The sequence below is a fragment of the Micromonospora sp. NPDC003944 genome, from assembly GCF_053605225.1.
Genome location: NZ_JBSGIV010000017.1, coordinates 56,681 through 107,544, shown reverse-complemented (window position 1 = coordinate 107,544; position 50,864 = coordinate 56,681). Strand labels below are relative to the sequence as shown.

The following is a 50,864-nucleotide window of genomic DNA, read 5'->3' as shown; positions in this document are numbered from 1 at the left end:
TCTCTGCACGGGGGAGGCCGGACAAACCGGCCGAGAACGGGCGCCAGGCTCGTGGCGGAAACGCCGAGCGAGACTGAGGATCGGTCGGCGGCCGGTCGGCCTTCGGCGGCCGGTCGGCCTTCGGCGGCCGGTCGGCCTTCGGCGGCCGGTCTCGTCCCGGCGAGATCGACTCGTGTTTCTTGAAGGCGGGGTGTCCCAGCGCCGGGGACACCCCGCCTTCCGGAAAGCCGAGTCGATCTCGACGTTACGGGCGCGTCCCGCGCCGCCCGACACGGACGGGGAGCCGGGGTGGGTCTCGCCGTGACTAGCGCGCCCCGCCGCCCGGCACGGACGGGGAGCCGGGGTCGGTGTCGCCGCGGCGCGTGCCTCGCCGCCCGGCGCGGGTCGGTCGGGCCTGCCAGAATGTGCGGATGTCTCGCCCTGTCGACGCCCTGGACGCCACCTTTCCGATCGCCGCCTCCATCGCGCTGGACCTGATCCGGCGTCCGGAGGTGGCCGAGCAGTGGTCGAACCCGAGCGCGCTGCCGCACCTGTCAGTGGGTGGCCTGGCGTGCCACCTGGGCCGCCAGGCGGTACGCGCCGCCGAGCTGCTGCCGATGCCGACCGACCTGCCGGTGTTGGAGTCGGCCGACAGTCACTACGCGCGGGCCGCCTGGGTCAGCGAGGGCACCCCGGACGACAAGACGGTCGCCGAAGGCCCCGACGAGGCCGACGCCGTACGCGGGCCAGCCCACCTGACGGCCCGTTGCGCCCAGGCGCTGGACGAGGTGGTCGACCTGCTGTCGCGCGGGGTCGCACGTGAGGTCGTGCCGATCCCGTGGCAGGGCTGGGCCCTCGCGCGCAGCGAGTTCCTGCTGACCCGTCAGCTGGAGGTCGTGGTCCACTCCGACGACCTCGCGGTGAGCATCGGCGTACCCACTCCAGAGTTCCCGGCGAACGCCTTCGACCCCGTACGCGACCTGCTGGTCCGCTTGGCCGTGCGCCGCAACGGCCAGTCCGCGCTGATCAGCGCACTGAGCCGCAGCGAACGATCCCGGGACATCTCCGCCTTCTGACCGCCGTCGCCGTCCACCCCGCCGTCCCGGTCGGGGTGAGCGTGGCGATGAGCACCGCCGTACCGGGCGCGGGGCGGCGGGGCGGCGGGCCTGATCCACTCGCGTTCCTGGAAGACGCGGTGTCCGAGCACCGCCAACACCCCGACCTTCAGGATCCCGAGTCGATCATGGGAGCCGCCGGATCACCGGACCGGCCACACCACACAGCGGCTGGCCGCCGCCCCTGCGAGGGGTCGACGGCCAGCCGGTGGAGCGGGAAAGCGGAGGTCAGCGCTCGTTGAAGGGGACGTAGTCCCGCTCGGCGGCACCGACGTAGACCTGCCGCGGACGGCCGATCTTGGTCTCCGGGTCGTTGATCATCTCGCGCCACTGGGCGATCCAGCCGGGGAGCCGGCCGAGCGCGAAGAGCACGGTGAACATCTTGGTCGGGAAGCCCATGGCCTTGTAGATCAGGCCGGTGTAGAAGTCCACGTTCGGGTAGAGCCGACGGGAGACGAAGAAGTCGTCGGCGAGCGCGATCTCCTCCAGCTCCATGGCGATGTCCAGCAGCGGGTCGGGCTTGGCCATCCGGCCCAGCACGTCCTGCGCGGCCTTCTTGACGATCGCCGCCCGCGGGTCGTAGTTCTTGTAGACCCGGTGGCCGAAGCCCATCAGCTTGACGCCGTCCTGCTTGTCCTTGACCTTGCGGACGAAGGACCGGACGTCGTCGTCGCCGGCGTGGATCTGCTGGAGCATCTCCAGCACCGCCTGGTTCGCGCCACCGTGCAGCGGGCCGAACAGCGCGTTCACGCCGGCCGAGACCGAAGCGAACAGGTTGGCGTTGCTGGAGCCGACCAGGCGCACGGTCGACGTGGAGCAGTTCTGCTCGTGGTCGGCGTGCAGGACGAAGAGCATGTCCAGCACCTTCGACATCACCGGGTCGACCTCGTACGGCTCCGCCGGCACGCCGAACGTCATCCGCAGCAGGTTGTCCACGTACCCCAGGGAGTTGTCCGGGTACAGCAGCGGCTGACCGATGGACTTCTTGTAGGCGTACGAGGCGATGGTGGGGACCTTCGCCATCAGCCGGACCGTGGAGATCTCCACGTGCTCGGAGTCGAACGGGTCCAGGCTGTCCTGGTAGAAGGTGGACAGCGCGCTCACCGCGGACGAGAGGACCGCCATCGGGTGGGCGTCCCGGGGGAAGCCGTCGAAGAAGCGGCGCATCTCCTCGTGCAGCAGCGAGTGCCGCCGAATCCACTCGGTGAACTCGGTCAGCTGCTGCTCGGTCGGCAGCTCACCGTAGATGAGCAGGTAGGAGACCTCCAGGAAGGAGGACTTCTCGGCCAGCTGCTCGATCGGGTACCCCCGGTAACGCAGGATGCCCGCGTCGCCGTCGATGTAGGTGATCGCGGATGAGGCAGCGGCGGTGTTGACGAAACCGGGGTCGTACGTCGTCATCCCGGTTTCCTTCAGCAGCTTGCTCACCCCGATACCGGCGGGGCCCTCGACCGCAGGATGTACCGGCATCGACAGCTGCCCACCGGGGTGATCGAGCTTGACTTCCGTCATGTGGTTCCTCGCTTCGCCGGCAGATCTACGTTGAATTGCCTTCGCTTCTACCGTAATTGCGGCTCTAGGGACAACGCCCGCCGTGGTTCGGCGGTGAGGTATGCGTCACCCGATTCCCGACCGGGCGGACGGGAAACCCGCCGTCCCGCCAGCCGGGACCGGCCCGGACCACCCCGGGAACCAGGTCAGGGGCCGACGCCGGGAGCCGGACCGGACCGACCCTGGAAGCCAGGTCAGGACAGCGCGAGGCGTCGCAGCGTACCGTCCGTTTCGACCTGGAAGACGTCGAGCGTGTTGGTGCCGGCGTGGAACAGTTTGTCGTCGGCGAGCAGCGCGGCGAACCGGCGTCCGCCGGGGTCGGCCGGCACCACCGGGACGACGGCACCGACGCGGCCGTTGACGGCGACCGCGAGGAGCGTGCCGTCCGGGATCCGGTCCGGGACGTCTCCCCAGACGAGCGCCGGGAGGGTGCCGGTGTCCGGGTCGGTGGCGGTGAACGCGGCCAGGTCGGCGACCCGGGCGCTGCCGCCGGCCGGGCCGGCGCGCACCTCGGTGCCGACCAGGGGGTGCGGTGTCGGCAGGGGTGGCGGGGCGGGCACCCCACCGGGGAAGGTGACCGGTTCGCCGGGCCGGTCGTAGAAGTGCTTCGTGGCGTCGGTGCGGGGGGCCTGGCGGGCGGAGCGCCCGTCGACCCGCCAGGGCAGCCGGATGCCGGCCTCGTCGGCCACGGTCGGCAGCAGGTCGACGTGTTCCCAGTTGCGGTCGTCCACCCGGCCGGTCTGTTGCCGGGGTTCCTTGACGAACGTCGGCACCCAGGCGACCTCGCCGGCGGCGGCCTTGATGGCGTCCATGCCCCGGCCCTGGGCGCCGGGGCGGAAGCTGACCCCGTGGTCGGCGGTCACCACGACGAGGGCCTGGTCGTAGAGGCCGTTGGCGCGCAGCGTGCGCAACGTCTCGCCGATCAGCCGGTCGGTGTAGCCGAGCTGGGCGAGGTGCCGCTGTCGGGCCAGGTCGACCCAGCCGGCGCCGTCGTTGGGCAGGTCCTCGGGTGCGTCGTAGCGCGCCCCGGACGGCAGGTACGCCCACGGTGAGTGCGGCATCAGCAGGTGCAGGAAGTGCAGGGTGGGTCGGGACGTCGGCTTCAGCCCGGCCAGGAAGCTGGTGAACCGCGCCGGTTGGTTGTCGTCCAGGCTGTCCCAGCGGAACTTCGGGTCGGCCGGCACGGGTTCGGCGGCGTCCAGGCCGGCCTCGGCGCGGGTCTGCTCGCGGTAGGAGTCCTCCGGGTCGAGGGCGCTCTCGGTCGGGCCGGCGATCCGGCCGAGCAGCTTGCCGGTCTCCCGGACCAGCACGCCGAGCCCCTGCTCCGGGGTGACGGGTTGCTCGCAGCGGCTGGGTGGGCAGAGCCGGGTGATGCTCTCCTCGGCCTTGATGTCGTACAGGCCGCCGAAGGCGGTGAAGATGTTGTCCGGGTACTGCGAGTAGTGCGGGGCGACCGGCCGCGCCGGGTAGCGGCCGGTGAGCATCGCCGGCAACGCGTTGGGCGTCCACCCGCTGACCCCGGTGGAGTTGCGGTACCAGGTGGAGCCGCCGGCCAACTCGGCGAAGTGCGGGTACCGCCCCGCGTCGATCGTCCCGTCCGTGCCGAGCAGGCTGACCAACGGCAGCTCGTCGAGGATCAGCATGACCACCGGCGGGTGCACGGCCGCGCCCTGCGCGGTGCCGGCCGCGCCGCCGTCACTGCGCGGCAGGACCACCGCCGAGGTGGGTGAGACCAGCAGGAACAGCGCCACGAAGGCCACCGGGCCGGCGGCGGCCAGTCGCAACACCAGACGCGGCGCCCGCCACCGCCGGTGTGCGACCGCGCCCGCGGCCCCGGCCAGCAGGGCCACGAGCAGCAGGGGTACGCCTCGAAGCGGCGTCACGTGTCGGCCCACCTGCACGGCCAGGGCGGCGACCAGCAGCCCGACGAGTCCGGTGTGGGTGACGGCGCGGGTGGTCCGGCCGGCCAGTCGGCTGAGCGCGCCGAGCAGCGCCACCACGGCCGTGGGGAGCACCGTCACCAGGGCGACGAGCAGCAGGATCTGGGCCGGGTCGGCGCGGTGGAAGAGGAAGAAGTCGGGACTGCGGCCGAGCACGTCCAGCAGCGGTTGGGTGACCACGAGACCGACAAGCGCGACGATCTCCAACTGCCGACCCAGCTCCCCGCGCCAGCCCCGCTCCGCCCGCGGTTCAGCCACCGATCACCGTTCGGTAGAGCGTGCGGGTGCCCGAGGGCAGCTCCAGCCGGTCGGTGATCCGCCCCCGGGCGGCCAGCAGCGCCTCGAAGGTGTCGCGTCGGTAGTCCGGGAAGAGACCGGCGGGCTTGTTGGCCAGCAGTCGGGTCGCCATCGGGTCCTCCGGGTGGACGAACTCCACCACCACCGCGCCGCCCGGCGCGGTCAGCCCGGCCAGCCAGTCGACGACCTCGGGCAACGGCACGTTGCGCCCGATCGCCAGGTGGTGCACCACGGCGAGGGCGAGCACCACGTCGGCGGACGCCCGCTCGGCGAAGCCGGCCCGCTCGACGCCCCGCCAGCCGCCACCCGGCGAGGGGTCGGCCAGGTCCAGGACCAGCGGCAGGATGCGGCGCTGCCCCTCGGCGCGCAACTGTCGGTACAGCTCGTCGACGACCGTGGGGTCCTGTTCGACGGCGACCACGTAGTCGGCGTGCCCGGCCGCCAGCCGGGAGTACCGGCCGTCGTTGGCGCCGAGGTCGAGCACCAGGCGGGGGCGGGCGCCGGCGGCCACCGCGACGGCGACGAACTGCTCCTTGGCCACCCGGTCGCGGGCCGAGTAGCCGCAGGTGCGCTGGTAGTCCGACCAGTGGCTCTCGGGCGGGCGGCGGTCCAGCTTGCGGACCAGCTTCTCGATGCCGCGTACGGTGGCGAGCAGTAACTCCCGGGAGAAGCCGGCGGCCCGCAGTTGGTCGCGGACGTCGGTGGTGCTGGCGGCGGCGTTGCGCTGTTGCATGGCCCCGTGCAGGTGCAGGTGGGTCAGCACGCCGGGGCGTAGCCGGCGGGCCCCGGTGAACAGTGGCCGGAGTTCGTCGGCCTCGATGCCGTCGACCCGGGCGCGCAGCCACGGTTGGAAGTCCACGCCCAGGTGGGCGGTGAGCATCAGCGGGTAGAGCACGGTCTGGCAGAACTGCCGGTAGCCGGCCCACGGTTCGCCGTCGCGGACCGGCTCGAAGGAGCCGATGTCGATGAAGACCGGCTCGGCGCCGCGCCACTGGAGGTTGTACGCCGAGCCGTCCTTGGTGGTGAAGCCCTCGGTGAGCGCGGCGCGCAGGATCTCCAGGTGCAGCAGGGCGGCGTCGCGAAGCATGCCGAACGACCACTCGTACGGGTGGGAGACGAACGGGATGCGCTCGTGGCGCAGCACGGCGGCCCACGGCGTCCCGGTCGCGGCGGGCACCAGTGTCGGCGGGGCGTCCTCGGTGGCGCAGACCTTGCGCGCGGTCACGAGCGCCGGGAAGAACGTGCTGCCGGTCAGCGCCCGCCAGTGCGCGGCGGCCTGGGTGTCCAGCCCGCGCAGCACCTCGTCGCCGACGTGGAAGACCCGGTTGGCCGGGTCGCGGAAGGAGGCGGGCTCGGGCCGTACCTCGGTGGGTGAGATCGCCATCGTCGGTGCTGGCCTGCTCAGCGCTGGTCGGTGGGTTGCCGGCGGAACCTGTCGACGAGCCGTCGCCAGTAGAGCTTCGCGGCGACCGCGGCGCCAGCCACCCCGCCGACGACCGCCTGCACGATCAGGCTGCCGGATCCCGCGTCCAGGTAGGCCAGATGTTCCACCGATCGCTCCTTGCCCTCGCCGTCTCGACACCGGGTTCCAGGCGTACACCGATGAGGCTTTTGACCCAGAAAGCCGGACTTGTCCCTCACCGTACGCCGGTCCCTGTCACCGTCGCGGCCACATCGGCGTACTCCCAGCCTCGCCACAGAATGCGGCCGGGACGGCCGGCCGCGCCGGTACGCTGCGGACGTGCGCTGGATGATCGTGGACGCGCCGCTGGACTCCTCCGGAACCGGGCGCGGCGAGGAGCGGGCCCCGGTCGCGCTGCGGCGGGTCGGCCTACGCGAGGCCCTGGCCGCGGACGACGACGGGCAGATCGACGAGGCGCGGTTGCGCGACCCGAACCGTGACCCGGTGAGCGGGGTGATCGGCGCGGCCGGCCTGGTCCGGGCCGGCGGCGCCATCGCCGCCCGCATCGGCGCGCTCCTCGCGGACGGCCACCGGCCGCTGGTGCTCGGCGGGGACTGCGCGATCCTGCCCGGCATCTGCCGGGCCCTGCCCCCGGCCACCGACCTGTGGTTCGTCGACGCCCACCCGGACTTCCTCGACGGCACGACCTCGCCGACCGGGGAGGCCGCCGACATGGACCTCTCGGTGGTCACCGGGCACGGCCCCGCCGCCGCCGTCGGCACGGAGGGTGCGCTGATCGCGCCGAACCGCGTCCACCTGCTCGGGCACCGCCCGGCCACCGACGAGAGCAGCCGGGTCGAGGCGGCCCGGATCGACCCGGCGATCCACCAGGTCAATGCCGCCGAGCTGCGGCGACGGGGCGCGGCGACGGTCGGCGCGGGCCTGGCCGCCGACGGCGACGGGCCGGCCTGGCTGCACCTCGACCTGGACGTGGTGGACCCGCGCGACCTGCCCGCGGTCACCTACCCCGAGCCGGACGGGCCGCGCTGGGCGGACCTGATCGCGCTCGTCACGCCGCTGGCCCGCGCCGACCGGCTGCTCGGGATGAGCGTGACCGACCTGAACACCGACGAGGACCCCGACGGGCGGCACACCCGCCGCGTCGCCGAGGTGCTCACCGAGGTGCTCGTCGGTTGACCGTTCCCGGTCGCGCCGCGCGCTCCGCCCACGCGTGCAGGGCGTCGCGGTCACCGGCGCCGTCGAGGTTCAGGGCCGCCTCGATCAACGCGAGGTGGGTGAACGCCTGCGGGTAGTTGCCCAGCGCGGTGCCGTCGGCGTCGAGCTGTTCAGCGTACAGGCCGAGCGGCCCGGCGTACGCGCGGAGCTGGTCGAACACCTCGGCGGCCTCCTCTCGCCGCCCGGCCAGGACCAGGGCGGAGACCAGCTCGAAGGAGCACAGCAGGAACGCGCCCTCCTCGCCGGGCAACCCGTCGTCGGCCGCGTACCGCCGGATCAGCGCCGGGCCGACGGCGAGGTCCCGCCGGATGCGGTCGACGGTGGCGACCACGCGCGGGTCGTCACCGGGGAGGAAACCGACCAGGGGCATCCGCAACAGCGACGCGTCGAGGTCGGTCGAGTCGTACGCCAGCACGAAGCTGCCGACGCGGCTGTCGAAGCCACGCGCGACGACCTCGGCGTGGATGGCGTCGCGCTCCGCGCGCCACCGCCGCACCGGCGACTGCTCATCGTCGAGCAGGTCCGCGAGCCGGACGCCCCGGTCGAGGCAGACCCAGGCCATCATCTTCGAGTTGACGTAGTGCCGCAGCGGCCCCCGGATCTCCCAGATGCCGTGGTCCGGCTCCCGCCACCGGGCGGCCATCGTGTCGACGTGCCCGCGCAGCACCTCCCACTGCGCGCCGGTCAACTCGCCGGTCAGCTGCTGGTACGACAGCGCGGCGTCGAGCACGTGCCCGTACGTGTCGAACTGGATCTGCTGGGCTGCCTCGTTGCCGATGCGCACCGGTCGTGAGCCGGCGTACCCGTCGAGGTGCGGGAGGACCTTCTCCTCGCGGGTCACGCCGTGGATCCCGACGAGTGGGGTGAGGACGTCGCCCGCCCCGCACACGGTGAGCAGGAAGCGCAGGTAGCGGCGGCCCTCCTCGGCGTGGCCCAGCCGGAACAGGGCGAGCAGCAGCAGCGCGGCGTCGCGGTGCCAGGTGAAGCGGTAGTCCCAGTTGCGGACCCCGCCGATCTCCTCCGGCAGCGAGGCGGTGGGTGCGGCGAGCAACGCTCCGGTCTCGTCGAACGACAGGCCCCGCAGCACCGCGGCGCTGTGCCGCACCTCGTCGACGCCGTGACCGGTGTAGTCGGCGCGGTCGGACCACTCCCGCCAGGTCCGACAGGTCCGCTCCAGCAGGTCGGCCGGGTCGACGTCGGCGAAACGGTCCGGGCCGTAGCCGAGCAGCACGTCGACCGTCTGGCCCTCGTGCACCACCGCCTCGGCCCGCAGCGTCGCGCCGTCGACGTGCAACGGCAGCCCGGACCGGAGCCACAGCCCGGTCTCGGCCGCCACCCAGTCGTCGGCCTCCCGCAGCCAGGCGGTCGGGCGGGCGCCGTACCCGGGGCGGGGCGTCACCTCGGCACGCACCCGCACCGACCCCTGCCGCACGTGCAGGCGGCGCACCAGCAGCAGGTCCGCGCGGAACGGCTGGGCGGCGTCGCCGGCCCGGACGGCGAGGAAGTCCTGACCTGTCGCGCTGCCACCGGGGGAGCTGTGCACGCTCTCCAGCACCAGGGTGCCGGGCAGGTACCGGCGCACCGGCGCGGCGTCCGCCGCGACGGCGAGCGTGAACGCACCACCGACGCGACGGTCCAGCAGGCGCGCGAAGACCGCGTCGCCCTCGAAGTGCGGCACACAGAACCAGTCGACCGCGCCGTCCGCGCCGATCAGCGCCCCGGTGTGGGTGTCGGAGAGGAAGGCGTACGAGTCGATCGGGACGGGGAACTCGCCCGGGGCGGGAAAGCCGAGGACCGGCACGCGGCGCGTCTACCCGGCGGGTCACCCCGGAAACGCCCTGGCCAGCGACTACCGGCCGCCCCGGCGGGTAGTCCGCGCCATGCGGTTCGCCAACTGGTCCGGCAGCCTCTCGTTCACCCCGAGGGAGTTCGCCGAGCCGGCCGACGAGGACGCGGTACGGGACCTCGTCGTACGGGCCCGGGAGGCCGGCCGGACGATCCGCCCGGTCGGGTCCGGCCACTCGTCGAGCCCGTTGGCGCGCACCGACGACATCCTGCTCAGCGTGGACCGGCTCGCGGGCGTCGTCGCCGAGGACGCCGACCGGGCGCGGGTCTGGGCGGGCACCAAGCTCAAGACCCTCGGCGAGGGCCTCTACGACGCCGGTCTGGCCATGGACAACCTCGGTGACGTGGACTACCAGTCGATCGCCGGCGCGACCGCCACCGGCACGCACGGCACCGGCATCGGTTTCGGCAACCTGTGCACCCAGGTGGTCGGCGTCCGCCTGGTCACCGGCACCGGTGACGTGCTGGAGATCTCGGCCGACGAGAACGCGCACCTGCTGCCGGCGGCCCGGTTGTCGCTCGGTGCGCTCGGCGTCGTCACCCAGGTGACGCTCGACGTGCAACCCCGCTACGAGCTGCGCCGTCGGGCGTGGTGCGCACACCTCGAGTGGACCCTCGACCACCTGGCCGAGTTGCAGCACACCAACCGCAACATGGACTTCTACTGGTACCCGCGTAGCGACCAGACCCAGATCCGCACCATGAACCGCGCCGACCAGGCGTCCGGCGAGCGGGTGTGGGCCGCACCGCGGGTCCCGGACTCCGGACCGTGGGGGGCGCCCCACGAGATCCGGTCCGGCCCGGTGCACCGCACCATCCCGAAGGAACGGGACCTGCGGTTCGAGGAGATCGAGTACATGCTGCCGTCCGAGGCGTTCCCGGCCTGTTTCGCCGAGGTCCGACGGCGCATCACGCAGCGGCACCGCCGGGTCGCCGGCTGGCGGGTGCTGGTCCGCAGCATCGCCGCCGACGACATCTGGCTGAGCAACGCGTACGGCCGACCCACCACCACCATCGCCTGCCTCCAGAACACGTCCCTGCCGTACGAGGACTACTTCCGGGACATGGAGGCGGTGTTCCGCCAGTACGGGGGCCGCCCGCACTGGGGCAAGAAGCACTGGTTGACCGCCGCCGACCTGCGGCCCCTCTATCCGCGCTGGGACGACTTCCAGGACGCCCGCCGCCACCTCGACCCGGACGCGGTGTTCCTCAGCCCCGACCTCGCCCTGCTGCTGGAGGAGACCCGATGACCGAGATCGGCGCGCGTCTGTGGGTCGTGCCGGGCGGGCACATCCCGTTCCCCAGCAACGGCCCGGAACCGGCGTTCACCAGCTTCGACCAGCTCTGCGTCCTCAACGCCACCGACACCCACGCCGACCTCGAGCTGACCCTCTACTACGAGGACACCGAGCCCGTCGGCCCGTACGCCGTCACCGTCGAGGCCCGCCGGGTGCGACACGTCCGGCTCAACGACCTGATCGATCCGGAGGCGGTGCGGCTCGACCGCCCGTACGGCTGCCTGCTGCGCTCCCCCGTCCCGGTGGTGGTGCAGTTCCTGCGTCAGGACACCCGGCTGCCGGGGACGGTGGCGCTGGCCGCCACCATGGCGTATCCGGAGTGACCGCACACCCAGGTTCGGCCGAGCGCCACACCGGGTAACCGCGACCATGAGGACGACGGCCGGGGCGACCGGCGGACGGACCACGTCCGGCACCCTCGGGGCCCGGGTCGCCACGGCGGTCCGGGCCGCTCACGGGCGCCTGCGGACGTACCTCATCGTGGCGTTGCAGGCGGGCCTGGCCGCCGCCCTCGCCTGGGTGGTGGCCCACGAGGTCCTCGGCAACCCGGAGCCGACCTTCGCGCCCGCGGCGGCCGTCGCGGTGATCGCCGTGTCGCTGAGCAACCGCGCGCCCCGCGCGCTGGAGCTGGTCGCCGGGGTGGTGCTCGGCATCGGCGTGGGTGACCTGCTGATCGGCCTGTTCGGCACCGGCCCGTGGCAGACCGGCGTGATCGTCTTCCTGGCGATCACCGGGGCGGTCCTGGTACGCGGCACCGGCGCGTTGATGACCCAGGCCGGCGGTACGGCGGTGCTGATCGCCACGCTCACCCCGACCGCTCCCGACCTGGAGCTGCCCCGGACCATCAATGCGCTTGTCGGCGGGGTGGCGGGGCTGTTCGTGATGCTCGTGCTCCTCCCGATCAACCCGCTGCGGACGGTACGCCGTGCCGCCGAACCCGCCCTCGACCTGTTCGCCAGGGAGATGACCGCATCGGCGCAGGCCCTCGTCGAGGCCGACGGCGACCACGCCCAGGCGGTGTTGGATCGGATGCGCGCCGCCGACCCGAAACTCAAGCGGCTCACCGACGTGGCGAACGCCGCCGAGGAGGTGGTCCGGTTCTCCCCGGTGCGGTGGCGGCGACGTCGGGCGGTCGCCGCGTACCGGGGCGGGGTGACCCACATGGAACGGGCCTTCCGCACCAGCCGCGGCCTGGTCCGGCGGATCGTCACCACGCTGCGCGACGGGGAACCGGTGCCGCCCGGCCTGCCCGCGGCGGTCGAGCACCTGGGCGAGGCGGTTCGGCTGCTGCACCGGGAGTTCGTCGCCGCGCAGGAGCCGGTGCAGGCCCGCGAACGGGTCCTGCACGCCGTCCGGGAGGCGGGCGGGGCGTGCCGGCAGGGCCTCGGCTTCTCCGGAACGATCGTCGTGTCCCAACTGCGTACCGCCGCCAACGACCTGCTCCGGGCCACCGGCGTGCCCCGTGGCGAGGCCCGCCGCCTGGTGCGCGAGGCCGCCGCCGGTTAGGCGTCGGCGGTGGGGTTCGGCAGCCGGACGGTGAACGCGGTCCGGCCCGGGCGGCTCTCCACCCCGACCGTGCCGTGATGGGCCTCCACCACCGCCGCGACGATCGCGAGGCCGAGGCCGGTGCTGCCGTGCGCCCGGGAGCGGGAGCTGTCGCCGCGCGCGAACCGTTCGAACACCTCGGGTTGCAGCTGCGCCGGCACCCCCGGCCCGTCGTCGGCGACGGTGAGCACGGCAGTTGTGGCGTCCACCGCCAGCGCGGTGGTGACAGTGCTGCCGGGCGGGGTGTGCACCCGGGCGTTGGTGAGCAGGTTCGCCACCACCTGGTGCAGCCGGGCGGCGTCACCGGGCACCCGGATCGCCACGTCGGGCAGTTCGAGCTGCCAGCGGTGGTCGGGGCCGGCGACGTGCGCGTCACTGACCGCGTCCACGAGCAGGGCGGTCAGGTCGACCGGTTCGACCGCGAGCGGACGGCCGGTGTCGAGGCGGGCCAGCAGCAGCAGATCGTCGACGAGGCTCGTCATCCGGGTGCTCTCCGACTCCACCCGGCGCAGCGCGTGCGCCACGTCGGCGGGCACCTCGTCGCGGCCACGCCGGGCCACCTCGGCGTAGCCGCGGATCGCCGCGAGGGGCGTCCGCAGCTCGTGGCTGGCGTCGGCGACGAACTGGCGTACCCGGGTCTCGCTTGCCTGCCGGGCGGCGAGCGCGTCGGCGACGTGGCCGAGCATCCGGTTCAGCGCCGCGCCGACCCGACCGACCTCGGTACGCGGGTCGGTGTCGGCGGCCGGGACCCGGACGGCGAGCGCCACCTCCCCACGGTCCAGGGGCAGCTCGGTGACGCGGGTGGCGGTGGCGGCCACCCGGTTGAGCGGTCGCAGGGTCGCCCGCACTGTCAACGCGCCGGCCACACCCGCGAGCAGCAGCCCGACCGCGGCCACCCCGGCCTGCGCGGCGACAAGCGCCCAGATGGTCTCCTGCACGCCGGAGAGGGGGACCGCGACGGCGCGTACCCGCCCGTCCCAGTACTGGCGGGCCACGGCCCGGTAGTCGCCCCGGGCGCCGAGGTCGACGGTGCGCGGTGCGGCGTCGACCGGCAGGTCCCCCAGCACGGCGACCTCCCCCACCGGGACGGACCGTGGGTCCGGAAACGCGCTGGAGGCGCTGTTGGTCAGGGTCCGGGCGCTTGTCACCCGGCCGTCGCTGATGTCGGCGACCACCGTGCCGGCCGGCAACCCGGCGGGAATCGCCGGCCCGTTGCCCGGGAAGGCCGGCCGTCCCGGACGGTCACCCCGCATCGCCGTCGCGGGGGCGAGTTGGGCGTCGAGCCGGTCGATCAGGAAGTGCCGCAGGGCGACCGTGGTGAGCCCGCCGATCGCCACGCTGACCAGGGCGAGCAGCACGACCAGGGCAAACACCAGTCGGGTACGCAGGGAGCGCCCGGCCAGCCAACCGCGCGCGGCACGCAGCGGGTGGCGGCTACTCGGCGGGTTTGAGGACATAGCCCGCGCCACGCAAGGTGTGGATCATCGGTGCCCGGCCGGCGTCGATCTTCTTGCGCAGGTACGAGATGTACAGCTCCACCACGTTGGCCTGGCCACCGAAGTCGTAGTTCCACACCCGGTCGAGGATCTGCGCCTTGCTGAGCACCCGGCGCGGGTTGCGCATCAGGTACCGCAGCAACTCGAACTCGGTGGCGGTGAGGGTGACGAGCTGGCCGTCCCGGCGGACCTCGTGGCTGTCCTCGTCGAGGCTGAGGTCACCCACGGTCAGCACCGCCTCCGCCCGTGCGGCGACCGCGAGCCCGGAGCGGCGCAGCAGGGCGCGCAGCCGGGCGATCACCTCCTCCAGGCTGAAGGGTTTGGTGACGTAGTCGTCGCCGCCGACGGTCAACCCGGCGATGCGTTCCTCGACCGCGTCCCGGGCGGTCAGGAAGAGCACCGGCACGGTGGGGGTGTGCTCGCGCAGCCGGCGCAGCACCTGGAAACCGTCCAGGTCGGGCAGCATCACATCGAGCACCACGGCGTCCGGCTGGAACTGCCGGGCGGTGCTCAGCGCCGCCGCGCCGTTGCCGGCGGTACGGACCTGCCAGCCCTCGTAGCGCAGCGCCATCGACAGCAGGTCGGTGAGCGTCGGTTCGTCGTCGACCACCAGCACCCGGACGGGTTCGCCGTCGGGACGACGCAGCTCGATCCGGCTGGACGCCACCTGCCCGTTGATGACCATGGGCCCCATCGTGGCCGCGACACCTGTACCACGCCCCTGCGGGAGCTGTGGGCCAGCTGTGCGCTCGGCCCGACGGGAGGTGCCAGCCGCACGGTCGGGCCTTTGCGGGGCGCCAGCCGCACGGTCAGGCCTTTGCGGGGCGCCAGCCGCACGGTCAGGCCTTTGCGGGGCGCCAGCCGCACGGTCGGGCCGACGCGACGTCGGCGGCACCATCGGTCAGCCCCGCCCCGTGGTCACTCGGACACCCCGTACGCGTCGGTGCGCACGAACCGCATGCTCCAGCCGCCCGCCTCGTCGGGCCGGTCGCGCTCGTAGAGGTGGTCGGGGCCGGGCTGCACCGGGCCGGTGCCGTCCGGGTGCCGCATGATCCACCGCTGGGGTGGGGCGCCGTCCGACCCGGCCGGCAGCAGCCGGACCAGGCCGTCGGCAGGCCCGCCGACGAAGCGTACGGTGACCTCGCTCATCGCCGCGCCCCCTCGGTGACCATGCCGGCACAGTCGGTGACGCCGGCCCTGGCTCGCAAGCTACCGCACCCGACGCCGTGGCGCAGCGAGGTGCGCGGGCTCGGCACGCCCTCGCAGCAGCTGCGGTTTGCCCAGTTCGGAGGACGGGTACCGCGACCTGAGCACCCGGCCGTCGGCGGGGCGAGGACGAGGAGTGGTCGATGCGGACGCTGGACGGGCGGTACCGGCTCGAACAGCGCATCGGTGTGGGCGGGATGTCCGAGGTGTGGCGCGCGTACGACCAGGTGCTGGACCGGCCGGTCGCGGTCAAGCTCATCTCGCCCGGCCGCGACGACCGCGACGGCCCGGTGGACCGCATCCGCGCGGAGGCCCGGTCGGCGGCCCGACTGGAACACCCCAACGTGGCCAGCGTGCACGACTTCGGCACCTCCTCGACGTGGCCCGGGCGACCGGTGCCCTACATCGTCATGGAGCTGGCCGAGGGTGACACCCTCGCCGTGCACCTGCGCGCCGGGCCATTGGACTGGCAGATCGCCGTGCGGGTCTGCGCCGAGGTCGCCGCCGCGCTGGCCGCCGCGCACGCCGAGGGCATCGTGCACCGCGACGTCAAACCCGCGAACGTCATCCTCACCCCGGCCGGAGTGAAGGTGCTCGACTTCGGCATCGCCATCGCCGCCGGGGCGTCCGACCCGATGCCGACCGGGATGGTGCTCGGCACCCCGGCCTACCTCGCACCCGAACAGTTGGACGAGGCGCCGGCCACCCCCGCCGCCGACATGTACGCCCTCGGGGTGCTGCTCTACTACAGCCTCACCGCCCGCCTGCCCTACCGCGCGGCCACCGCTGCCGAGTTGCTCCACGTACGCCGCCACCAACCACCGGAACCGCTGCCCGACATCGCCGGGCTCCCGCCGGAAGTGGCCGAGCTGTGCCACTACTGCCTCGCCGACGATCCCGAGCAGCGTCCGACCAGCCTGGTCGCCGCACTGCTGCTGGCCGAGGCCGTCGACGCCCGGGTGTACGTGCCGATGACGATCCCGAGCACCCGACGGCCAGCCCCGACGTCACCATGGACCGAACGGGCAGCCGCCGAAGCCACCGAGGCAGTGGCACTGGTGAACGAACCGAACCTGTCCCCCGGGCGCTGACCGCCCCGCCACGCCGGCGGGCGTTCCGCGGTCCGGGCGGCGGTTCGGCGCGGCGGTTCGCGGGGCGGTTCGCCGGGCGGGGCGGCGTTTCGGAGGGCGGCGGAGGGGTAGCCGGCCTGGTGAGCGACGGGAGAAGCGCGATGCCGGATCAGAGTTCCTGGCTGCGTGAGGCCACAGCGACCGCCGAGGGTGGTCACGTACGCACCGACGATGGCGGGCTCTCCACCGCGCTGGCCTCACCGCTGGCGCCGCACTGCACCGGGCTGACCCCGGAACAGTTGCTGGCCGCGGCCTTCGCGTCCTGCCTGCACCACGCGGCGGTGGAGGTGGCCGGGGAGATCACCGACGAGGCGCACACCGTGCAGGTCCGGGCGGAGGCGAAGCTGGGCAGGGACAACGACGGCCGATACCGGGCCGACGTGCACGCGGAGATCTCCTCAGCCGGACTGAGCCGAGACCAACTGGCCGATCTGGTCGAGTACGCCGACCGGCTCTGGCCATTCTCGAGCAGTGACGCCAGCCGACACCGCCTGACCGTAACCCCAGCCGAAAACGGCCGCCACTAGACCCCAGACTGCCCGCCCCAAGCCGCGCCGCCCGCGATGACCGCGCCGATCTTGCACTTTCGGATGTCGAGATGGGGCGATACGCCCCGTAAGTCGAGACAGAAAGTGCAAGATCGCGGGACAGCGACGCCTGCACCCGTCGATCATGGAGTTGTGGTGCCTGTTTTGTTGCTTCAAGGGTGATTTGTCACCCACCAGAACTCCATGATCGACGAGGCAGTGCGTCATTCGGCGGACGGCCCGTTTTGTTTGACGGCGTTGGCTGCGGAGGCACCACTGGTCGGTGAGGCCCCGGGGGTCGAGCACGATCTTGAGGAAGCGCCTCGCGGGTCGGGCTAGGCACTTGAGGGCTGTTCGACGGATGGGCGCATCGGCTGAACGGTTGAGCGTTCGGGATGGCTTCGAGCGAGGCCGACGGGTTGTGGTGCGAGCGCATTCACCCGGCAAGTCGGGAATACCCGTCTGGAGTGGTCCGCGAGGTTGATGAGTTTCGCTCCTCTTTTGCCCTCTATAGTCGGCGCAATCGGGGCAGATTGTGGCGCATGCCACCGTACGAGCCGATGGCATCGGGCATTTGGCTCTTTAGCCTCGTCAGGTGCATCCCGACGACCCCTCCGCCCAGAAGCTGACCGACGCGCGCCCGAGCACCCTTTCGGACGACGCCGCATCAACCGAACGGACGATTGGCCGTCACCGCGCTCCCGAACCGTCCCGGCGGTCCCTGCTGGGCTCGACCCCGGTGCGGGTGGCGCTGGCCACCGGTGTCACCTGCTGCCTCAGCCTCGTGGCGATGGCCACCGCGCGGGGCAACGACGACACCCCCCGTACCGTCGAACCGCTCGCCGAGGCGGTGGCCGACCGCGCCGCCATCGCCGACGAGCGCGCCTCCCGATCGCTTGACCGCGACGTCGCCCCCGCGCGCATCCTGCCCAGCCCGACGGCGACGCCGACCCCGAGCCCCACCGTCACGCGCAAGGCGCCGAAGAAGCCGGTCAAGCCGCGCCGCCCCCGACCGGTCGCCGGCCTCGACCAGGCACAGATGGACAACGCGAAGATCATCGTGGACGTCGGCCTGGAGATGAAGATGCCGCGCCGCGCCCTGGTGGTGGCGCTGGCCACCGCCATGCAGGAGAGCAACCTCTACAACCTGGCCAGCGACGTGCTCCCGGAGTCGGCGGAGTACCCCAACCAGGGCAGCGGCTCCGACCACGACTCGGTCGGGCTGTTCCAGCAGCGGCCCAGCAGCGGCTGGGGCACCGTGGCGCAGCTGATGCGCCCGTCGTACGCCGCGCGAGCCTTCTACACGGCCCTCAACGAGGTGCCCGGCTGGCAGGACATGAGCATCACCTACGCCGCCCAGTCGGTGCAGATCTCCGCCTACCCGGACGCGTACGCCCAGCACGAGGACCGGGCGACCACCGTGGCGGCGGCGCTCACCGCCTGAGCCGGGCGGCCAGGCCGGTGCCCCGCGCGTCTCAGCGACGGCCGGGGGGCGGCTCCGCGCCCGCGTCCAGGCCGCCGACTCCGACCCGACTTTCCGGTACGCCGGCAGCAGCGGTGGGAGTGTCGGCGGGCACCTGGTCGACCGAGACCTGACCGAGGATCTCGTCCACCCGCGCCTCGCGCCGTCGACGGGCGTCCAGCGCCGCCTCACAGTCACGTCGGGCCTGCACGGCGTCCGCGTACGCCTGCTCCCGTACCCGCCGTGCCTCCTCGCGGGCCTCGTCGAGTTGGACGCGGGCCTGGGCCAGGAGATCGGCGGCCTCGTGCCGCGCCGGGTCGCCGGCGTGTGCGGTGGCGGCGTCGCCCAGGTCCAGACGTTGCAGCAACCCGCTGAGCCAGGTCGCCTCCTGGCGGATCTCGTCCCACTCCCGGCCCGCCCCGGCCGCACCCTCGGCCCGCGCGGCGAGCCGGGACAACCGGATGCCCAGCTCGTCCAGGCAGTAGTCCACCTGCCGCTGGTCGTAACCAATCTCAACGACGGAGAACCTCATCCTGTCGCCCCCCAGGCAGCTGCTGTTACGTCCCCACCTGGATCCTCGGCCGCGATCGTTCGCGCCGAGGGGGTTCGGGGAAAATACTCAGCAGACGCGCGGGGTCAGGTGCGCTTGGGCAGCACGACGACCCGCCCGAAGAACTCGTCGATGCGGCGGACCACGTCGTTGAAGTCGTCCAGGTCGATCGGCTTGGTGACGTACGCGTTGGCCTGCAACGTGTAGCTGCCGACGATGTCGGTGTCGGCGTTGGAGGTGGTCAGCACGACGATCGGGATGGTGCGCAGATCCTCGTCCTGCTTGACGGCCCCGAGCACCTGCCGACCGTCCATCCGGGGCATGTTCAGGTCCAGCAGGATCACGTCCGGGCGGCGGGCGTGCTCATGCCGGCCCTCGGCGCGGAGAAACTCCATCGCCTCCTCGCCGTCACTGACCACGTCGATGATCTTGTCGACGTCGGAGTCCGCCAGCGCCTCCTCGATCATCAGCACGTCACCGGGGTCGTCGTCGACCACCAGGATGCGTACCGGCTGCGGGCTGTCTGCGCCCATCACTACCTGCCTCAAGGTCGGCGGGGACGGGACCCTGACGGTCACCGCACTGGCGGGGAAATGCTGGCGGGAAAATCTAGCCCATCAGGGAGCGGCCGGGGTGGCGGGGTCGACCGACTCGGCGTCGTAGCGCAACACGTCGGCCAGGCCGGTCACCCGCAGCACCCGTTCGACCCTGCCGGTGGCGCCGGTGAGCCGGAGCCACCCCCCGTCGGCCGCCGTCCGGTTGTCGGCCCGGACGAACACGGCCATCCCGGTGGAGTCGCAGAACGTGAGGTCGGTGAGGTCGAGCAGCACCCGCGTCTCACCGGCTGCGGTGAGCCGGTCGATCGCGCTGCTCAGCTCGGGGGCGGTGCTCAGGTCCAGCTCGCCCGCGAGCCGCAGGCAGGCGCCACCACCACCGCCGCGCCCGACGTAGTCGACGCTGAACGTCACCGTTCTCCCCCTCGCTCCACCCGGGGGTGGGACGTTTGCAGTCCGGCAAGTATACGCAGAGCTGAGTCGTCCACCGCCGCGCGCGGTGATCGACCCGGCTGCCGCCCGGGGGTGAGTCAGCGGGCGGCCCCGGGTAGCGCGGCGCGCCCCAGCGCCAGCGCCCGCGCCGCCCGGGGGAAGTCCCGCAACACGGTGCCAAAGTGCTCCAGAGGCAGGGCGATCGCCCCGACGGGCACCCCACGGCTGCCCAGGATCCCCACCAGCCACTGCACGAACTCGGTGAACATCGAGGCGTCGTCGACGTAGACCGCCGCGGCCAGGAAGTCCACGATGTGGCCCAGGTCGCTCACGGTCGCGTCCAGTTGCGCGGCCGTGTACGCCCGTACGGCTGGTACCCGCTCCCGCAGCTGGGCCAGCGCGCCGTCGATCAGCTCGCCGCGGCGGCGCACCAGGCCGGCGTACTCGTCGTCGGCCAGGTGGGTCAACTGCCCCGGCGGCACCCTCCGCAACGCCCGCTCGTCGGCGATCAACTCGGCCGCCGAGGGCGCGTCCGGCGCCCAGGCCACCCCGAGTCGGCGTGCCCACCGGCCGTCCGCGCCGAACCCACGCCCACCGACCACCACCGGCACGTCCGAGCGCCGGCAGGCCTCGATCATCCGATGGGCGTACGGCAGGCGCATCGGCAACGCGCAGGCCAGCGCGACCGCGTGCGCGTCGTAGCGGTGCAGGTACGACACGAGGTGCGCCGCGGGCACGCTGGCGCCCAGGAAGGTCACCTGCCACCCGCGTAACCGCAGCACCTCGGCCACCAGCCGGGGCGGCATGGCGTGCCACTCCCCGTCCATGCAGGCGACCACGACCCGCCCGCCGGTCGGGCGGGGTCTGGCGTGCGCGGACACCGCCGCCACCACCTGCTCGCTGATGTGGGTGGCGGCGTGCTCCTGGGCCACGCTCCACTCGTTGCGCGCCCACCGCTCGCCCACCTCGGCCTGGGCCGGCGCGACCAGGTCGAGCAGCACCCGCTCCGCCGGGACGCCCGCGTCGAGCAGGCCGATCGCCAGGTCGGTGGCGGCGTACTCGTCGGCGTCGGCGAGGTGGTCCAGGTAGAGGGTGTACGCCTCGCCGAGGCCGGTGGCGGCCGTGGCGGCGGTCACGCGTCAGCTCCCGCTGTCGGGTCGAGGCCGGCGGGCACCGAGTGCAGGTGCCGCGTGCCGCGCCCGCCCAGACCGGCCGCCCGCACCGCAAGCACGGCGATGTCGTCGTGGTCGCCCTGTGCCAGCCAGTCGCAGGTGACCTGCTCGACCCGTTCGGCGAGGGCTGGCGCGGGCATCCGCTGGCAGCCGACCAACGCGCTGACCAGTCGCTCCGGGCCGAACTGCTCGTCGCCGCGCCGGCCACCTCGGGCCTCGGTCACCCCGTCGCTGTAGAGCAGGCAGGTCTCGCCCGGCGCCAGCCGCACGGTCACCTCCCCGACCCGGGGGTCGGGGACCACCCCGATCAGCATGCCGCGCAACGGCACCGCCTCCACCTCGCCGCTGGCGCGCAGCACCAGCGGTGGCAGGTGCCCACCGCCAGCCATGGTGAGGGTGAGGCCGCCGTCGCGTTCCGGGCGGGCCACGCCGAGCACGATCGTGGCGAAGCGGCCCTGGCCGTGCGCCTGGGTGGTCTCCAGCAGCGCGTCGTTGAGCAGCCGCAGCAACCGCGCGGGGTGCGACTCCAACCGGTGCAGCGCCTGGAGGCACTGGCGGAGCTGGCCGGTGAAGACGGCGGCTTCGACGCCCTTGCCCGACACGTCCCCGAGGAAGAACACCGAGCCACCGTCGGCGAGCCGGTGCGAGCCGTAGAAGTCACCGCCGATGCGCAGCCCCGCCTGCGCGGGCCGGTACGCGGTGCCCCACTGCACGCCGACGGCTTCGACCGGCTCGACCGGCAGCAGGCTGGCCTGGAGGGTGTCGGCCACCTCCGCCTGGTCGCGGTAGAGCAGCGCGGTGGTCAACGCCGCGCCACCGCGGGCCGCGAAGGCGCGGACCAACTCCACGTCGTCCTCGTCGTACCAGCGGGACGCGCGACGGGCCACCAGCAGCACACCCACCGGCGCATCCCGGCCGGGCAGCGGGACGACCCGGGCGGCGCTCTCGGTGCCGGCCAGCCCCGGCAGCCAACCGGCGTCGACCGCCTGCTCGACCAGCCAGTCCACCGCGTGCGGCTCGACCCCGGTCAGCCCGTCGGCGATCGCGGCCGGCAGCTCGCTGCCGGTCAGCACACCGCTGTCCACGGTCGCCGCCTCGTCGTCCGTCCGCGAAGCCCGCCACCAACGCGCCCGCCCACCACGCGGGGCCAGCACCAGCACCGCCACCTCGGCCAGGGTCGGCACGGCGAGTCGGACGACCGCGGCGGCGGCCCGGTCGGGGTGCAGAGGGTTGCCCAGCTTGTCGCCGACCACGGCCAGGAACGCCGAGCGCGCCCGCTCGGCGAGCAGCGCGTCGGCGCGGCTGACGCTGTCGGTGATGTCCTCGACGTACCAGCAGCAGCGGCCACCCGAGAGCGGCACCTGGCGCGCGGTGAGTCGTCGCCCGCGATGGGTGAAGCCGCCGGCGACGCCCTCGCTCAGACCGGGCACGCCGGCCACGCTGAGCAGCTCGCCGGGAGTCACCTCGGGCAGCAACCGCTCGGCCACCGGGCTGACGTGCCGCACGACGCCGTCGGCGTCGCAGACCACCAGGCCCTCACGGAAGTGCTCGACGACCTCGAACCAGTCGGGGGTGGTCTGACCAGTGTCGGGGGCCAGCGGCGGCAGAGCGGCGGAAGGGCGGCGAACGTCGGCGGACCACGCCGAGGGTCGTGTCGTGCTCGGCGTGGAGAGCCGTCCGTCGCCCGGGTCCCAGTCCCTGACGTCGGAAGCAGTCACCAGCTGAGCCTCACTCCTTCTCGTCCACCGAACCCGTGCCGGAACCGGCGTCCACGGTCACAACTCTCCAGACCACCCTACGCCCGAACCCGAATAGCGGCATCTCACGGCCGGCGGCGGGCAGCGCGAGGATGGGGGTGCCGGACGAGAGACAACGGGTGTACGCCCCCGCTCCCGCTTTGCGTTTTGTCGCTCGACAGGGAAAATGGTGGGATGTCCGACCAGCTGTTGACCATCGAGACAACCCGGCTCGCCGCCGGGCACGTCCGACTCCGGCTGACCGGCGAGCTCGACTACGACAGTGCCCCCGAGTTGGTCGCCGCGGCGGCCGAGCTGCGCGGCCACGACGAGACTCCGGTGCTTGTCGACCTGACCGGGGTGACCCTCTGCGACTCCTCCGGGCTGAGCGCGTTGCTGGTGGTGCACCGCGCCGCCGGGGCGATCCGACTGACCGGGGTCAGCCCACAGCTACAGCGGATGCTGGACCGCACCGGCCTGAGTGAGCTGCTTGCCGTCACGTACTCCGACGACGACGTGCGCGCCATCGGCTGATCCGCGGGCCACCCCACACGGGCCGACGGGGTGGCCCCCGACCCTGGGACCTGGGGTCGGGGGCCGGAGGAATGCCTAGGGTGCCGTCATCGGCTGGAGCCGAGGTCCGTCCGCACGCACCTCACCGACCGGGGTCGGGTCGACGTCCTCGGGTTCGCCCGAATCGGGCGTCCGGTATAGGTAGCGGACGAACTGCCCACCCGCCTCGTTGTCGTCCGCGCCGGGCCACTGACCGATGCAGTCCATCCCGATCACCTCGCGGCCAGTCCCGTCGGCCTCCTCCAACAACGCCCAGAGGCTCACCGGGTAACACCTGGTGACCTCCGGGGTGAGCTGCCACCGTGCGTACCACCCGGGTCGGGCGGGGACGATCTCGACAACTTCCTTCATGACGACCTTCCTTCCGCGTACCTCGGAAGAACTCCGGTCCTGACCCGATCGTGCGGGCCGTGCGGGTGAGCACCCCTCACCCCCGCCGGATGAAGCGTGGCGCGGGTCGGGAGGACCCGGCCGGCGGCCTCCGTTTCGTTCTCTCCGGCGGCGGGAAGGCGACTGGCGCAGCCACGATCCCCAGCGGAAGGGGTGCCACCATGCGTAAGCAGATGGAGGGCGACAACCAGCGGCGCCGGGCGTTGGCCCGGCAGGCCCGCGAACAGAGTCGCCAGCCCAGCGAGATCGGCGCCAGCCTGAGCGCGTCCAAGCAGCTCACAAGCCTCGACGCGGGTAAGCGTGCCGGCCCACCAGCGGCCGGATCGCACAAACCCGACACCACGCGCGGCGGGCCGGCACCGCCGCCGGTCGGCAGCGCCGACAATCCGCGGCCGCAGCCGTCCGCGACGAGCGGTGCGGCTGCCGGTGTGCGCAGCATGGGCTACCACGATCTGGTCGACGAGGTCCGGCGTCGCGCCGGGGTCGACTTCAAGACGGCCAAGGTGGGCACCGAGGCAACAGTGCTGGTCCTCGCGTTCGCTCTGGAGGCCGCCGAGCGGCAGCGGCTGCTCGCCGCGGTGCCGGCGTCGCTGCACGACGTGCTGCCCGTCGACGGCGTCGAGCGACACCAGGAACTGCCCGGCTTCCTGGCCGAGGTGGGCCGGATCAGCGGCAACACCCCGGAGCAGGCCCGCTACCAGGCGGAGGCGACGATCGCCGCGCTCGCCGCGCAGGACGGCGACCTGGTCGAGTCGTTGCACGTACCCGACGGGCTGCGTGACCTGTTGAACCCACCGGAGGCCGGTGGGGGCCTCGTGGGCGCCTCCACCACCACACCCACCCTGGACGCCGACGAGATCGACGCGGCGCTTGACGACCTGCCCTACTGGTCCGGTGACACCCAGGGCCTCTACCGGGTGGTCGCGCTGCCTCCCGACAACCTGGACCGGGTGCTCGCCCGGCTCGACCGGCTGCGCCAGGACAGCGGCCGCGGCCCGAGCATCGGACGTCCGGGCGACACCGCCGCCGTGTTGACCGTGCGCACCAACCAGGCCGACGGGGTGACCGCGCTCGACGTGGACCTCGCCCGCCAGATCGACGACGCGATCGACGAGGTGGGGGCCGGGATGGCTGGCGGCTGACCGGCCACCGCGACACCGGCGGGCCGGCGGACCGGGGACGACCCCGTTCCGCCGGCCCGTCCGCCGTGCCGGCCAGCGGCCGGGTGCCCTGCCAGGCTCGGCTACCGTGCCGGGTCTGAACCGCGCCGCCGACCGGCTGGAGCTGGTCGCCGACCCGGTCCGCCGGACCGGGCGGACACTGCTGTCCGCCGGGGTCGAGCAGTCGTACGTGGATGTCGAGGATCCGCGTCACCTGCACTTCGAGTACGTCCGGCGGATCGCCTCGGCGGTGGAGCTGGCGGCCCCGGCGGGCGCCCCGCTCAGCGTCCTGCACCTGGGTGGCGGCGCGTTGACACTGCCCCGCTGGCTGGCTGCCACCCGGCCCGGCTCCGCGCAACGGGTCGTCGAGCGGGACGCGGCGGTGGTCGAGCTGGTGGCCCGGGAGTTGCCGCCGCTGCCGCCGGAGGTGCGGGTCGAGGTCTCCGACGCCCGGGACGCCCTGACCGCCACCCCGGACGACAGGTACGACCTGATGATCGCCGACATCTACCGCGCGGCCCAGATGCCCCGGCACGTCCGCACCCTCGAGTTCGCCGCGGAGGTGGCCCGCGCCCTGCGCCCCGACGGGTTGTACCTCGTCAACGTCACCGACCTGCCGCCACTTGTCGCCACCCGGGTGCAGGTGGCCACCCTACGGGCGGTCTTCGCCGACGTGTGCGTGCTCGGCGACCGGAGGATGCTGCGCGGCCGCAGGTACGGCAACGTGGTGTTGGCGGCGACCTCCCGCCCCGGCGGGCTGCCGGTGGCCCGACTGGCGGTGGCCGCCCTGCGCGACCCGGTGCCCGGCGGGCTGCTGCACGCCGCCGCCCTGGACACGTTCGTCGCCGGCGCCGACCCCGTCACCGACGCCGACGAGCGCTGAACCCTTCCGGCCCTCGTCGCTGCTTCGCGTCACGGCGAACGTGTGTGCGAACCTCCACCGTTGTCCCCAATGCCGGGTTTCCGCCGACAAGTGCGGGGAAGTCGCGGCGAATGAGCAACGCCGACGACCGGGCGACCGCCCGCCGGACCCTGATCGTGATCGGTCTGGTGCTGGCGACCGTCCTCGCCCTGGGCTTCGTCTACGCGACCCGGCGGGTGCTCGTCTGGGCGGTGGTCGCCGCGTTCTTCGCCGTCGCCCTCAAACCCCTCGTCGACCGCCTGCAACGCCGCTTCGTCCGGCGACGGGCGCTGGCCACGCTGCTGGTCTTCCTCGCCGCGTTCGTGCTGCTGGCGATCCTGGCCGCGCTCATCCTGGTGCCGTTGGTCGGTGAGTTGGGCCGCTTCGCCGACCGGGCGCCCGAGCTGGTGCGGGAGGCCCGCGCGGGACAGGGCCCGGTGGGGCAGGCGCTGGAACGCACCGGGGCGCGACGCTACGTCAGCGAACACTCCGAGCAGCTACGCGACCTTGGCGGCCGGCTGCGCCAACCCGCGGTGGGCGTGCTGCGCGGTGTCGTCGAGTCGGTCGCCGGGCTGGTCACGGTCATCGTGCTCGCGTACCTCATGGTGTTGGAGGCGCCGCGGATCACCCGCGGCCTGCTCGCGGCGGCCGGGGACGGTCAGGGCGAGCGGCTGGGCCGGGTGGGCCGGGAGGTGTCGCGCACCGTCACCGGCTACCTCACCGGGAACCTGCTGATCAGCGTGATCTGCGGGGCGTTGACCTTCGTGGTGCTGACCCTCACCGGCGTGCCCTTCGCTGCCGTGATCGCCCTGCTGGTGGCGATCGCCGACCTGATACCGCTGGTCGGGGCAACCCTCGGCGCGGTGATCGCGGCCGGCGCGGGCTTTCTGCACTCCCCCACCGCCGGGGTGGTGGTCCTGGTGTTCTTCGTGGTCTACCAACAGGTGGAGAACCACCTGCTCCAGCCGGTCATCCTGGCCCGCGCGGTCCGGCTGAACCCGCTGACCGTGCTGGTCAGCGTGCTGCTCGCGGCGGAGCTGGCCGGCCTGCTCGGCGCGCTGCTGGCCATTCCCGCCGCCGGCATCATCCAGACCCTGCTGCGGGAGTACGGCCCGCGTCGAGTCCGGCCCGCGCCGCCGGCCGGTCCCACCGCCCGCTCAGCGGGATCTGGTCGCGACCTCGGGTGAGGTGCTCTCCAAGGGAACCGCGTTGGCCGGCACCAGCCCCAACTGGACCGCGGACCGGGTCAACGCGGCATCCAACGCCCAGTCGGCGGTGACCCGCGTGCGGTTCCCCGGCATCGCCATCAGGTGGTACGCCCGGGTGACCGCCTTGGCCGGCAACCCGCCCAGGTTGACCTGCAACGGGTTCGCCGCCGCGTCCTTGCCACCCAGGTCGACGACCCAGCCCAGGTCGTGGTGCTTGTACGGCTTCCGCCGGCCGAACCCGTAGGACGCGGCGATGTTGTGCGCCACCCGCTTGCCCTGCCGCTGCGCGTGCTGGGCCGTCATGCCGCACACCTTGCCCGGGTTGACCAGGTCGGGCACCGCTGCGGCGTCGCCGCACGCGTACACCTCCGGGTAGCCGGGAACGTTGAGGAACTCGTCGGTGACCAGTCGACCCCGGTCGGTCCGCAGGCCCAGTTCGTTGACGAACGGGTCGGGGCGCACCCCCACACACCACACCAGGGTGCAGGTCGGCACGTACTCACCGTCGGTGAGCTTCACCCCGTCGCAGGTCGCCTCGGCCACCGACGTCCCCATCCGCACGTCCACCCCACGCCGGTTGAGCACCTTGTGCGAGGTGTCCGACATCCGCTTGTCCAACTCCGGCAGCACACGGGGCGCCACGTCGAGCAGCATCCAGCGGGGGCGGACGGTGAGCCGGGGGCGCTGGGCGTGCAGCGCGTCGGTGAACAACTGCCCGTGCGCGGCGACCTCGGTGCCGGTGTAGCCCGCCCCGACCACCACGAACGTGGACCGGGCCTGCTGCTCGGCCGGGTCCTCGGCCTGCTCGGCCAGCTCGATCTGCCGGACGATGTGATCGTGCAGGTAGACCGCCTCGGGCAGGCCGCGGAAGCCGTGCGCGTACTCGGTCACCCCCGGAATGGGCAGCAGCTTGTTGACGCTTCCCACGGCGAGCACCAGCCGGTCGTACGCCAGCCGGTTCTTCTCCCCCTCCGCCTGGGTGAAGCCGACCCAGCGGTTCTGCAGGTCGACGTGGTCCGCCTCACCGATCACCACCCGTACGCCCTTGAGCGTCCCGGTCAGCGGCACCGCGATCCGTTTCGGCTCGACCACCCCGGCCGCCACCTCGGGCAGCAGCGGCAGGTACAGGAAGTAGTCGGTGGAGTTCAGCACCACGATCTCGGCCCGGTCCCGGGCGATCCGGCTCAACGTCTTCGCCGCGTGGTAACCGGCGAACCCGGCCCCCACGATCACCACACGAGGTTTCGTCATTGCGGGCCGTTTCCCGTCGAAGCCCCGGACAAACGTCCGACGCGCCAACCGCGCTCAGCTCGACGGGAGTGGGGGTCGACGCGGGCGTCCGACGAGGTCAGGCGGGGGTTGGCGCGGTGATCGCCCAACGCTCGTGGTCGCGCCACGCCCCGTCGATGAACAGGTAGTCCGGCGAGAAACCCTCCAACCGGAAACCGAGCTTGCGGGCCACCCGCCGCGACGGCTCGTTGCCCGGTTGGATGTTCGCCTCCAGCCGGTGCAACCCGGCCGAGGTGAACGCGTGGTCGATCACCAGGGCGACGCCCGCCGAGGCGTGCCCGGTCCCGCTGTAGGGCAGGAACGCCGCGTACCCGAGGAAACCACCCCGCAGCGCACCCTGCACGATTCCGCTGATGTTCACGTAGCCGGCGATCTCACCGCTGGCCCGGTCGCAGATCAGGTAACCGGCGCTGTCGCGGCGACGGATCCGACGCAGGTAGAGGTCGTACTCCTCCGGAGTGGCCGGCGCGGCCAGCCACGGGTGGTGCAGGTCCCGACTGCGCCGCGCGGCGGCGACGAACTCGTCGGAGTCGGTGGGACGGGGCCGCCGGATCGCGGCGGGACCGCCGGTACGCAGGTATCTCACGGCGAATCACTCTGAACGACCAGCACCGCCGGTGTCCAACCGGACGCTTTGATGCCGTGTACGGGTTGGCGGGTGGTCGATCGATGGCGTGGTCCCGACGTAGTGGATGCCCGTGGCCCGGATCCGACAGGCGTCGATGGCCGCCTGTTCGTCGGCTTCGCTGACCGGGTGCAGGTCGGGGAAGAAGTACGGTGCGTGGCTGAGCAGCCTGCTGTGGAAGCGGGCCTGGAGCGCCCGGCTGATCGCGTCGCCGCGGTGCAGGCCCTCCCGCCCGGCCCAGCCTTCCAGGTAGTCGTGCCAGGGCTGCCCGGAGGTGAGCCACTGCTCGTGGTGGCTGTGCAGCCAGCCGCGCTCGCCGTCGTCGGGCAGCCGGTCGAAGCTCCACCGTGCGGTCACCTCGTCGAACCTCTCGTAGGCCCACTCGACGACGATGAGGACGCCGCCCGGTGTGAGTGCCGCGGCGACCCGGTCCAGAACGTCGTCCAGGTCGGTGACGTGGTGCAGCGACGTGCAGGCGACGACCACGTCGACCGGCTCGCTCAGCTGGTGCTCTTCGAACTCGGTCCGGTGGTAGCCCGGTCCGGACGGGGCCGCCGGGTCCACGCCCTCGGCGTCGTAGCCGTGCTGCCGCATGGCCTGGACGAAGCCACCGGCCGGCCCGCACCCGATCTCCAGCACGCGGGCCGGTGCCGGTGGCAGGTGCGCGCGCACGAACGACCAGCGGGCATCGAGCCACCGCTGACCGGAGCTCGTCACCGAGCCCAGCCGTCCTCGGCGACGAGATCGCCCTGTTCCGCGGTGACATCGCGGGCGACGGCGAACGCGGCGGCGGCCTCCGGCAGGTGCGGCGCGCCGGCCAGGGCCGCGCTGAGGACTTCTGGTGAGTCCCACCGCCACATGTCCACCCAGGTCCGCTCGTCGACGCGGATCAGCCTGGTCTCGGTCGGGCCGCCGTACTGCGCCCTGATCGCCGCCAGGAGCTGCCCGCGCCGTTGCAGCACGAGGTCGGCATCTGTGGCGTCGGCGGTGAACCGGGTGGTCCGGATGAGAGACATTGCTGTGCTCCTTCACTAGAGTCGCGCTTTAGAGGTCGACTCTAGTGTTACAGTGCAGTCATGCCATTGGTCAAGAGCACCGGCAAGAAGGGCGAGAAGTCCCGGCAGACCCGACGGCGTGTCCTACAGGCCGCGTACGAGCTGTTCGTCGATCAGGGCTACGGGGCCACCACCCTGCAGGGCATCGCGGAGCGGGCCGGCGTCGCCGTGCAGACCATCTACTTCGCGTTCGGCAACAAGCCGTCACTGCTCAAGGAGCTGGTCGACGTCACCATCGCCGGTGACGACGAGCCGATTCCCACGATGCAGCGGGCCTGGTTCAAAGACGCACTGGCGGCCGACACCGCCGAGGCGCAGTTGCGGGCACACGTGCGCGGCACCTGCGACGTGCTTCAGCGGGTGGCGCCGATCATGGACGTGCTGCGCGCGGCCGGAGCACAGGACCCGAGCCTGGCCGAGATGTGGCAGCAGGACACCGACCCGCGCCTCGAAGTCCAAACCGCGGCCGCGCGCAGCTTCATCGCCAAGCCCGGCGCCAGGGCCGACCTGACCGTCGAACACGCCGCCGACCTGCTCTACGGCCTGCTGAGCCCGCAGCTCTACCTGCTGTTCATCCGCGACCGAGGCTGGCCCCTGGACCGCTGGGAGCAGTGGGTGTACGACACCCTGCACGCGCAGCTCTGCCGTTAACGCAAGCCCAATGGAGACCGCCGCCGCCGGAGCCGCCAGTCGGGTACGGGCCGCGCTAGCGGGGTGTGCGGAGGCTGAACTCCTGACCATCGGGGTCGGCGAGCACCAGCCGGCCCGTCTCGTCCTGGTCGGCGCCGATCCGCGTCGCCCCGAGCGAGAGCAGGCGGTCGACCTCGACCTGCACGTCGCCACCGGGCGCCGGGACGAGGTCGAAGCGCACCCGGTCCCTGCCGCCGTTCGGCATCAGCGGCGGGCCACCCCAGCTGATCTTCGTGCCGCCCAGCGGTGACTGGATCGCGGTCTCCTCGTCCTGGTCCCAGACCAGCGGCCACCCCAGCGCGGCGCTCCAGAAGTAGCCGACCGCCTGCGAACCGTCGCAGGCCAGCGCACCGACGAGGCCGCAGCCGGCGAGGAAGTTGTTGCCCGGCCCGATGACGTCGAACTCGTTGCCCTCGGGGTCGGCGAGCACCACGTGGTCGTCGTCCGGGTCCTGCCCGATGTCGATGTGCCGCGCGCCGAGCTCCAGCGCCCTGGCCACCTTCTGCTGCTGGTCCTCCAGGGAGTTGCTCGTCAGGTCGAAGTGCATCCGGTTCTGAACGACCTTCGGCGTGTCGAACGCCACGAAGCGCAACGGGATGTCGGGATCGGCCCCCGGCAGGACCAGGACGCCGTCGCGCGGGTCCTCCACCATGCTCCGACCAAGGAACTCGGACCAGAACCGTCCGAGGCGTACGGGCTCCGCCGCGTCGTAACTGATGGCGAACAGGTGAGACGTCATCGCGCTGGTCATCTCCGCTCCGACCGGATGCTGTGCGGTTCTCGAGGCGGAAGCCTAGGGATGAGCCAGGCCGTTAGCACCCGAGTATTCGACGGGCCACCGCCGGCACGCGCGGGCCTGTGATCCACTGGCCTGATGAACCGCACCCCCACGCCCCCTGCCGCCGCCGTCGAGGAGCGATTGTCCCGGGAACTGAACATCTGGCTCTGCACCCTGCGGCGCGACGGGTCCCCGCACCTCACACCGGTCTGGTTCGTCTACCTCTCCGCGACGTTCTGGGTCGGCTGTGGGAGCCGCAGCGTGAAGGCCCGCAACATCGCGAACGACCCCCGGGTGTCCCTGGCCCTCGAGGACGGCGACGCGCCAGTGGTGGCGGAGGGCGCCGCCCACCTGCGCCGGGGCGACTTTCCGGCGCCCGTCGTCGAGGCGTTCGTGCGCAAGTACGACGGCTGGGACGTCGGCCGGCAGGTCGGCCCGGACGGCGAGCGGACGCTGCTGGAGATCCCCGTGCGGCGGTGGCTGCTCGCGGGCACCGCCCAGTGAGCCGTCGATGCGAGAATCGGTCGGTGCCGCACGGTCCGATCACGCTGGGCACCAGCCTCGGCTGACGTCGACCAGGAGCACAAGGACCAGCCGACCGCCGTGGTCGAGGCGGTCCGCGCTGTCCTGGCCCAGGCCGGCTAGCCGGCCGGAACGGCAGTCACGCAGGATCGCGCTCCTTCGTACCGGAGTCGCCTTCCTGGCGCTCGGCGCGGTGCTCTCGGTGGCCTTCGGAACCGTGTGGGTGTGGGCTCTGCACCGATGACGTCGGTCCGCTGGAGCACAGTCAGAGCGGGCCGGGAAAGGTCTGCTCCATCGGCATCGGCACCTGCAGGTAGGTCGTGCCGCGCATGTCCAGCCAGGCCCGGTCCGGTCCACGGACCAGGCGCACCATCACCGCCTCGCACGACGGGCACCGCGCGACGAGCCCCGGGGCGTGCGAGTAGACGTGCAGGCTGGCCATCGAGCCGGTCATCCCGCAGTTCTCGCAGCGGCCCATCGCGCTGCTCAGATCGACGGTGAACAGCTCACGCATCGGGCCGTCGAGCATGTTGCCGTCCACGTACGACATCTCGGTCATCGAATCTCCTCGACACTGCGTGAGCGAGCGGGTGGTCAGCCGGTGGGGCCGAAGCGTTCGGTCTTGACCCGACGGGACGGGTGACCCAGCCCCACCAGCAGGTCGGCCACGGTCTCCACGAACGCGGTCGGGCCACAGACGTAGGTGAGCGGCTCCAGGTCCGGTGGCCACCCGTGCGAGTTGACGTCCGCCAGCCCGATGCGGTGCGGCTCACCGCGCCAGCCCTCGGGCGCCTCGCGGGTGTAGACGTACGCGACGTCCAACCCGAAGTCGTCGCGGACCCGGCGGCGTAGCTCGTCGGCGTAGATCACGTCACCGGGGGTGCGCACCGAGTAGATCAGCCGGAACGGCGCCTTGCTGCCCATCGCCCGTCGGGCGCGGATCATCGCCATCAACGGCACGACGCCGGAGCCACCGGCGACGAGCTGCACCGGAGCGGTCTCCTCGGGCCGCCAGATGAACCAGCCACCGAGCGGCCCGCGGACCTCGATCGGGTCGCCGGCCCCAAAGACATCGATGAGGTACGGGGACACCTCCCCGTCGTGCACCCGCTGCACGGTCACCTCGATGCGCGGGCCCTCCGGGCCGTCCACCGCCGGCCCGGCGAGGGAGTACGACCGGGCCGCCTGGTAGCCGTCCGACGCGGTGAGCCTCAGGTCCACGTGCTGCCCGGGCAGGTGGCCGGGCCAGTCCGGCACCTCCAACACCAGGGTCTGCGCGGTCGGTGTCTCCACCCGGCGCTCCACCAGCCGGGCAACCTGCCAACGGTTGGGCGTCCGGCGTGGGGTGCTGGTCGCCACGGCGCGCTCAGTCACCCTGGTACCGCTGTTCGCGCCAAGGGTCGCCGTAGTCGTGGTAACCGGCGGTCTCCCAGAACCCCGGCTCGTCCATCGTCTTGAGCCGGATGCCGCGCACCCACTTGGCGGACTTCCAGAAGTACAGGTGTGGCACCAGCAGCCGCGCCGGCCCACCGTGCTCGGCCGGCAGCGGGGCGCCGTCGAAGGTGTGCACCACCCAGGCCTGACCGCCGCGCAGGTCGTCGAGCGGCAGGTTGGTGGTGTACCCGCCGTAGGAGTGCGCGAGCGCGAAGTGCGCCCCCGTGTCGACGTCGGCGAGCAGCGTGTCGAGGGAGACGCCCTGCCAGGTGGTGCCGAACTTGGACCAGCGGGTGACGCAGTGGATGTCCACCGTCGGGGTCTCCTGCGGCAGGGCCATCAGCTCCTGCCACGACCAGCGGTGTTCGCTGCCGTTCTCGGCGGAGATGACGAACTCCCAGGTGTCCAGTGACACCCGGGGCGTCGGGCCGGCCGAGAGCACCGGAAAGTCCTCGGTCAGATACTGACCGGGCGGCAGGGCCGGCTCCTGCGTTCGGGGCCGACCCTGGAAGCCCGGTGACACGATTCCCATTGCACAGTCGTACCACCCGCGCCGGTGGGGGCGGGAGCTTTCCCGCGTACCCCGTCGTCAGCCGGCGCGGCGCGGTCAGTGCCGGTCGGCGACGACCTTGCGGTCCTCGGGCAGGTCACCGCCCCGGGTGGCGCGCAGGCTGGTCAGGGTGACCACCACCAGCACACCGATGATCACGCCGAGCGAGGCCAGGGTCGGGATCTGCGGCACGCTGTCCCAGATGCCGTGCGCCCAGTGCAGACCCAGCTTGAGGCCGATGAACGCCAGGATGATGGCCAGGCCGTAGCTGAGGTGCACCAGCCGGCTCAGCGCCGCGTGCAGGACGAAGTAGAGCGCCCGCAGGCCGAGCAGGGCGAACGCGTTGGTGGCGAACACGAGGTACGGGTCCTCGGTGATGCCGTAGACCGCCGGCACCGAGTCGACAGCGAAGACGACGTCGGTGGCCAGCACCGCGACCACCACCAGGGCGAACGGGGTGAGCGCCCGCTTCGCGCCCTGCCGGACGGTCATCTTGGTGCCGTGGTAGTCGTCGACCACCGGCATGACCTTGCGCAGCAGCTTCACCGACCGCATGTTGTTGATGTCGACTTCCTGCTGGTGCCCGGACATGGCGTCACGCAGCAGCTTCACCGCGGTGGCGATGAGGATGATCGCGAAGAGCAGGAAGGCGAAGTCGAGGGTCTGCAACGCCGCCGCGCCGAGCGCGATGAAGACGGCCCGCAGCACCAGCGCGCCGGCGATGCCGTAGAGCAGCACCCGCTGGGCGAGCACCGCCGGCACCGCGAACGCCGCCAACAGCAGCATGAAGACGAAGAGGTTGTCGACCGAGAGCGACTTCTCCACGAGGTAACCGGTCAGGTACTCCACGCCCTGCTGGGAGCCGAAGCGGGACCAGATCCAGGCACCGAACGCCAACGGCAGCGCGATGTAGAACGCCGACCAGCCGATCGCCTCCCGCATGGACACCTCGTGCGGGCGACGGGTGACCAGGAAGTCCAGCACCAACAGCAGGACGACGCCGATGATGGTGACCGCCCACAGCGTGGGCGTGCCCACCGACGACAGGTCACTCGCGGCGGACAGGTACGACACGTGGCTCATGTGGGGTCTCCTCGAACACCGTCATGTTCGAGGTCTCCTTCACCCACCACCTGGTGGGCAACCACCCGAGGCACGCCGGGCGCGCCGTACTGACCGGAATGGTTCGTGGGAAGTACTCCCCTCGCACGACAAGGTTAGGCCAGGCTGAATCGCCACGCCAAGCGGGACATCAATGGTTGCCCTGGTAAACCGCTGTGTGTGCCCACCACGAGCGCCGTCAACTACGGCGCAGCGTGGCGCCCGGGGCCATCGCCTGCTCGACCAGGCCCCGATAGTCACGCGGCAGTTGCGTCGCCACGTCGTCGAACTCCCCACCGGTGATCGCCTCGCGCAGCGTGGTGAAGACCGCCCGGATGGCGTCCCGGGCGGCGGGCTCCTGCACACCGGCGCGCAGCGCGACCCGGGCGACGAACTCGGCGGCCCCGAAACGGTCCGCCTGCTCGGTGCTCGGGCTCGGCTTCAGCACCAGTTGCAGCGGCTGGGGCAACTGGGCGGCCAGGTCCAACACCTCGCCGCCGGTCAACCGCTCGGCGAAGGTCTCCAGGACAGCCCTGGTCAGCTCCACCGCCCGCTCGGACGACGTGGCGGTGCGCTGGGACACCTGGTCGATGAAGGTGTCGTAGTTCATCGCGTACTCCCTTGCGATCGCGGCGGCGCCTGCGGGTACCCGCGGCGGCGGCGGGGAAACGACGCCGCCTTTCCTCTGCCGGGCGGGCGTGACCGGCCGGCGGACGGGTAACCGCCGCCGGTCGTCACCACACCCGATGCCCGAGGGAGCCCACGCCATGGCGAGCTACGCCGACGTCCTGCAGTACCTGTCGAGCCTGGACTACCCGGCCGAGAAGGACGACGTGGTCCGCGAGGCCGAACGGGAAGGCGCCCCGCCGGACGTGCTGAAGGCGCTGCGCGCCCTGCCGCCTGTCGACTACGCCAACGGGACCGAGGTGGCCCGGTCGGCGGGTATCGAGGCAGCCCCCGAGGTCGGCCCCGCCCAACGGGCCGAGCAGGCCCGGGACAAGAAGCACAACCGGGTCTCGCAGCACCTGCGCGGCATCTGACCCAGCGGTGACGCCCACAGCCCGGCGACGGGGTCGTCACCGATGACCTACACCGGTGGCCCGTCCCGGCCGGTGGAGGTGCGCTTCCCCGCCGCGCGGCAACTCGCCGTGGTGGCGGTCGTCGGCGTCGTCGTCGGCTGCGCATTCGCGCTCGTGCTACCGCTGCCGCTCGCCGCGCTCGCCGGCTGGGACGTGGGCGCTCTGAGCTGGCTCGTACTGGTCTGGCACAAACTCTGGCCGATGGACGCCGAGCGGACCGCCCAACTGGCCGTCCACGAGGACCCGAACCGGGCGATCCGGGACGCCCTGCTCCTCGTCGCCTGCCTGGCCAGCCTGCTGGCCGTGGGGTTGGTCGTGGCCAGCGCCCAGAGCGCGCCACCCGGGCTGACCCGCGAGCTGCACAGCGGCCTGGGCGTGCTCAGCGTGGTGCTCTCCTGGTTCGTGGTGCACACCGTGTTCGCCGCCCGGTACGCCCGGATCTACTACACCGGCCCGGACGGCGGGGTGAACTTCAACCAGCCCGAACCGCCCCGCTACTCCGACTTCGCGTACGTCGCGTTCACCATCGGGACGACGTTCCAGATCTCCGACACCAACCTGACCAGCAACGAGATGCGTCGTACGGTGCTGCGGCACTCGATGGTGTCGTACCTGTTCGGCGCGTTCATCATCGCGGTGACCGTGAACCTGCTGGCCGGTCTGGCCAAGTGACGTCTGGCGGGGCCGACCACGCTGGCCCCGGAGCGCGACACGGGGCGGGGTCGATCGAAGGGCCGGGACAGGCGGGCGCCCCTGGTCACGAACCGCGACCCAGGGCGCCACGCAAGCCTGCCCAGGCGGTGAACCGCATCCGAACCGGTCGCGGTCACCAGGCGGTGGAGGCCCGCCCGAACCGAGCGGCCAGCACTGCCGGGTACAACCATACGACAGAACATCCTCCGTTTGGTCAGAATTCGAGGAAGTGTGGGCCAGGGCACGTCACGACCGACCGGCCACCTCCGCGTACCGGTGCTCCAGGTCGACCCGGGCCAACGCCCCCACCAGCCAAGCCAGCTGCTCCGACTCGCCGGTCGCGAGGCCGGCCAGGTCCTCCGCCGACCTGCCCAGCCCGAGCCGACGTGCGGCAGCCAACGCCCGCCGGTCGGCGACCGGGGCCACCTCCCGCCACAACGCCTGCGCCTCGCGGAGGAACAGGTCGACGACCTGGTCGTCCACGCCCGGAAGCTCGGCGAGCAGCCGCCGCTCCCGAACCGGGTCGTGGTGCGCCACCGCCCGCAACCGGCGCAGGTCACCGCGGTACCGCTCGACCACCGTCCGGGCCAGGTCACCAAGCACATCAGCGAGCGCTGTCACGTCACCACGCTGGCCACTGGCGCGCAGCACCCGGACCCGGTCCTCATGCAGCGAACGAGCCAGCCGGGCCGCGCTGTCCCAGCCCTCGTCACGCAACGCCAGCCCCGCGTCCACCGCCCGCCGGAAGTCACCACGACGGGCGAGCAGCACCGAGAGACAGACCACCTGGAACAGGCTCGCCGGGTTGTTGGTGACCCGGAACCCGTACTGCTCGGCGAAGCCCCGCCCGCCCCCGGCGAGCCGACGCGCCAGACGTTTACGGTCCGCCATCGGAGTAATCAAACTGGTCGCCATCCCCACGACTACCCAAGCCCCAACCCCCCATGCCCCCGCCCCCGCCTGGCCCGGCCCCGGCCCGGCCCGGCCCGGCCCGGCCCGGCGATCTTGCAGTTTCTGTGGGGCAGAAGCCCGCAGGACGGACATTCCGGCAACCGAAACTGCAAGATCGACGAGGTGCGGGGCGCGTCAGCCGTGCAGGCCGCCGGTGCGGTCGCGGGCCTTGAGTCGGGTGGTGGGCAGGGCGGGTGCCGGCAGCGGCGGCGCCGAGTCGTCGGCGACCACACCGAAGCGTCCGTCGCCGTCCATCCAGTCCTCCCGGGCGGCGGCGATCTCCTCGTGCGAGCGGCCGACGAAGTTCCACCACATCACCAACGGCTCCTCGAACGGCGCACCGCCCAGCAGCAGCAACCGGGCCCCCGCCCCGCCACGCACGGTCAGTTCCCGGCGGCCCGAGCCCAGATACAGCAGCGCCCCCGGCTCGAACCCGACCCCGGCCGCCTCCGCGGACCCGGACATCGCCAGCACGGCGTACTCGAAGTCGGGCCGCAACGACATCGTCGCCGGCGTCGTGCCGCCCAACTCCATCTGCACGCCCACCAGCGGGGTGTGCACCACCGCCGGTGACCGCTCCCCGGTGAACTCGCCGACCAGCAGGGTGACGTCCACGTCGCTGTCGCGCCAGCGCGGCAGGTCGGCGTGGTGTGCGAAGTCGGCCGCTCCGGCCCGCGCCGGGTCCGGTAGCGCCACCCAGAGCTGCACGCCGTGCATCACTGGCGGATGGGTGGCCGGCGAACGCTCCGAGTGGGCGATGCCGTTCCCGGAGGTCATCACGTTCAGCTGACCGGGCACGATCGGCTGCACGTTGCCGAGGCTGTCGCGGTGCAGAATCTCACCGTCGAGCAGCCAGGTCACCGTCTGCAGACCGGTGTGCGGGTGCGGCGGCACCTCCATACCGGGGCGCTGCGCCACGTCGTCCGGGCCGAAATGGTCCACGAAACACCACGCGCCCACCATCCGTCGGGCCCGCTGCGGAAGCAGCCGCCGGACCGTGGTGTAGCGACCCAACGGCACGTCGTGGCCGGGCAACAACACACTGCCGGGATCGACGTCGGCCACGCCGGGCGGTCGGGTCTGCGCCAGCATCGATTCAGTACGCTCCACCGCCCGACTGTACGCGCACGCCCACCCTCGACCTCGGCGCTTCCATCCAGGACGGGCGGGGTTCACCAGCCCGTGGCCGTCGGGTGGCTGAGGCGGCCCGGCGCCGTTTCACCTGTTGCGGGAGGAGACCAGCACGCTGTTGGCGCCGGCGACCAGATCCAGGTACAGGCGCGCCGCGGATCGGTCCCAGCCCGGCGTACCCAGCACCGCGCCCGCGGCCACCCCATCCCAGCGGTCGTCGCGTACCACCACCGAGCCGGCGCCGACTCCCGCCCTGACCCGTACCGGAGTCTCCCCGGCGACCCGCACGTCGAGCTGGCTGGTCCCACCGGTCAGTCGTACGGTCAGGGTGCTGACGGGGCTGCCCGATCGCGGACCGGCGGGGCTGTCGGCGGCCTTGATCGGTGGCAGGAGAATCTCGGTGCGGCTGGAGCCGCCGGCGAGTTCCACGCCCCGCAGTCGCGCTCGGGTGAGGTCCAGCAGTTGACTGCTCACCCCGCCCACGAGGTGCAGACGCCAGTTGACCCGCTCGTTGAGCAACACCCGTACGGCGCGCGGCCCCCGCGTACCGGAGCCCACGAGGCCAAGTCGCACGGTCTCCCCCCGCACCGTCGGTCGGCCCGTCACCGCCGAGCCGGCCGGGGTGCTGATCCGGTACAGGTCATCGCCCAGACCGGCCACCCGCAGCTCGAACGAGGACAACCCGTCCGCGAGGACGAAGGTGCCCCGCTGCCGACCCGCCAGCGGCGCTGTCAGCACGTGCTCTGCGGCGGCACCGCGCCGACCCCCAGCCGCGCCTGGCCCGGCGGTACCCTCCGAACGGCCGCCGGGAGTGTCGTCGGGCCGCGCGTCTTCCGGGGGAGCCCCGTCGGAGCCGGTGCCGTCCGGGCCCGTGCCGTCGGGTTGGCTGGAGTAGGTCATGCCGAGGCGGTCGGGGTCGGCGACGATCACGGCCACCGCCGCCGCACCCAGGAGCAACACGACGGCAGCCGCAGCCGCCAACAGGCGGGCACCGGTGGACCACCGTCGTGGTGCGGCCTCACCCGAGGGCTCCGGCTCCGACCCCGGTTCCCGACCCACGCCGTACCCCACTGCGGCCATGTCTCTGTCCCTCCGCCGGTCCCCGCCGAGGGGTACGTCCCCGCCAGCCGATCGGATCACACGTCGCCCGCCCGACGGCAGCAGAAAGACCGCTGGCCGGCACCCCGGGTTGCGGGTGCCGGCCAGCGGTCGGTGCCGTGCTGTGGTCCTGCCGTGCTCTGGTGCGGATCGTGCTGTGCCGCGGGTCAGCTGTTCCAGTACTGGCCAACCAGGTCGGCGGCCTGCTGCTCCCACTGGGCGTAGGCGTCCGGGTAGGCCGAGACCTGCACGGTCTGCGCGGCGTCGGTCAGGGCCATGTCCTGCCACCCGTCGACCTGCTTGAGGCCCTTGAGGAACGCGGTCGTCGAGTACTCGGGGTCGGTGATCTGCTCCGGGGTGCCCCAACCCGAACTCGGGCGCTGCTGGAACAGGCCCAGCGAGTCGTGGTCGTTCATGTCACCCAGGTGACCCAGGTTCTCCAGCTTGGACTCCTGCAGGCTCGTCGCGATCGAGATGACCGCCGCCCGCTCCGGCAGGCCCGCCTTCTTCGTCGCGGCGATGATCGCCTTGACGTTCGCGGTCTGCTCGTCGTTGAGGGTGATGTGCGACTGCTCGCCCTGGGTACCGTGCGGGATCAGCTTGCTGGCGTCGGGCTTGTCGGCCTGTACCGCCATGGCGACGGGCTTGGTGTCGACCGGGTTGGCCACGTGCGCGATCGGACCGGCGAACACACCACCGGCGAACGCGAGACCAGCAACAGACAGCACGCTCTTACGCATGATCGTGTTCATGGGGGTAGCTCCTTCGGGGGTAAGGACACCCGCACACGTACGGGTGTGAGCACCTCGTCCGGCGCTGCACTTTCAAGGGGAAAGTCTGAGGGGGTGACGCCCGTCGGGCGTCGCGCCGGCGACCTCACGGGCGGGGGCTCGTGGCGCCGGGTCCATGTGTAACCACCGGCGGGCCGGGGTCATTCCGGGGTTTGGCCCATCCGTTCGGCACCCTCGTGGAGGCGGTGCCGGTCGTGGGGGTTGTAACGACCGCGGCGGGGCTGGCATTCCAACCTGCCGAACCCGACATCCCGTGCCGGACCCCGCGTCCGCAACCTCGCGTGGGCGAGCCGAGGGGATCGGGCTAGCGGGTCGTGGTGCTGCGATCGTCAGGGTGTGTAACGACCCCGGCCCGGCCAACATTCCGGCCCCCGGGTGCGCCCCGACACAACGCAGAATGCCACAAAGCCGACATAACGATCACGATCCGCGCCCGTAGACGGCGGACACCGGACGCAGAGGAACCGGACGCTAGGGGCGGTCTTGGGCTGTCAGGCGGGAGCGCACCTTTGCGGCGCAGGCGTCCAGGGTTGCCTGTGCGTCCAGCCCCAGACTTTCGATGGCCACCAACGCGGTGAAAGCGACGTCGGCCAGCTCCGCCGCGACGTCCTCGCGGGTGTGGGTGACGCCCTTGCGCGGATTCTGCCCGAGCAGACCGATCCAGGCGGCCGAGGCCTCCCCCGCCTCTTCGGTGAGCTTGAGGATGCGGCAGGTCAGTTCGGTCTGCCCGGTGCCGTTCGCCGCGTCCAGCCAGCCGCGCGACGTTCGGGCCGCCTCCCAGATCGACTCGTCCACGGCTGTCAGTCAACCCGATCGGCCCACCGACTCGAACGTCCGGGTACGGCTGGACAGCCTGTTGACCGGCTGATCAGCGTATCCATTGACACGTGTCGACGGCAGTTCTAGGTTCAGGACGCTACCGGCCGGTAGGCATCCGTCCCGCTGGTCGCCCCCGGGCGACACCCGTCCGATGGGGAGCACCGATGCTGTCCACACCCGTTCGCACCCTGCGCCGACTGCTCGCCACCACCGTGACGATGACCCTCGCACTCGGTCTGGTCGGTGCCGCGCCGGCCACCGCCACCGGCCGCGACGCGAGGGGCGGTGAGCCGCTACCCGGCTACACCATCGAGAATCCGCCGTTGGCCCCGCTGGTCGTGGACGGCAGGCCGACGACGGTACGCCAGGGCGTGCACCGGCACGCCGGGTACATCATCGAGGTCCCCGCCCGGTGGAACGGCGACCTGGTGTTGTGGGCGCATGGTTACCGCGGTCAGGGCACCGTGCTCTCACCGGAACCGCCGGGCTTCGGGCTTCGCCAGCGCCTCCTGGAGCAGGGGTACGCCTGGGCGTCATCGTCGTACGACCGTAACGGCTTCCACATCCGCTCGGGGGTGACGGGCACGAAGGATCTCGCCGACCACTTCGGGCGGACGGTCCGCCGGCCGCAGCACACCTACATCGCCGGGGTGTCGATGGGTGGTTACGTGATCGGGCGTTCGCTGGAGCAGTATCCCGGCTTCTACGACGGCGGGTTGCCGATGTGCGGGGTGCTCGGCGATCAGACGCTGTTGGACTTCTACCTGGACTACAACCTGGTGGCGCAGACGCTCGCCGGGGTGCCCGCCTACCCCACGCCGGCTGACTACCTGACGAACGCGGTGCCCCGCATCCAGGTGGCGCTCGGCCTGGCCGGGCTGACCCCCACCGGGCCGGACACCACCACGGACCGGGGCAAGCAATTGCGGGCGATCACGGTGAACCGTTCCGGCGGGCCCCGCCCGGGTGCGGACGCGGCGTTCGCGCTCTGGAAGGACTTCCTCTTCTCGATCAGCGTGCCCACCGGGACCGGCGACTCCCCCGCGCAGCGGCCCGGGCAGCTCTCCACCAACCTGCTCACCCGCTACGCCCCGAACAGCCCGGTCAACGTCAACGCGACGGTGCGGCGGGTCGCCCCGGAGAACGTCTGGCAGCGGCTCCTGCCGACGCTGACCGAGGTGCCGCAGATCGCCGGCCGTCCGAGCGCGCCGGTGCTCAGCCTGCACGGTCTCGGTGACCTGTTCGTGCCGTTCAGCATGGAGCAGGCGTACGCCACAGATGTGGCGCGGCACGGTCGCAGCAAGCTGGTGGTGCAGCGGGCGATCAGAACGACGCAGCACTGCGAGTTCACCCCGGCCGAGGCCGGCACCGCCTGGGACGATCTGGTGTCCTGGGTACGCACCGGCAAGCGCCCGTCCGGCGACACCGTGACCGACCCGACGGTGGTGGCCCGACCCGACTACGGCTGCCGGTTCAGCGACCGGGACGCGTACGGGGCCGGGGTCGGGACCCGCCGCCTCTACCCGGCCTGCTGAGGGCACGACGACGCCGGCCGGCCCCTGAACGGGACCGGCCGGCGCGGGGACGTGCGGGTGTCACCAGAGCTGCTGGACGATGTCCGCCGCCTGCTCCTCCCACTGCGCGTACGCGTAGGGGAAGGCGGAGACCTGCACGGTCTGCGCGGCGGTGGTCAGCGGCAGGTCCTGCCAGCCGCCGACGTTCTTGAGTGCGCTGAAGAACGCCGTGGCGGCGTACTCCGGGTCGGTGATCTGGTCGGGCGTGCCCCAACCGGACGACGGACGCTGCTGGAACAGGCCCTGCGAGTCGTGGTCGTTGTACGCGCCGAGGTGGCCGAGGTTGTACAGCTTCGACTCCTGGAGCGACGTGGCGACGCCGATCACCGCGCCCCGGTCCCCGACGCCGGTCTTCTTGGCGGCGTCGACGATGGCCCGGGCGTTGGCCAGTTGCGCGTCGTCGAGGGGTACGCGCGACTGGGCGCCCTCGATGCCGTGCGGGATCAGCTGGGCGCGGCTCGGCTTGCCCGCCGGCGGCTTGCCGGTGGCGGAGCCGGTGGTGAGACCCGACTCGACGGGCTGTTCGTCCGGGTTTGCGGAGGTGGCGGCCTTGCCGGTGGCGAGGTCGATGGCGGCGACGGCGCCCTGGTGCGGTCCGGAGGTGACCGGGGCGGCGGCTGCGGTCGGCGCGAGTGCCAGACCGCCGAGGGCGGCCACACCCGCCACACTCAGCGCGGTCTTGCGGTACGAGTCCTTAGCGATGGCGGGGAGCCATCGAGTGAAGTCGGCCTTCACGATGGTTGCCCTTTCGATCGTGCGGAGCGCTCCGGGGTGAACGCGCCTCGGGAGATGACCGCGGAAAGGGTTTGGGCTTCGGCGGTACGGGGGACACAACCGGGTTCACGTGTCGGGCATTCCGGAAATGCCGCAGGGGCAGTCCGATGCGGTCCCGGTCACGGCACCACCTCGGACATCGCGGCCCTCTACGGAACAGACGGTGAGGACCGTGACGGAGGGTGTTTCAGGCGCCGGAGGTCACAGGGGACGTGGTGCGTATAGGTAAGCAGAGCAAAGGGAACGTGCGAGGCGGGTTGGGTGGGGACTGGGCGGCTTGTCGTTACCGGGCCCTAACGGCCTGGCGCGGGCGCACCGACCGGGGCCTTGCCGATCGGGCCATGGACTCAGCCGTCGGTGTCACGCCCAGAATCGGCGGCCCGCGTCCCGGCCTGCTCGTCCGGCCGGAGGAGTTCCTGGAAGACGGTGATGTGCAGGCCAGCGGGGGCGTCGAGGCGGGAGTTGAGCGACTGCCACGGCGTGCGTGTCGGCGGCGCGACCTCGCTCGCCCCGGCGGCCACCAGGCGGGCGGTCGTCGCTTCCGCGTCGTCCACCTCGAAGGCCACCCGGATGCGTGGCGCGACCTGCCGACCCACCTCGACCTCGTCGATCAGGCGTTTCTGTGCCGGGCTGGCGATCTCCAGGGTGGCGCGGCCGGCGTCCAGGATCACCACCCGGGCGTCCCCCTCGCTGGTGAACGCCGCCTCCTCCGGCAGGCCCAGCGCGTCGCGGAAGAACGCGACGGCGGCCTCGTGGTCGGCGGCCTCCACCACGAGGCGCAGCTGACGGACGACTGGCCTGGGCGGGTCGGCGGTCATGAGCACGATCCTAGCCCCAGGGCCGTCGGGTTCAGTGGCCCCGCGCCAGCCACTCCTGCAGGTGCGGGGCCTCCGCGCCGATCGTCGTGTCGTCGCCGTGGCCGGTGTGCACGACCGTCTCCGCCGCAAGGGTCAGCAGGCGGGTACGGATCGAGTGGACGATGGTGTCGAAGTCGCTGTACGAGCGGCCCGTCGCGCCCGGCCCACCGGCGAAGAGCGTGTCGCCGGTGAAGACCACACCCAGCTCCGGTGCGTGGAAACTGCACGCGCCGGGGCTGTGCCCGGGGGTGTGCAGCACCCGCAGCGTAGTGCCGGCCACCTCGACGACCTGCCCGTCGTGCAGCTCGCCGTGGGGTGGCAGCTGCGGGTGGACCATGTCCCAGAGGACCCGGTCGGCGGCGTGCAGCAGCACCGGCGCACCGGTGGCCTCGGCCAACTCGGGCGCCACCCGCACGTGGTCGTCGTGGGCGTGGGTGGCCAGGATCGCCCGGACCCGCCGGTCGCCCACCAGGGCGAGGATCGCCGCCACGTCGTGCGGCGCGTCCAGGACGACGCACTCGCGGTCGTCACCGACAACCCAGACGTTGTTGTCCACGTCGAACGTCTGCCCGTCCAGCGAGAACGTGCCCGAGGCGACCGTCCGGTCCACGCGGGCGGTCATCAGAACACCACCACCGAGCGGAGCACGTCGCCGTGGTGCATCCGCTCGAACGCCGTCTCGACCTGGTCGAGCGCGATCTCCTCGGTGACGAACGCGTCGAGGTCGAGCCGCCCCTGCAGGTACAGCTCGGTGAGCATCGGGAAGTCGCGGCTGGGCAGGCAGTCGCCGTACCAACTGGACTTGAGGGCACCGCCGCGCCCGAAGACGTCCAACAGCGGCAACTCGACCTGCATCTGCGGGGTCGGTACGCCGACCAGCACCACGGTGCCGGCCAGGTCGCGAGCGTAGAACGCCTGCTTCCACGTCTCCGGGCGGCCCACCGCGTCGATCACCACGTCGGCGCCGAAGCCGCCGGTGGCGGCACGGATCGCGTCGATCGGGTCGGTCTCGGAGGCGTTCACGGTGTGCGTGGCGCCGAACGCGCGGGCCCAGTCGAGCTTGCGACCGTCGGTGTCCACCGCGACGATCGTGGTGGCACCGGCGAGGACCGCACCGGCGATCGCCGCGTCCCCGACGCCGCCGCAGCCGATCACTGCGACCGAGTCGCCCCGGGTGACGTTTCCGGTGTTCATCGCCGCGCCCAACCCGGCCATCACCCCGCAGCCGAGCAGACCGACGGCGGCGGGTCGGGCCGCCGGGTCCACCTTGGTGCACTGACCGGCGTGCACCAGGGTCTTCTCGGCGAACGCGCCGATGCCGAGCGCCGGGGCGAGTTCGGTGCCGTCGGTGAGGGTCATCCGCTGCTTCGCGTTGTGGGTGTTGAAGCAGTACCAGGGCCGACCCCGACGACAGGCACGGCACACCCCGCAGACCGCCCGCCAGTTGAGCACCACGAAGTCGCCCGGGGCGACGTCGGTGACGCCCTCACCGACCTGCTCGACGATGCCCGCGGCCTCGTGCCCGAGCAGGAACGGGTACTCGTCGTTGATGCCGCCCTCGCGGTAGTGCAGGTCGGTGTGGCAGACCCCGCACGACTGGATCCGGACGATCGCCTCACCGGGCCCGGGATCGGGCACCACGATGGTGGTGACCTCGACCGGCGCTCCCTTGCTGCGGGAGATGACTCCCCGGACTTCCTGGCTCACTTCGCCTCCCGCTGGTGGTCTCTGGCGAACCTACCGCGACCACCACGGCCAGCCCAGCCGGCCCGGCGGGTTATCGCGGGCGGTCCGGGGTACGCGGGCCGCATTCGACAACGGCCACCGGGGAGTGACAATGAAACTCGCGCACCTGCCGCTGCGGCTCAGCATCGGCGCGTACTTCCTCAACTCGGGTCTGGAGAAACGGAACCTGGAGGGCGCCGCCGCGGAGACCATGCACGGGATGGCGGTCACCGCCGTGCCGCAGCTGGGCCAGTTCGAGCCGGGGCGCTTCGCGAAGCTGCTGGCGTACTCGGAGGTCGCCCTGGGGGCCGCGCTGATCGCGCCGTTCGTGCCGGCGCCGCTGGTCGGGCTCGGTCTGACCGCGTTCGGTGCGGGCCTGGTGCAGCTGTACCTCAAGACACCCGGGTTGCGGGAACCCGGCAGCATCCGGCCGAACCAGCAGGGCGCGGGCCTCGCCAAGGACGTCTGGCTGGTCGGAGCGGGGCTGACCCTCGTTCTGGAGGGGCTGACCCACGGCCGTCGGCGGCGCCGCTGAGCCAGGTCTGAGGAACCCAGTTGACCGCCTCGCGTTCGGTGCGGCCGTTCTACCGGCCGATGCGACCTCGTCGCCGCGACGAGCCGCACCGCGCCGCCACCCCACTGGAACTCTTCTTCGACCTGTGTTTCGTGGTGGCGGTCGCCCAGGCGGCGAGCAGTCTGCACCACGACGTCGCCGAAGGTCACCTCCGGCACGCGGTGGTCAGCTACCTGATGGTCTTCTTCGCGATCTGGTGGTCGTGGGTGAACTTCACCTGGTTCGCCTCGGCCTACGACACCGACGACGACGTCTACCGCATCACCACGTTGGTGCAGATCAGCGGAGCGTTGATCCTGGCGGCCGGGGTGCCGCGGGCTTTCACCGACGGCGACTTCACCGTCATCACCTACGGGTACGTGGTGATGCGGCTGGCGGCTGTCGTGCACTGGAGCCGCGCGGCGGCCGGCGACCCCGGGCACCGTCCGGCGGCGCGCCGCTACGCGATCGGCGTGAGCGTGGTGCAACTCGGGTGGCTGCTGCGGCTGTTGCTGCCCGCCGAGTGGGGCCTGGCGTCGTTCGTGCTGTTGGTGCTGGCCGACCTGCTGGTGCCGGCGGTGGCCGAACGTCCCGGAATGACCCCGTGGCACCCCCGACACATCACCGAACGGTATGGGCTGTTCACCCTCATCGTGCTCGGCGAGACGGTCCTGGCCATCTCGATGGCGATCCAGACCGGGCTCGACGCCGGGGAGCACCGGCTGTGGTCGCTCGCGGCGGCCGGCGCGGTCATCGTGTTCGCGCTCTGGTGGCTCTACTTCGACCGGCCGATCGAGGCACCCGACCGGATGCCGTACTCCCTGATCTGGGGTTATGGCCACTACCTGGTCTTCGGGGCGATCGCTGCGGTCGGTGCCGGCCTGGGCGCGACTGTGGACGTCGAACGGCACCTCGCGCACATCTCCGAGGTCACCGCCGGGTACGCGGTGGCCATCCCGATCGCGGTCTTCCTGCTCACGGTGTGGGTGCTGCACGTACGCCGGCACCAGCACGGCGCGGTGGTCGTCGCCTTTCCGGTCGTCGCGCTGCTGGCGCTGCTCGCGCCGCTCGGCCCGGCCCCGGTGTACGTGCTAGCGGCGCTGCTTGTCGCTCTGGTGACGGTGACGGTGCTGGTACGCCGCCGCGACGTCGGGCCCAACGCGACGGTTGCCGGCCCGGCCTGACTGCGGTCACGCCACCTCGCGGGCCACACCTCGGTTCAGGCCGGTGACCAGGAGCCGGTTGTACGAGGCCGGCATGACCCGGGCCAGCAGGTCGGGCAGCTTCGCCGACCAGCCGATCAACACCCGGCCGCGACGCCGCTCGACGCCGCGCAGGATCACCTCGGCTGCCCGCTCCGGCGCGATGGTCAGCAGCTTCTCGAACTGCGCCCGCCCGGCCGCGTACTCGTCGTGCGAGACGCCACTGCCGATCCGGGCGTTCTCGGTGATCCGGGTGCGGATGCCGCCGGGGTGCACCGAGGTGACCCCGATGCCGTCGTCGACCAGCTCGTGGCGCAGCGCTTCGGTGAAGCCGCGTACGGCGAACTTGCTCGCCGAGTAGGCGGTCTGCCCGGCGGGCGCGATCAGCCCGAACAGGCTGGAGATGTTGACCAGGTGCGCGCCCGGCTCGGCGCGGAGGGTGGGCAGCAGCGCGTGGGTCAGCTGCGCCACGGCCCGGAAGTTGACCTCGATGACCCAGCTGAACTCGTCGAACGTCACCTGGTCGAACCGGCCGCCGAGGCCCACCCCGGCGTTGTTGACGAGCAGGCGTATGCGCGGGTGCCGGTGGCTGATCTCCGTGGCCACCTGGGCGGTGGCGGTCTGGTCGGCGAGGTCCACGAGGTACGTGGCGAGCCGACGATCCGGGTGGTCGGCGCGGATCGCGGCGGTGACCGCGTCCAACCGCTCGGCGTCGCGGTCCAGCAGGACGAGGTCGCTGCCGCGGCGGGCCAGCGCGTGGGCCAGCGCGGCGCCGATGCCGCTTGCCGCCCCGGTGACCACTGCTGTCGCGCCGGCGAAGTCGAACCTCTGCACGCTCCTGCTCCTCTGCTGACGGGTCACCGGCGCTCGGACGCGACGGGACGCCTGGGGTTGCGGGGAGCGGTCACCTCGCCGGCGCGGGAGAACCGCACCCCCTCGTCGGTGAGCCGGCCGTGCCGCATCAGCAACACGTCGCGGGGGTAGTTCTGGTGCAACCGCCACGGCGCGGTCGCACCCTGCTTGGGCAGCGTGTCGACGGCGCGCAGCACGTAGCCCGAGCGCAGGTCGATCAGCGGCACCCGCTCGGCGTCGGGCGGTGGGAGTGGGGTCACGACCTGCTGGCCGGTGCGGTCCAGGTGCCGCAGCAGTCGGCAGACGTAGCCGGCGACCAGATCGGCCTTGAGTGTCCACGACGCGTTGGTGTAGCCGAGGGTCAACGCGAAGTTCGGCACACCGGAGAGCATCATGCCCTTGTAGGCGACGGTGTTCGGCAGGTCGACGTCGACGCCGTCCACGCGCAGTGTCAGACCGCCGAGGGCGAGCAGGTTGAGCCCGGTCGCGGTGACCACGATGTCGGCGGGAAGCTCCACCCCGGAGGCCAGCCGGACACCGTGCGCGGTGAAGGTGTCGATGGTGTCGGTGACCACCGACGCGGTGCCGTCGCGCACGGCCGTGAACAGGTCGCCGTCGGGCGACACGCAGAGCCGCTGGTCCCAGGGGTCGTAGCGGGGTGAGAAGTGCCTGTCGACGTCGTACCCCACCGCGAGCCGGCGTCGCGCGGCCCGGCGCAGCACCCGCCGCACCAGGCCGGGCGCACGCCGGCTGAGCTGGAAGGTGGCGGTGGACAGCAGCACGTTCTTGGCGCGCACCACCGAATACGCGACCGTCGCCGGCAGCCAGCGCCGCACCGCGTCGGCCAGCCGGTCGCGGGCCGGCAACGCCAGGATGTACGTCGGTGAGCGCTGGAGCATGGTCACGTGCGCGGCTCGCCGCGCCAACGCCGGCACCAGGGTGACCGCGGTGGCCCCGCTGCCGAGCACCACCACCCGCTTGCCGGTGTGGTCGAGGTCGTCGGGCCAGTGCTGCGGGTGCACCAACCGCCCGGCGTACGCGTCGACGCCGGGCAGGGGTGGGGTGTGACCCTCGTCGTAGCGGTAGTAGCCGGCGCAGGCGAAGAGGAACGAGCAGGTCAGCACCACGGTTTCGGCGGTGTCGGTGCGCTGGGCGTGCACCGTCCAGTGGGCGGTGTCGCTGTCCCACTCGGCGCGCAGCACCCGGTGCCGGAAGCGGATGTGCCGTGGCACGTCGTACTCCCGGGCGGTTTCCCGCACGTACTCCCGGATGGTCGTGCCGTCGGCGATGGCCTTCGGCGCGGTCCACGGCTTGAACGAGTAGCCGAGGGTGAACATGTCCGAGTCGGAGCGGATGCCCGGGTAGCGGAACAGGTCCCAGGTGCCGCCGATGGCGTCGCGTGCCTCCAGCACCGCGTACGTCTTGTCGGGGCAGTCACGACGCAGGTGGCAGGCGGCGCCGATGCCGGACAGGCCGGCACCGATGATCAGCACGTCGACGTGGTCGGAGGCCATCGGGTTCCTCCATCCGGGGCGGTGGTCGGACCCTAACACCGCACCCGGACGGCCGGGAGTGCCCTAGTGCGAGCGGGTGAAGGTCATGATCCAGTTGGTTTCCCAGGTCTGCTCGCCGTCGACCGAGAACGCCTGCTCCCAGCGCGCGGTGGTGGCGCTGATGTCGGACCAGATGAACCGGCACCGGACGGGACGCCCCTCGTGCTGGTCGTCGGCGTAGAAGCGGCCGACCCCGTCGACGAAGCGGCCCACCATCGGTGGCTGCCCCAGCACCCCGGTGTCGCTGCTCATCCAGTAGATCGACCACTCCTGCCGGGCCGGGTCGAAGATCCGGACCGTGGCGCCGGCGGAACCCTTGGTGGGGAAGGTGATCTCGTCGAAGTGACCGCCGCCGGCGAAGAAGCCGTGCGCCACCGACACCCCCGGAAACTCCTCCCACTCGTCGGAGCCGACAAGCCGCTTGCGCAGCCGCCGGTTGACGACGTTCCAGGTGCCCACAAA

Annotated in this window: 55 protein-coding genes (1 of these 55 cut by a window edge); 19 read left to right on the top strand and 36 right to left on the bottom strand. The window is 72.3% G+C overall.

Annotation, left to right across the window (positions count from 1 at the left end):
* Nucleotides 1-410: 410 nt before the first annotated feature.
* Nucleotides 411-1,055: a maleylpyruvate isomerase N-terminal domain-containing protein gene (locus ACWER9_RS11570; protein ID WP_452301765.1), complete on the top strand. Its 645-nt coding sequence runs from the start codon at nt 411-413 to the stop codon at nt 1,053-1,055.
* 267 nt (nt 1,056-1,322) lie between these two features.
* Here the strand turns inward: ACWER9_RS11570 and ACWER9_RS11565 are convergent, their stop codons facing one another.
* The 4 genes from ACWER9_RS11565 to ACWER9_RS11550 form a co-directional block, all read right to left on the bottom strand.
* Nucleotides 1,323-2,606, bottom strand: coding sequence for a citrate synthase (locus ACWER9_RS11565; protein ID WP_357351388.1), 1,284 nt, complete (start codon nt 2,604-2,606; stop codon nt 1,323-1,325).
* Between the two features lie 233 nt (nt 2,607-2,839).
* Nucleotides 2,840-4,843: a sulfatase-like hydrolase/transferase gene (locus ACWER9_RS11560; RefSeq protein WP_452301764.1), complete on the bottom strand. Its 2,004-nt coding sequence runs from the start codon at nt 4,841-4,843 to the stop codon at nt 2,840-2,842.
* Nucleotides 4,836-6,266 carry a class I SAM-dependent methyltransferase gene (locus ACWER9_RS11555; RefSeq protein ID WP_452301763.1) on the bottom strand — a complete coding sequence of 477 codons (1,431 nt, stop codon included), beginning with the start codon at nt 6,264-6,266 and terminating at the stop codon, nt 4,836-4,838. Before ACWER9_RS11555 ends, ACWER9_RS11560 begins: the two co-directional genes overlap by 8 nt.
* A gap of 17 nt (nt 6,267-6,283) precedes the next feature.
* The gene (locus ACWER9_RS11550; protein WP_165947858.1) at nt 6,284-6,433 is read right to left on the bottom strand and encodes a hypothetical protein; all 150 of its coding nucleotides are present in this window, start codon (nt 6,431-6,433) and stop codon (nt 6,284-6,286) included.
* Between the two features lie 199 nt (nt 6,434-6,632).
* Between ACWER9_RS11550 and ACWER9_RS11545 the strand changes: the two genes are divergently transcribed.
* Nucleotides 6,633-7,481: an arginase family protein gene (locus tag ACWER9_RS11545; RefSeq protein WP_452301768.1), complete on the top strand. Its 849-nt coding sequence runs from the start codon at nt 6,633-6,635 to the stop codon at nt 7,479-7,481.
* Here ACWER9_RS11545 and ACWER9_RS11540 read toward each other — a convergent pair.
* Nucleotides 7,459-9,321, bottom strand: a complete 1,863-nt coding sequence (locus ACWER9_RS11540) for a glycoside hydrolase family 15 protein (protein WP_452301762.1) — start codon at nt 9,319-9,321, stop codon at nt 7,459-7,461. The two genes, ACWER9_RS11545 and ACWER9_RS11540, sit on opposite strands and share 23 nt — an antisense overlap.
* Before the next feature lie 79 nt (nt 9,322-9,400).
* On the opposite strand from ACWER9_RS11540, the gene ACWER9_RS11535 reads away from it, so the two are divergent.
* From ACWER9_RS11535 to ACWER9_RS11525, 3 genes are read left to right on the top strand one after another with little or no spacing between them, the layout of a single operon-like run.
* Complete coding sequence (locus tag ACWER9_RS11535; RefSeq protein WP_452301761.1) at nt 9,401-10,615, top strand: D-arabinono-1,4-lactone oxidase; 1,215 nt, start codon at nt 9,401-9,403, stop codon at nt 10,613-10,615.
* A complete protein-coding gene (locus ACWER9_RS11530) occupies nt 10,612-10,986 on the top strand; it encodes a sensory rhodopsin transducer (RefSeq protein WP_452301760.1) in 375 nt (124 codons plus the stop codon). Before ACWER9_RS11535 ends, ACWER9_RS11530 begins: the two co-directional genes overlap by 4 nt.
* Nucleotides 10,987-11,032: 46 nt before the next feature.
* On the top strand, nt 11,033-12,169 hold the full coding sequence (locus ACWER9_RS11525; RefSeq protein ID WP_452301759.1) for an FUSC family protein: 1,137 nt from the start codon (nt 11,033-11,035) through the stop codon (nt 12,167-12,169).
* Here the strand turns inward: ACWER9_RS11525 and ACWER9_RS11520 are convergent.
* From ACWER9_RS11520 to ACWER9_RS11510, 3 genes are all read right to left on the bottom strand, one after another.
* Nucleotides 12,166-13,665, bottom strand: coding sequence for a sensor histidine kinase (locus ACWER9_RS11520; RefSeq protein ID WP_452301758.1), 1,500 nt, complete (start codon nt 13,663-13,665; stop codon nt 12,166-12,168). The genes ACWER9_RS11525 and ACWER9_RS11520 overlap by 4 nt on opposite strands.
* Nucleotides 13,643-14,389, bottom strand: coding sequence for a response regulator transcription factor (locus ACWER9_RS11515; RefSeq protein ID WP_452301757.1), 747 nt, complete (start codon nt 14,387-14,389; stop codon nt 13,643-13,645). Before ACWER9_RS11515 ends, ACWER9_RS11520 begins: the two co-directional genes overlap by 23 nt.
* 233 nt (nt 14,390-14,622) lie before the next feature.
* Nucleotides 14,623-14,853, bottom strand: a complete 231-nt coding sequence (locus ACWER9_RS11510; protein WP_091408172.1) for a hypothetical protein — start codon at nt 14,851-14,853, stop codon at nt 14,623-14,625.
* Between the two features lie 200 nt (nt 14,854-15,053).
* On the opposite strand from ACWER9_RS11510, the gene ACWER9_RS11505 reads away from it, so the two are divergent.
* From ACWER9_RS11505 to ACWER9_RS11495, 3 genes are all read left to right on the top strand, one after another.
* The gene (locus ACWER9_RS11505; RefSeq protein ID WP_452301756.1) at nt 15,054-16,001 is read left to right on the top strand and encodes a serine/threonine-protein kinase; all 948 of its coding nucleotides are present in this window, start codon (nt 15,054-15,056) and stop codon (nt 15,999-16,001) included.
* Nucleotides 16,002-16,141: 140 nt separating this feature from the next.
* On the top strand, nt 16,142-16,567 hold the full coding sequence (locus tag ACWER9_RS11500; RefSeq protein ID WP_124819422.1) for an OsmC family protein: 426 nt from the start codon (nt 16,142-16,144) through the stop codon (nt 16,565-16,567).
* A 595-nt stretch (nt 16,568-17,162) separates the two neighbouring features.
* Nucleotides 17,163-18,011 (top strand): hypothetical protein, encoded by an 849-nt coding sequence (locus tag ACWER9_RS11495; RefSeq protein WP_452301755.1) that lies wholly within the window; start codon nt 17,163-17,165, stop codon nt 18,009-18,011.
* Between the two features lie 31 nt (nt 18,012-18,042).
* Here ACWER9_RS11495 and ACWER9_RS11490 read toward each other — a convergent pair whose 3' ends face one another.
* From ACWER9_RS11490 to ACWER9_RS11470, 5 genes are all read right to left on the bottom strand, one after another.
* The gene (locus ACWER9_RS11490; protein ID WP_452301754.1) at nt 18,043-18,561 is read right to left on the bottom strand and encodes an ATPase; all 519 of its coding nucleotides are present in this window, start codon (nt 18,559-18,561) and stop codon (nt 18,043-18,045) included.
* A gap of 104 nt (nt 18,562-18,665) precedes the next feature.
* Nucleotides 18,666-19,112 (bottom strand): response regulator, encoded by a 447-nt coding sequence (locus tag ACWER9_RS11485; RefSeq protein WP_452301753.1) that lies wholly within the window; start codon nt 19,110-19,112, stop codon nt 18,666-18,668.
* A gap of 84 nt (nt 19,113-19,196) precedes the next feature.
* Nucleotides 19,197-19,547, bottom strand: a complete 351-nt coding sequence (locus tag ACWER9_RS11480; protein WP_452301752.1) for an STAS domain-containing protein — start codon at nt 19,545-19,547, stop codon at nt 19,197-19,199.
* Between the two features lie 116 nt (nt 19,548-19,663).
* Nucleotides 19,664-20,701: a cobalamin B12-binding domain-containing protein gene (locus tag ACWER9_RS11475; protein WP_452301751.1), complete on the bottom strand. Its 1,038-nt coding sequence runs from the start codon at nt 20,699-20,701 to the stop codon at nt 19,664-19,666.
* Nucleotides 20,698-22,455, bottom strand: a complete 1,758-nt coding sequence (locus ACWER9_RS11470) for a PP2C family protein-serine/threonine phosphatase (protein ID WP_452301750.1) — start codon at nt 22,453-22,455, stop codon at nt 20,698-20,700. Before ACWER9_RS11470 ends, ACWER9_RS11475 begins: the two co-directional genes overlap by 4 nt.
* Nucleotides 22,456-22,668: 213 nt before the next feature.
* Here ACWER9_RS11470 and ACWER9_RS11465 point away from each other — a divergent pair, with 213 nt between their 5' ends.
* The gene (locus ACWER9_RS11465) at nt 22,669-23,007 is read left to right on the top strand and encodes an STAS domain-containing protein (RefSeq protein ID WP_452301749.1); all 339 of its coding nucleotides are present in this window, start codon (nt 22,669-22,671) and stop codon (nt 23,005-23,007) included.
* Between the two features lie 75 nt (nt 23,008-23,082).
* On the opposite strand, the gene ACWER9_RS11460 is transcribed toward ACWER9_RS11465, so the two are convergent.
* Complete coding sequence (locus ACWER9_RS11460; RefSeq protein ID WP_452301748.1) at nt 23,083-23,397, bottom strand: hypothetical protein; 315 nt, start codon at nt 23,395-23,397, stop codon at nt 23,083-23,085.
* Between the two features lie 200 nt (nt 23,398-23,597).
* On the opposite strand from ACWER9_RS11460, the gene ACWER9_RS11455 reads away from it, so the two are divergent.
* The 3 genes from ACWER9_RS11455 to ACWER9_RS11445 all read left to right on the top strand — a co-directional run bounded on the left by ACWER9_RS11455 (nt 23,598) and on the right by ACWER9_RS11445 (nt 26,684).
* Entirely contained in the window at nt 23,598-24,578 is a 981-nt protein-coding gene (locus ACWER9_RS11455; protein ID WP_452301747.1) for a DUF2267 domain-containing protein, read from the top strand.
* A 115-nt stretch (nt 24,579-24,693) separates the two neighbouring features.
* Complete coding sequence (locus ACWER9_RS11450; RefSeq protein WP_452301767.1) at nt 24,694-25,479, top strand: spermidine synthase; 786 nt, start codon at nt 24,694-24,696, stop codon at nt 25,477-25,479.
* Between the two features lie 110 nt (nt 25,480-25,589).
* Nucleotides 25,590-26,684, top strand: a complete 1,095-nt coding sequence (locus ACWER9_RS11445; protein WP_452301746.1) for an AI-2E family transporter — start codon at nt 25,590-25,592, stop codon at nt 26,682-26,684.
* On the opposite strand, the gene ACWER9_RS11440 is transcribed toward ACWER9_RS11445, so the two are convergent.
* The 4 genes from ACWER9_RS11440 to ACWER9_RS11425 all read right to left on the bottom strand — a co-directional run bounded on the left by ACWER9_RS11440 (nt 26,655) and on the right by ACWER9_RS11425 (nt 29,636).
* Nucleotides 26,655-27,956: an NAD(P)/FAD-dependent oxidoreductase gene (locus tag ACWER9_RS11440; RefSeq protein ID WP_452301745.1), complete on the bottom strand. Its 1,302-nt coding sequence runs from the start codon at nt 27,954-27,956 to the stop codon at nt 26,655-26,657. The genes ACWER9_RS11445 and ACWER9_RS11440 overlap by 30 nt on opposite strands.
* A 97-nt stretch (nt 27,957-28,053) precedes the next feature.
* Nucleotides 28,054-28,581: a GNAT family N-acetyltransferase gene (locus ACWER9_RS11435; RefSeq protein WP_452301744.1), complete on the bottom strand. Its 528-nt coding sequence runs from the start codon at nt 28,579-28,581 to the stop codon at nt 28,054-28,056.
* A 6-nt stretch (nt 28,582-28,587) separates the two neighbouring features.
* A complete protein-coding gene (locus ACWER9_RS11430) occupies nt 28,588-29,337 on the bottom strand; it encodes a class I SAM-dependent methyltransferase (protein ID WP_452301743.1) in 750 nt (249 codons plus the stop codon).
* Complete coding sequence (locus ACWER9_RS11425) at nt 29,334-29,636, bottom strand: hypothetical protein (RefSeq protein ID WP_452301742.1); 303 nt, start codon at nt 29,634-29,636, stop codon at nt 29,334-29,336. The genes ACWER9_RS11430 and ACWER9_RS11425 overlap by 4 nt, the downstream gene beginning before the upstream one ends.
* 60 nt (nt 29,637-29,696) lie before the next feature.
* Here ACWER9_RS11425 and ACWER9_RS11420 point away from each other — a divergent pair, with 60 nt between their 5' ends.
* Nucleotides 29,697-30,326 carry a TetR/AcrR family transcriptional regulator gene (locus ACWER9_RS11420; protein ID WP_452301741.1) on the top strand — a complete coding sequence of 210 codons (630 nt, stop codon included), beginning with the start codon at nt 29,697-29,699 and terminating at the stop codon, nt 30,324-30,326.
* Between the two features lie 55 nt (nt 30,327-30,381).
* On the opposite strand, the gene ACWER9_RS11415 is transcribed toward ACWER9_RS11420, so the two are convergent.
* Nucleotides 30,382-31,116, bottom strand: a complete 735-nt coding sequence (locus ACWER9_RS11415) for a VOC family protein (RefSeq protein WP_452301740.1) — start codon at nt 31,114-31,116, stop codon at nt 30,382-30,384.
* A gap of 123 nt (nt 31,117-31,239) precedes the next feature.
* Here ACWER9_RS11415 and ACWER9_RS11410 point away from each other — a divergent pair, with 123 nt between their 5' ends.
* Nucleotides 31,240-31,647: a pyridoxamine 5'-phosphate oxidase family protein gene (locus ACWER9_RS11410; protein ID WP_452301739.1), complete on the top strand. Its 408-nt coding sequence runs from the start codon at nt 31,240-31,242 to the stop codon at nt 31,645-31,647.
* A 283-nt stretch (nt 31,648-31,930) separates the two neighbouring features.
* Here the strand turns inward: ACWER9_RS11410 and ACWER9_RS11405 are convergent, their stop codons facing one another.
* The 5 genes from ACWER9_RS11405 to ACWER9_RS11385 all read right to left on the bottom strand — a co-directional run bounded on the left by ACWER9_RS11405 (nt 31,931) and on the right by ACWER9_RS11385 (nt 35,360).
* Nucleotides 31,931-32,224, bottom strand: coding sequence for a DUF6510 family protein (locus tag ACWER9_RS11405; RefSeq protein WP_357351359.1), 294 nt, complete (start codon nt 32,222-32,224; stop codon nt 31,931-31,933).
* A 35-nt stretch (nt 32,225-32,259) separates the two neighbouring features.
* A complete protein-coding gene (locus tag ACWER9_RS11400; RefSeq protein ID WP_452301766.1) occupies nt 32,260-33,024 on the bottom strand; it encodes a ferredoxin reductase in 765 nt (254 codons plus the stop codon).
* 7 nt (nt 33,025-33,031) lie between these two features.
* Nucleotides 33,032-33,631, bottom strand: coding sequence for a sulfite oxidase-like oxidoreductase (locus ACWER9_RS11395; RefSeq protein ID WP_452301738.1), 600 nt, complete (start codon nt 33,629-33,631; stop codon nt 33,032-33,034).
* A 75-nt stretch (nt 33,632-33,706) separates the two neighbouring features.
* Nucleotides 33,707-34,732, bottom strand: a complete 1,026-nt coding sequence (locus ACWER9_RS11390) for a TerC/Alx family metal homeostasis membrane protein (protein ID WP_452301737.1) — start codon at nt 34,730-34,732, stop codon at nt 33,707-33,709.
* A 217-nt stretch (nt 34,733-34,949) separates the two neighbouring features.
* A complete protein-coding gene (locus ACWER9_RS11385) occupies nt 34,950-35,360 on the bottom strand; it encodes a DUF2267 domain-containing protein (RefSeq protein ID WP_452301736.1) in 411 nt (136 codons plus the stop codon).
* 157 nt (nt 35,361-35,517) lie between these two features.
* On the opposite strand from ACWER9_RS11385, the gene ACWER9_RS11380 reads away from it, so the two are divergent.
* Both ACWER9_RS11380 and ACWER9_RS11375 read left to right on the top strand, forming a co-directional pair.
* A complete protein-coding gene (locus ACWER9_RS11380; RefSeq protein WP_030332551.1) occupies nt 35,518-35,790 on the top strand; it encodes a DUF2795 domain-containing protein in 273 nt (90 codons plus the stop codon).
* Nucleotides 35,791-35,832: 42 nt separating this feature from the next.
* On the top strand, nt 35,833-36,501 hold the full coding sequence (locus tag ACWER9_RS11375) for a DUF1345 domain-containing protein (RefSeq protein WP_452301735.1): 669 nt from the start codon (nt 35,833-35,835) through the stop codon (nt 36,499-36,501).
* Nucleotides 36,502-36,768: 267 nt separating this feature from the next.
* Here the strand turns inward: ACWER9_RS11375 and ACWER9_RS11370 are convergent, their stop codons facing one another.
* From ACWER9_RS11370 to ACWER9_RS11350, 5 genes are all read right to left on the bottom strand, one after another.
* On the bottom strand, nt 36,769-37,437 hold the full coding sequence (locus ACWER9_RS11370) for a hypothetical protein (protein WP_452301734.1): 669 nt from the start codon (nt 37,435-37,437) through the stop codon (nt 36,769-36,771).
* A gap of 171 nt (nt 37,438-37,608) precedes the next feature.
* Nucleotides 37,609-38,583, bottom strand: coding sequence for a pirin family protein (locus tag ACWER9_RS11365; RefSeq protein WP_452301733.1), 975 nt, complete (start codon nt 38,581-38,583; stop codon nt 37,609-37,611).
* A gap of 108 nt (nt 38,584-38,691) precedes the next feature.
* Nucleotides 38,692-39,684, bottom strand: coding sequence for a hypothetical protein (locus ACWER9_RS11360; RefSeq protein WP_452301732.1), 993 nt, complete (start codon nt 39,682-39,684; stop codon nt 38,692-38,694).
* Nucleotides 39,685-39,869: 185 nt separating this feature from the next.
* Complete coding sequence (locus ACWER9_RS11355) at nt 39,870-40,454, bottom strand: hypothetical protein (protein ID WP_452301731.1); 585 nt, start codon at nt 40,452-40,454, stop codon at nt 39,870-39,872.
* A 510-nt stretch (nt 40,455-40,964) separates the two neighbouring features.
* Nucleotides 40,965-41,288, bottom strand: a complete 324-nt coding sequence (locus ACWER9_RS11350) for a MazG-like family protein (RefSeq protein WP_452301730.1) — start codon at nt 41,286-41,288, stop codon at nt 40,965-40,967.
* Between the two features lie 188 nt (nt 41,289-41,476).
* On the opposite strand from ACWER9_RS11350, the gene ACWER9_RS11345 reads away from it, so the two are divergent.
* Complete coding sequence (locus tag ACWER9_RS11345) at nt 41,477-42,847, top strand: hypothetical protein (RefSeq protein ID WP_452301729.1); 1,371 nt, start codon at nt 41,477-41,479, stop codon at nt 42,845-42,847.
* 60 nt (nt 42,848-42,907) lie between these two features.
* On the opposite strand, the gene ACWER9_RS11340 is transcribed toward ACWER9_RS11345, so the two are convergent.
* The 4 genes from ACWER9_RS11340 to ACWER9_RS11325 form a co-directional block, all read right to left on the bottom strand.
* Nucleotides 42,908-43,621, bottom strand: coding sequence for a hypothetical protein (locus ACWER9_RS11340; protein ID WP_452301728.1), 714 nt, complete (start codon nt 43,619-43,621; stop codon nt 42,908-42,910).
* A gap of 386 nt (nt 43,622-44,007) precedes the next feature.
* Nucleotides 44,008-44,478, bottom strand: a complete 471-nt coding sequence (locus ACWER9_RS11335; RefSeq protein WP_452301727.1) for a VOC family protein — start codon at nt 44,476-44,478, stop codon at nt 44,008-44,010.
* 31 nt (nt 44,479-44,509) lie between these two features.
* Nucleotides 44,510-45,139: an MBL fold metallo-hydrolase gene (locus ACWER9_RS11330; protein ID WP_452301726.1), complete on the bottom strand. Its 630-nt coding sequence runs from the start codon at nt 45,137-45,139 to the stop codon at nt 44,510-44,512.
* On the bottom strand, nt 45,139-46,224 hold the full coding sequence (locus ACWER9_RS11325; protein WP_452301725.1) for an S-(hydroxymethyl)mycothiol dehydrogenase: 1,086 nt from the start codon (nt 46,222-46,224) through the stop codon (nt 45,139-45,141). The genes ACWER9_RS11330 and ACWER9_RS11325 overlap by 1 nt, the downstream gene beginning before the upstream one ends.
* 130 nt (nt 46,225-46,354) lie before the next feature.
* On the opposite strand from ACWER9_RS11325, the gene ACWER9_RS11320 reads away from it, so the two are divergent.
* Nucleotides 46,355-46,777 carry a hypothetical protein gene (locus tag ACWER9_RS11320; protein WP_452301724.1) on the top strand — a complete coding sequence of 141 codons (423 nt, stop codon included), beginning with the start codon at nt 46,355-46,357 and terminating at the stop codon, nt 46,775-46,777.
* Between the two features lie 20 nt (nt 46,778-46,797).
* Entirely contained in the window at nt 46,798-47,979 is a 1,182-nt protein-coding gene (locus tag ACWER9_RS11315) for a low temperature requirement protein A (protein WP_452301723.1), read from the top strand.
* A 6-nt stretch (nt 47,980-47,985) separates the two neighbouring features.
* On the opposite strand, the gene ACWER9_RS11310 is transcribed toward ACWER9_RS11315, so the two are convergent.
* The 3 genes from ACWER9_RS11310 to ACWER9_RS11300 form a co-directional block, all read right to left on the bottom strand.
* On the bottom strand, nt 47,986-48,831 hold the full coding sequence (locus ACWER9_RS11310; RefSeq protein WP_452301722.1) for an SDR family NAD(P)-dependent oxidoreductase: 846 nt from the start codon (nt 48,829-48,831) through the stop codon (nt 47,986-47,988).
* Between the two features lie 23 nt (nt 48,832-48,854).
* Nucleotides 48,855-50,363 carry a flavin-containing monooxygenase gene (locus ACWER9_RS11305; protein ID WP_452301721.1) on the bottom strand — a complete coding sequence of 503 codons (1,509 nt, stop codon included), beginning with the start codon at nt 50,361-50,363 and terminating at the stop codon, nt 48,855-48,857.
* A gap of 63 nt (nt 50,364-50,426) precedes the next feature.
* Nucleotides 50,427-50,864 carry the 3' portion of a hypothetical protein gene (locus ACWER9_RS11300; protein ID WP_452301720.1) on the bottom strand. 18 nt of this gene lie beyond the right edge of the window, so the window shows 438 of its 456 coding nt (coding positions 19-456); its start codon lies beyond the right edge, outside the window; its stop codon occupies nt 50,427-50,429.

What these genes read in the sequence shown, in the direction of transcription:
- ACWER9_RS11570 (WP_452301765.1), top strand. Translation starts at nt 411, where the DNA reads ATGTCTCGCCCTGTCGACGCCCTGGACGCCACCTTTCCGATCGCCGCC.
- ACWER9_RS11565 (WP_357351388.1), bottom strand. Translation starts at nt 2,606, where the DNA reads ATGACGGAAGTCAAGCTCGATCACCCCGGTGGGCAGCTGTCGATGCCG.
- ACWER9_RS11555 (WP_452301763.1), bottom strand. Translation starts at nt 6,266, where the DNA reads ATGGCGATCTCACCCACCGAGGTACGGCCCGAGCCCGCCTCCTTCCGC.
- ACWER9_RS11545 (WP_452301768.1), top strand. Translation starts at nt 6,633, where the DNA reads ATGATCGTGGACGCGCCGCTGGACTCCTCCGGAACCGGGCGCGGCGAG.
- ACWER9_RS11535 (WP_452301761.1), top strand. Translation starts at nt 9,401, where the DNA reads ATGCGGTTCGCCAACTGGTCCGGCAGCCTCTCGTTCACCCCGAGGGAG.
- ACWER9_RS11530 (WP_452301760.1), top strand. Translation starts at nt 10,612, where the DNA reads ATGACCGAGATCGGCGCGCGTCTGTGGGTCGTGCCGGGCGGGCACATC.
- ACWER9_RS11525 (WP_452301759.1), top strand. Translation starts at nt 11,033, where the DNA reads ATGAGGACGACGGCCGGGGCGACCGGCGGACGGACCACGTCCGGCACC.
- ACWER9_RS11520 (WP_452301758.1), bottom strand. Translation starts at nt 13,665, where the DNA reads ATGTCCTCAAACCCGCCGAGTAGCCGCCACCCGCTGCGTGCCGCGCGC.
- ACWER9_RS11515 (WP_452301757.1), bottom strand. Translation starts at nt 14,389, where the DNA reads ATGGTCATCAACGGGCAGGTGGCGTCCAGCCGGATCGAGCTGCGTCGT.
- ACWER9_RS11510 (WP_091408172.1), bottom strand. Translation starts at nt 14,853, where the DNA reads ATGAGCGAGGTCACCGTACGCTTCGTCGGCGGGCCTGCCGACGGCCTG.
- ACWER9_RS11505 (WP_452301756.1), top strand. Translation starts at nt 15,054, where the DNA reads ATGCGGACGCTGGACGGGCGGTACCGGCTCGAACAGCGCATCGGTGTG.
- ACWER9_RS11500 (WP_124819422.1), top strand. Translation starts at nt 16,142, where the DNA reads ATGCCGGATCAGAGTTCCTGGCTGCGTGAGGCCACAGCGACCGCCGAG.
- ACWER9_RS11490 (WP_452301754.1), bottom strand. Translation starts at nt 18,561, where the DNA reads ATGAGGTTCTCCGTCGTTGAGATTGGTTACGACCAGCGGCAGGTGGAC.
- ACWER9_RS11485 (WP_452301753.1), bottom strand. Translation starts at nt 19,112, where the DNA reads ATGGGCGCAGACAGCCCGCAGCCGGTACGCATCCTGGTGGTCGACGAC.
- ACWER9_RS11465 (WP_452301749.1), top strand. Translation starts at nt 22,669, where the DNA reads ATGTCCGACCAGCTGTTGACCATCGAGACAACCCGGCTCGCCGCCGGG.
- ACWER9_RS11460 (WP_452301748.1), bottom strand. Translation starts at nt 23,397, where the DNA reads ATGAAGGAAGTTGTCGAGATCGTCCCCGCCCGACCCGGGTGGTACGCA.
- ACWER9_RS11455 (WP_452301747.1), top strand. Translation starts at nt 23,598, where the DNA reads ATGCGTAAGCAGATGGAGGGCGACAACCAGCGGCGCCGGGCGTTGGCC.
- ACWER9_RS11445 (WP_452301746.1), top strand. Translation starts at nt 25,590, where the DNA reads ATGAGCAACGCCGACGACCGGGCGACCGCCCGCCGGACCCTGATCGTG.
- ACWER9_RS11440 (WP_452301745.1), bottom strand. Translation starts at nt 27,956, where the DNA reads ATGACGAAACCTCGTGTGGTGATCGTGGGGGCCGGGTTCGCCGGTTAC.
- ACWER9_RS11425 (WP_452301742.1), bottom strand. Translation starts at nt 29,636, where the DNA reads ATGTCTCTCATCCGGACCACCCGGTTCACCGCCGACGCCACAGATGCC.
- ACWER9_RS11420 (WP_452301741.1), top strand. Translation starts at nt 29,697, where the DNA reads ATGCCATTGGTCAAGAGCACCGGCAAGAAGGGCGAGAAGTCCCGGCAG.
- ACWER9_RS11415 (WP_452301740.1), bottom strand. Translation starts at nt 31,116, where the DNA reads ATGACCAGCGCGATGACGTCTCACCTGTTCGCCATCAGTTACGACGCG.
- ACWER9_RS11410 (WP_452301739.1), top strand. Translation starts at nt 31,240, where the DNA reads ATGAACCGCACCCCCACGCCCCCTGCCGCCGCCGTCGAGGAGCGATTG.
- ACWER9_RS11405 (WP_357351359.1), bottom strand. Translation starts at nt 32,224, where the DNA reads ATGACCGAGATGTCGTACGTGGACGGCAACATGCTCGACGGCCCGATG.
- ACWER9_RS11395 (WP_452301738.1), bottom strand. Translation starts at nt 33,631, where the DNA reads ATGGGAATCGTGTCACCGGGCTTCCAGGGTCGGCCCCGAACGCAGGAG.
- ACWER9_RS11390 (WP_452301737.1), bottom strand. Translation starts at nt 34,732, where the DNA reads ATGAGCCACGTGTCGTACCTGTCCGCCGCGAGTGACCTGTCGTCGGTG.
- ACWER9_RS11385 (WP_452301736.1), bottom strand. Translation starts at nt 35,360, where the DNA reads ATGAACTACGACACCTTCATCGACCAGGTGTCCCAGCGCACCGCCACG.
- ACWER9_RS11380 (WP_030332551.1), top strand. Translation starts at nt 35,518, where the DNA reads ATGGCGAGCTACGCCGACGTCCTGCAGTACCTGTCGAGCCTGGACTAC.
- ACWER9_RS11375 (WP_452301735.1), top strand. Translation starts at nt 35,833, where the DNA reads ATGACCTACACCGGTGGCCCGTCCCGGCCGGTGGAGGTGCGCTTCCCC.
- ACWER9_RS11370 (WP_452301734.1), bottom strand. Translation starts at nt 37,437, where the DNA reads ATGGCGACCAGTTTGATTACTCCGATGGCGGACCGTAAACGTCTGGCG.
- ACWER9_RS11360 (WP_452301732.1), bottom strand. Translation starts at nt 39,684, where the DNA reads ATGGCCGCAGTGGGGTACGGCGTGGGTCGGGAACCGGGGTCGGAGCCG.
- ACWER9_RS11355 (WP_452301731.1), bottom strand. Translation starts at nt 40,454, where the DNA reads ATGAACACGATCATGCGTAAGAGCGTGCTGTCTGTTGCTGGTCTCGCG.
- ACWER9_RS11345 (WP_452301729.1), top strand. Translation starts at nt 41,477, where the DNA reads ATGCTGTCCACACCCGTTCGCACCCTGCGCCGACTGCTCGCCACCACC.
- ACWER9_RS11335 (WP_452301727.1), bottom strand. Translation starts at nt 44,478, where the DNA reads ATGACCGCCGACCCGCCCAGGCCAGTCGTCCGTCAGCTGCGCCTCGTG.
- ACWER9_RS11330 (WP_452301726.1), bottom strand. Translation starts at nt 45,139, where the DNA reads ATGACCGCCCGCGTGGACCGGACGGTCGCCTCGGGCACGTTCTCGCTG.
- ACWER9_RS11320 (WP_452301724.1), top strand. Translation starts at nt 46,355, where the DNA reads ATGAAACTCGCGCACCTGCCGCTGCGGCTCAGCATCGGCGCGTACTTC.
- ACWER9_RS11305 (WP_452301721.1), bottom strand. Translation starts at nt 50,363, where the DNA reads ATGGCCTCCGACCACGTCGACGTGCTGATCATCGGTGCCGGCCTGTCC.